General features: G+C 41.3%; 48 protein-coding genes, 1 rRNA gene, 1 pseudogene and 1 riboswitch. Of the genes and pseudogenes, 12 read left to right on the top strand and 38 right to left on the bottom strand.

The window, feature by feature from the left end; translation table 11 throughout:
- Positions 1-205: 205 nt before the first annotated feature.
- The 3 genes from ACQKKK_RS24375 to ACQKKK_RS24365 all read left to right on the top strand — a co-directional run bounded on the left by ACQKKK_RS24375 (position 206) and on the right by ACQKKK_RS24365 (position 4,740).
- Complete coding sequence (locus ACQKKK_RS24375) at positions 206-1,831, top strand: PAS domain S-box protein (protein WP_427619711.1); 1,626 nt, start codon at positions 206-208, stop codon at positions 1,829-1,831.
- Between the two features lie 599 nt (positions 1,832-2,430).
- Positions 2,431-4,059: a copper resistance protein CopC gene (locus ACQKKK_RS24370; RefSeq protein ID WP_427619710.1), complete on the top strand. Its 1,629-nt coding sequence runs from the start codon at positions 2,431-2,433 to the stop codon at positions 4,057-4,059.
- A gap of 18 nt (positions 4,060-4,077) precedes the next feature.
- A complete protein-coding gene (locus tag ACQKKK_RS24365; RefSeq protein WP_427619709.1) occupies positions 4,078-4,740 on the top strand; it encodes a YcnI family protein in 663 nt (220 codons plus the stop codon).
- Between the two features lie 47 nt (positions 4,741-4,787).
- On the opposite strand, the gene ACQKKK_RS24360 is transcribed toward ACQKKK_RS24365, so the two are convergent.
- From ACQKKK_RS24360 to ACQKKK_RS24340, 5 genes are all read right to left on the bottom strand, one after another.
- The gene (locus tag ACQKKK_RS24360) at positions 4,788-5,786 is read right to left on the bottom strand and encodes a S8 family peptidase (RefSeq protein ID WP_427619708.1); all 999 of its coding nucleotides are present in this window, start codon (positions 5,784-5,786) and stop codon (positions 4,788-4,790) included.
- 335 nt (positions 5,787-6,121) lie between these two features.
- Positions 6,122-6,628: an SEC-C metal-binding domain-containing protein gene (locus ACQKKK_RS24355; protein ID WP_427619707.1), complete on the bottom strand. Its 507-nt coding sequence runs from the start codon at positions 6,626-6,628 to the stop codon at positions 6,122-6,124.
- A gap of 190 nt (positions 6,629-6,818) precedes the next feature.
- Complete coding sequence (locus tag ACQKKK_RS24350) at positions 6,819-7,388, bottom strand: nitroreductase family protein (protein WP_427619706.1); 570 nt, start codon at positions 7,386-7,388, stop codon at positions 6,819-6,821.
- Between the two features lie 12 nt (positions 7,389-7,400).
- A complete protein-coding gene (locus ACQKKK_RS24345; RefSeq protein ID WP_427619705.1) occupies positions 7,401-8,573 on the bottom strand; it encodes a toxic anion resistance protein in 1,173 nt (390 codons plus the stop codon).
- Complete coding sequence (locus ACQKKK_RS24340; protein ID WP_427619704.1) at positions 8,570-9,226, bottom strand: 5-bromo-4-chloroindolyl phosphate hydrolysis family protein; 657 nt, start codon at positions 9,224-9,226, stop codon at positions 8,570-8,572. The genes ACQKKK_RS24345 and ACQKKK_RS24340 overlap by 4 nt, the downstream gene beginning before the upstream one ends.
- Positions 9,227-9,477: 251 nt before the next feature.
- Here ACQKKK_RS24340 and ACQKKK_RS24335 point away from each other — a divergent pair, with 251 nt between their 5' ends.
- A complete protein-coding gene (locus ACQKKK_RS24335) occupies positions 9,478-9,915 on the top strand; it encodes a hypothetical protein (RefSeq protein WP_427619703.1) in 438 nt (145 codons plus the stop codon).
- 408 nt (positions 9,916-10,323) lie between these two features.
- On the opposite strand, the pseudogene ACQKKK_RS24330 reads toward ACQKKK_RS24335, so the two are convergent.
- Positions 10,324-10,654 (bottom strand): annotated as a pseudogene (locus tag ACQKKK_RS24330) (ammonium transporter); the annotation flags it as partial.
- 126 nt (positions 10,655-10,780) lie between these two features.
- On the opposite strand from ACQKKK_RS24330, the gene ACQKKK_RS24325 reads away from it, so the two are divergent.
- The 7 genes from ACQKKK_RS24325 (at position 10,781) to ACQKKK_RS24295 (ending at position 14,514) form a co-directional block, all read left to right on the top strand.
- Positions 10,781-10,984 carry a DUF1657 domain-containing protein gene (locus ACQKKK_RS24325; RefSeq protein ID WP_427619702.1) on the top strand — a complete coding sequence of 68 codons (204 nt, stop codon included), beginning with the start codon at positions 10,781-10,783 and terminating at the stop codon, positions 10,982-10,984.
- Between the two features lie 77 nt (positions 10,985-11,061).
- On the top strand, positions 11,062-11,535 hold the full coding sequence (locus tag ACQKKK_RS24320) for a YhcN/YlaJ family sporulation lipoprotein (RefSeq protein WP_427619701.1): 474 nt from the start codon (positions 11,062-11,064) through the stop codon (positions 11,533-11,535).
- Positions 11,536-11,558: 23 nt separating this feature from the next.
- Entirely contained in the window at positions 11,559-12,038 is a 480-nt protein-coding gene (gene spoVAC, locus ACQKKK_RS24315; RefSeq protein WP_427619700.1) for a stage V sporulation protein AC, read from the top strand.
- Positions 12,038-13,057: a stage V sporulation protein AD gene (gene spoVAD / locus ACQKKK_RS24310; protein ID WP_427619699.1), complete on the top strand. Its 1,020-nt coding sequence runs from the start codon at positions 12,038-12,040 to the stop codon at positions 13,055-13,057. Before spoVAC ends, spoVAD begins: the two co-directional genes overlap by 1 nt.
- Positions 13,054-13,404 carry a stage V sporulation protein AE gene (gene spoVAE, locus ACQKKK_RS24305; RefSeq protein ID WP_427619698.1) on the top strand — a complete coding sequence of 117 codons (351 nt, stop codon included), beginning with the start codon at positions 13,054-13,056 and terminating at the stop codon, positions 13,402-13,404. The genes spoVAD and spoVAE overlap by 4 nt, the downstream gene beginning before the upstream one ends.
- A gap of 12 nt (positions 13,405-13,416) precedes the next feature.
- A complete protein-coding gene (locus ACQKKK_RS24300) occupies positions 13,417-13,623 on the top strand; it encodes a DUF1657 domain-containing protein (protein ID WP_260288238.1) in 207 nt (68 codons plus the stop codon).
- Positions 13,624-13,653: 30 nt separating this feature from the next.
- Entirely contained in the window at positions 13,654-14,514 is an 861-nt protein-coding gene (locus tag ACQKKK_RS24295; protein ID WP_427619697.1) for a DUF421 domain-containing protein, read from the top strand.
- On the opposite strand, the gene ACQKKK_RS24290 is transcribed toward ACQKKK_RS24295, so the two are convergent.
- From ACQKKK_RS24290 to ACQKKK_RS24205, 18 genes are all read right to left on the bottom strand, one after another.
- Entirely contained in the window at positions 14,515-15,156 is a 642-nt protein-coding gene (locus ACQKKK_RS24290; protein ID WP_427619696.1) for a YitT family protein, read from the bottom strand. It abuts the gene before it with no gap.
- A 57-nt stretch (positions 15,157-15,213) separates the two neighbouring features.
- Positions 15,214-16,584 carry a 23S rRNA (uracil(1939)-C(5))-methyltransferase RlmD gene (gene rlmD / locus ACQKKK_RS24285; RefSeq protein WP_427619695.1) on the bottom strand — a complete coding sequence of 457 codons (1,371 nt, stop codon included), beginning with the start codon at positions 16,582-16,584 and terminating at the stop codon, positions 15,214-15,216.
- Positions 16,585-17,037: 453 nt separating this feature from the next.
- The gene (locus ACQKKK_RS24280) at positions 17,038-17,613 is read right to left on the bottom strand and encodes a GNAT family N-acetyltransferase (protein ID WP_427619694.1); all 576 of its coding nucleotides are present in this window, start codon (positions 17,611-17,613) and stop codon (positions 17,038-17,040) included.
- Positions 17,614-17,677: 64 nt separating this feature from the next.
- Positions 17,678-18,592 carry a diacylglycerol kinase gene (locus ACQKKK_RS24275; RefSeq protein WP_427619693.1) on the bottom strand — a complete coding sequence of 305 codons (915 nt, stop codon included), beginning with the start codon at positions 18,590-18,592 and terminating at the stop codon, positions 17,678-17,680.
- Positions 18,593-18,774: 182 nt separating this feature from the next.
- Positions 18,775-19,704 carry a LiaF transmembrane domain-containing protein gene (locus ACQKKK_RS24270; RefSeq protein WP_427619692.1) on the bottom strand — a complete coding sequence of 310 codons (930 nt, stop codon included), beginning with the start codon at positions 19,702-19,704 and terminating at the stop codon, positions 18,775-18,777.
- A complete protein-coding gene (locus tag ACQKKK_RS24265) occupies positions 19,701-20,771 on the bottom strand; it encodes a hypothetical protein (protein ID WP_427619691.1) in 1,071 nt (356 codons plus the stop codon). The genes ACQKKK_RS24270 and ACQKKK_RS24265 overlap by 4 nt, the downstream gene beginning before the upstream one ends.
- Positions 20,764-21,231 (bottom strand): hypothetical protein, encoded by a 468-nt coding sequence (locus ACQKKK_RS24260; RefSeq protein ID WP_427619690.1) that lies wholly within the window; start codon positions 21,229-21,231, stop codon positions 20,764-20,766. The genes ACQKKK_RS24265 and ACQKKK_RS24260 overlap by 8 nt, the downstream gene beginning before the upstream one ends.
- Positions 21,228-21,770 (bottom strand): RNA polymerase sigma factor, encoded by a 543-nt coding sequence (locus tag ACQKKK_RS24255; protein WP_427619689.1) that lies wholly within the window; start codon positions 21,768-21,770, stop codon positions 21,228-21,230. The genes ACQKKK_RS24260 and ACQKKK_RS24255 overlap by 4 nt, the downstream gene beginning before the upstream one ends.
- A gap of 181 nt (positions 21,771-21,951) precedes the next feature.
- A complete protein-coding gene (gene gatB / locus ACQKKK_RS24250; RefSeq protein WP_427619688.1) occupies positions 21,952-23,379 on the bottom strand; it encodes an Asp-tRNA(Asn)/Glu-tRNA(Gln) amidotransferase subunit GatB in 1,428 nt (475 codons plus the stop codon).
- A 12-nt stretch (positions 23,380-23,391) separates the two neighbouring features.
- On the bottom strand, positions 23,392-24,852 hold the full coding sequence (gatA, locus tag ACQKKK_RS24245; protein WP_427619712.1) for an Asp-tRNA(Asn)/Glu-tRNA(Gln) amidotransferase subunit GatA: 1,461 nt from the start codon (positions 24,850-24,852) through the stop codon (positions 23,392-23,394).
- Positions 24,853-24,864: 12 nt separating this feature from the next.
- A complete protein-coding gene (gene gatC, locus ACQKKK_RS24240) occupies positions 24,865-25,155 on the bottom strand; it encodes an Asp-tRNA(Asn)/Glu-tRNA(Gln) amidotransferase subunit GatC (RefSeq protein ID WP_076372748.1) in 291 nt (96 codons plus the stop codon).
- Positions 25,156-25,545: 390 nt separating this feature from the next.
- Positions 25,546-26,733 (bottom strand): CamS family sex pheromone protein, encoded by a 1,188-nt coding sequence (locus ACQKKK_RS24235; protein ID WP_427619687.1) that lies wholly within the window; start codon positions 26,731-26,733, stop codon positions 25,546-25,548.
- 11 nt (positions 26,734-26,744) lie between these two features.
- Positions 26,745-28,751: an NAD-dependent DNA ligase LigA gene (ligA, locus tag ACQKKK_RS24230; RefSeq protein ID WP_427619686.1), complete on the bottom strand. Its 2,007-nt coding sequence runs from the start codon at positions 28,749-28,751 to the stop codon at positions 26,745-26,747.
- Positions 28,752-28,854: 103 nt separating this feature from the next.
- Positions 28,855-31,101: a DNA helicase PcrA gene (gene pcrA / locus ACQKKK_RS24225; protein WP_427619685.1), complete on the bottom strand. Its 2,247-nt coding sequence runs from the start codon at positions 31,099-31,101 to the stop codon at positions 28,855-28,857.
- A 61-nt stretch (positions 31,102-31,162) separates the two neighbouring features.
- The gene (locus tag ACQKKK_RS24220) at positions 31,163-31,846 is read right to left on the bottom strand and encodes a heptaprenylglyceryl phosphate synthase (RefSeq protein ID WP_427619684.1); all 684 of its coding nucleotides are present in this window, start codon (positions 31,844-31,846) and stop codon (positions 31,163-31,165) included.
- 228 nt (positions 31,847-32,074) lie between these two features.
- Complete coding sequence (locus tag ACQKKK_RS24215) at positions 32,075-32,389, bottom strand: YerC/YecD family TrpR-related protein (RefSeq protein WP_057913894.1); 315 nt, start codon at positions 32,387-32,389, stop codon at positions 32,075-32,077.
- A gap of 26 nt (positions 32,390-32,415) precedes the next feature.
- Complete coding sequence (locus ACQKKK_RS24210) at positions 32,416-33,453, bottom strand: DUF3048 domain-containing protein (protein WP_427619683.1); 1,038 nt, start codon at positions 33,451-33,453, stop codon at positions 32,416-32,418.
- 44 nt (positions 33,454-33,497) lie between these two features.
- Positions 33,498-35,243: an adenine deaminase C-terminal domain-containing protein gene (locus ACQKKK_RS24205; RefSeq protein WP_427619682.1), complete on the bottom strand. Its 1,746-nt coding sequence runs from the start codon at positions 35,241-35,243 to the stop codon at positions 33,498-33,500.
- A 144-nt stretch (positions 35,244-35,387) separates the two neighbouring features.
- Here ACQKKK_RS24205 and ACQKKK_RS24200 point away from each other — a divergent pair, with 144 nt between their 5' ends.
- Positions 35,388-35,657 (top strand): YgaP-like transmembrane domain, encoded by a 270-nt coding sequence (locus ACQKKK_RS24200; RefSeq protein ID WP_427619681.1) that lies wholly within the window; start codon positions 35,388-35,390, stop codon positions 35,655-35,657.
- A 49-nt stretch (positions 35,658-35,706) separates the two neighbouring features.
- Here ACQKKK_RS24200 and purD read toward each other — a convergent pair whose 3' ends face one another.
- The 14 genes from purD to rrf all read right to left on the bottom strand — a co-directional run.
- Positions 35,707-36,981: a phosphoribosylamine--glycine ligase gene (gene purD / locus ACQKKK_RS24195; protein ID WP_427619680.1), complete on the bottom strand. Its 1,275-nt coding sequence runs from the start codon at positions 36,979-36,981 to the stop codon at positions 35,707-35,709.
- 20 nt (positions 36,982-37,001) lie between these two features.
- Complete coding sequence (purH, locus tag ACQKKK_RS24190; RefSeq protein ID WP_427619679.1) at positions 37,002-38,537, bottom strand: bifunctional phosphoribosylaminoimidazolecarboxamide formyltransferase/IMP cyclohydrolase; 1,536 nt, start codon at positions 38,535-38,537, stop codon at positions 37,002-37,004.
- 18 nt (positions 38,538-38,555) lie between these two features.
- Positions 38,556-39,131 (bottom strand): phosphoribosylglycinamide formyltransferase, encoded by a 576-nt coding sequence (gene purN, locus ACQKKK_RS24185; RefSeq protein ID WP_427619678.1) that lies wholly within the window; start codon positions 39,129-39,131, stop codon positions 38,556-38,558.
- A complete protein-coding gene (purM, locus tag ACQKKK_RS24180; protein WP_427619677.1) occupies positions 39,131-40,156 on the bottom strand; it encodes a phosphoribosylformylglycinamidine cyclo-ligase in 1,026 nt (341 codons plus the stop codon). Before purM ends, purN begins: the two co-directional genes overlap by 1 nt.
- A 42-nt stretch (positions 40,157-40,198) precedes the next feature.
- A complete protein-coding gene (gene purF / locus ACQKKK_RS24175) occupies positions 40,199-41,614 on the bottom strand; it encodes an amidophosphoribosyltransferase (RefSeq protein ID WP_427619676.1) in 1,416 nt (471 codons plus the stop codon).
- Positions 41,599-43,821, bottom strand: a complete 2,223-nt coding sequence (gene purL / locus ACQKKK_RS24170; protein ID WP_427619675.1) for a phosphoribosylformylglycinamidine synthase subunit PurL — start codon at positions 43,819-43,821, stop codon at positions 41,599-41,601. The genes purF and purL overlap by 16 nt, the downstream gene beginning before the upstream one ends.
- The gene (gene purQ, locus ACQKKK_RS24165) at positions 43,805-44,491 is read right to left on the bottom strand and encodes a phosphoribosylformylglycinamidine synthase subunit PurQ (protein WP_427619674.1); all 687 of its coding nucleotides are present in this window, start codon (positions 44,489-44,491) and stop codon (positions 43,805-43,807) included. Before purQ ends, purL begins: the two co-directional genes overlap by 17 nt.
- Entirely contained in the window at positions 44,488-44,742 is a 255-nt protein-coding gene (purS, locus tag ACQKKK_RS24160; protein ID WP_089362510.1) for a phosphoribosylformylglycinamidine synthase subunit PurS, read from the bottom strand. The genes purQ and purS overlap by 4 nt, the downstream gene beginning before the upstream one ends.
- Positions 44,735-45,454, bottom strand: coding sequence for a phosphoribosylaminoimidazolesuccinocarboxamide synthase (purC, locus tag ACQKKK_RS24155; protein WP_427619673.1), 720 nt, complete (start codon positions 45,452-45,454; stop codon positions 44,735-44,737). The genes purS and purC overlap by 8 nt, the downstream gene beginning before the upstream one ends.
- 104 nt (positions 45,455-45,558) lie before the next feature.
- A complete protein-coding gene (purB, locus tag ACQKKK_RS24150) occupies positions 45,559-46,851 on the bottom strand; it encodes an adenylosuccinate lyase (RefSeq protein WP_427619672.1) in 1,293 nt (430 codons plus the stop codon).
- Positions 46,848-48,008 carry a 5-(carboxyamino)imidazole ribonucleotide synthase gene (gene purK / locus ACQKKK_RS24145; RefSeq protein WP_427619671.1) on the bottom strand — a complete coding sequence of 387 codons (1,161 nt, stop codon included), beginning with the start codon at positions 48,006-48,008 and terminating at the stop codon, positions 46,848-46,850. The genes purB and purK overlap by 4 nt, the downstream gene beginning before the upstream one ends.
- On the bottom strand, positions 47,992-48,480 hold the full coding sequence (gene purE / locus ACQKKK_RS24140) for a 5-(carboxyamino)imidazole ribonucleotide mutase (RefSeq protein ID WP_427619670.1): 489 nt from the start codon (positions 48,478-48,480) through the stop codon (positions 47,992-47,994). The genes purK and purE overlap by 17 nt, the downstream gene beginning before the upstream one ends.
- Before the next feature lie 178 nt (positions 48,481-48,658).
- Positions 48,659-48,760, bottom strand: a riboswitch (purine riboswitch).
- A 74-nt stretch (positions 48,761-48,834) separates the two neighbouring features.
- Positions 48,835-49,089 carry an NETI motif-containing protein gene (locus ACQKKK_RS24135; RefSeq protein ID WP_427619669.1) on the bottom strand — a complete coding sequence of 85 codons (255 nt, stop codon included), beginning with the start codon at positions 49,087-49,089 and terminating at the stop codon, positions 48,835-48,837.
- 496 nt (positions 49,090-49,585) lie between these two features.
- Positions 49,586-49,676: ribosomal RNA gene (rrf, locus tag ACQKKK_RS24130) — 5S ribosomal RNA — on the bottom strand; the annotation flags it as partial.

Raw genomic sequence — 49,676 nt, 5'->3', positions numbered from 1 at the left:
CGATTTCCATTCAAGTATCGAATGAGAATCGTCTTTTTTTAATTTGATTTACCGTACTAGTTAGAAAAACGTGAGTTTTTCAGCAGCCTCCCGCATTGGCCCCTGTTTTTTTATTTAGGATTCTGCATATATTTTTCTCCGGTAATTTGTTAAAATGTGTATGTAATTTTACCTTCGAAATGTCTTAAAATCAGGGAGAATCTCCATGTCCAAACGCTCCATTTTAGCTATTTATATCCTATCCGGGTTTCTTACACTGGTCGTGTTCGACTATTTTTTAACTACAAATATCCATAACAAAGAGGTCTTTATTCAACTTCAAAGAGCGGAAGGCATTGTTTTCCTTTTATCAATAGGCTTGATCTTATACCTTTACTTAGCTAAAAGGGAAGAATTCAAACAATTAAAAGAAGCTGAACAACGTCGGCGTACCCTCATCAATTCAATGGTGGATTTCGTTAACTTCAAGGATGGTGATGGCCGATGGCTTGAATCCAATACCTTCGGGCTGCAATTATTTCAATTGGAGCATGTAGACTATAAGGGAAAAAAAGACAGCGAACTCGCAGAATACTCCGAATTTTATAAAGAGGCGTTGATATACTGTGAAGATTCCGATGAAGAAACGTGGGTAAAAGGGGAAATCACAAGGTGTGAGGAAATCATCCCTCTTCCCGACGGCAATCACAAGACCTTTGATACGATCAAAGTTCCTCTGTTCCATGAGGATGGTTCACGAAAAGGCTTAGTCGTCATTGGCAGGGATATTTCTGAAAGGGTTGTTGCGGAGAAACAATTATACGATAGTGAACAACGCTATAAATCATTGTTTGAACACAATCCTTATCCGATGTTGATGCTTGATTTAAACGGATTGATCACGACCGTGAATCCAAGGTTTGAAACGGTAACAGGCTTTCAACAAGAAGAAATACATGGTGCCTCATTCATTAATTTGAAATTTTCAGCAGAAGATGCGGAATTGATCCGTACATCCTGCCAATATGTCATGGAAAACCATATGGGGATCAAAAAAGGGAAAGATATAGAATTCCTAACGAAGTACGGGAAGTCCATCTTACTTTCATGTACGTTTGTCCCGATGATGGTTGGCGAGGACTTGGTCGGGATCATCACTTATGCTAAAGAAGTCACTCAAATTCGAGAAACCGAAGCACGCTTAAGAAGAACCGAAAAATTGTCGATAGTCGGCGAACTTGCCGCAAGTGTAGCCCACGAAGTACGAAACCCGTTGACTTCTTTAAAGGGCTTCGTCCAGCTGCTTAAAAAGAGCGACCATCCCTATGAACAATACTACACGATTATGTTAAGTGAATTGGACCGGATCAATCTAATTGTAAGCGAGTTACTCGTTCTGGCAAAACCACAGGAACTTCCATTCAGCAAACATCAAATCATCGAACTGATGAATGATGTCAAAACATTGTTGAAACCAGAGGCGGACTCGTACCCCACCCAAATATCAATATCTGTTAAAAACGAAATACCGCTTCTGTTATGTGAGGCAAACCAATTAAAACAAGTATTCATAAACATGCTCAAGAATTCAATGGAAGCATCCGCCGATCACATTTGGATTGATTTCGAGCGAATGGGCAATAACCTTACCATTACCATCAAAGATAATGGAAGCGGAATAGAAAAAAAACGGTTAAAGCATCTGGGTGAACCTTTCTATTCTTCTAAAGAAAAAGGAACAGGGTTAGGATTGACAGTCAGTTGCCGAATCATTGAAGCGCACCGGGGAAAGGTCCGTTTTAACAGCGAACTAAACCATGGAACCGAGGCCCAAATCATTTTGCCCATATAAGTATAAATCAGAGGACAAGCCTTTATCTTGTCCTTTTTTGCAGGTTTCGGAACCATACTTGATAAAATTAAAATAGGGAGGTGAAGAAATCCTTGATGCCCCCAGAATGACACGGCATCATCAGGTTGGTTCCCCTTAAAGTATCCTTTGCCCTCCTGCCGTTATTAGATGTAACGGTCTCTGTTTTGCCAGCTGTACTCATTTGCGTTGCCTCAACTTCCGCCTCTTTTTTTTGACATCATCCACGGTTTCTTCCTCATCCATATCCTTTTCGAAAACAAGGATGTAAGTACGTCGCTCCCATCCTTTGAATCTGTAACTGAAATGCCGTCTTCGCTTTATCCTTGAATTATTTCTTAATGGAGTTTACGTCACATGCTTATTGATTTTTGAGCAGAAGAATCACCAGCCATTTTTTTTCATTTAGTGTTTTATTGTCTATAATGGTGGAAGCCAGGCAAATCTAACCTTATTGTTATCACTTTTCTAGTGAACCTCTCAAACTGTCTTTAGATAACTAATTTATTTTCACTGTTTTTTCACATTTTCCTTTTATAATAAGCTTACATAATCTGTTGAAAGGGTGATGGCACACCAAGATGAAGAATTATTTATGGCTGGTAGTCAGCCTATTCAGTTTGCTTTTATACCCGGCAATGGCTTCTGGACATGCTACAGTAATAAGCTCCAATCCTAGTCCGAATGAAGCGATGGATACTCTTCCTGAAAAGATCAGCATTCAATTCAGTGAGAATATACAACCCGCTTTCCATTCGCTTGAGGTATTCAGCCAAGATGGAGACAAAATTCAAATTCAAGACAGTGCAATCTCGGAACAAAGTGAAAAAGTACTGGAAGCTAAGTGGAAAGGCACTATTGATGAAGGGATTTACTACATAAAATGGAGAGTGGTTTCCAGCGATGGCCATCCCATTGAAGGGACAATCCCCTTTCAATTTGGAGATTCAACGGTCCTACAAGATCAAGAAATTTCCAAAGTGAACGCAGGTTTTCCGAATTCCATCAACGTTTTCCTGCAAAGTCTTCAATACATATGCTTCGCGGCCCTTACCGGAATCCTTTTTTTCCAATTATCTTTAATGAAGGGTTCTCGTCTTTTTGAAGTCAGCAGCAGAGCACGTCTATACCTTTGGCTTTCATTTGCAGGTTTAGCATTTTCAATCTTCTTCAGTCTGCCTTTAAAAGTGACGATAGATGCTGGTGTAGGTTGGGCTGATGCGTTTAATGGGACTTTTATAAAAGAAGTATTGAATGCTACAAGTTTCGGTACCATCTATATAATAGAAATTCTATTGTTGCTCCTTCTGTTTTTAGTAATTTATTTCATGCTCGAGAACTCACTGAATAAATCACTACCCTTCCTTTCTTTCATCATAATAGCAATTTTGATGGTTTGTAAGGCTTTAACTGGACATACGGCAGCTGTTCCTAATCAGGTTCTGGCCGTTTTGATGGATTTCCTCCACTTATTGTCCATGGCTTTATGGCTTGGCGGCCTTCTGGCCTTATTGGTGATTTTGCCTGGACTTGCTGATCGGCAGGCAGAAGATAAGAAAACCTTTTACTGGTCAATCATTCAAAGGTTTTCCAGATGGTCGTTTCTGTTTGTAATCATACTGAGTGTTAGTGGGATATATAGCAGCTTACAGCATGTACCGACTATCCATTCATTGATAAATACAACATATGGACAATTGTTACTTGCGAAAATTGGTCTCATGTTAATCATGATCGTTTTAGGGGCCTTTCATTACTTCAGGGGGAAAAAGCAAGTTAAAAAACTGGGTTATAGTGTGGGAATGGAGTTTGGTTTAGGAATCGTCGTACTCATTGTTGCGGCTCTATTGACAAATGTCCAAACTGCCATGTCATCTCCCGGGCCAATAGAGAAAACGTTACTGACTGACGAAAATAATGAGGTCACATTAATGGTGACTCCGAATGAAGTCGGGGATAACCTGGTTAAAGTAAATCTATCCAATGGAGGCAAGCCGATAGCTGAAATAGAACAGCTTACAATCACTATGCAGCCAGTAGATACGCCAGGCGGTGAAATAAAGCTGCAAATGCAGGAAAAAAACACAGGTACATTTGCATCAAAGTCTATATTAACCATGCCAGGAAAGTGGAATATCCATATTCACGGATTAACTGATAGCTTGGATTCAATCAATGCTGATTTTACAATTTTCATAGGTAATTCATAACAGGAGGGAAAAATACAAATGAAAAACATTTCAAAGCTTCTTATTTCCACATTTGCTGCATTATTCATTTTCTCTAGTTCTGCATATGCACACGTTACCGTCAAGCCAACCTCATCTGCACCTGAGGCGTGGGAAACTTATACACTCAAAGTGCCCGTTGAAAAAGAGACTGCTACCACCAAGGTGACTTTAAAGGTACCAAAAGGGGTTACTTTTGAAAGCTATCAGCCTGTACCAGGATGGAAAGTGACAACCGAAGGTGACAAAGATGGGCATGTAAAAACGGTAACTTGGGCAGCAACTGAAGAAGGAATAGCCGCTGGACAATTCCAGCAATTCTCATTCGTTGCCCAAAACCCTAAAGAAGAAACGAATGTGGCCTGGGATGCATTTCAATATTACGAAGATGGTGAAATTGTTGAATGGAGCGGTGATGAAGGCTCAGACCTACCGCATTCTGTAACGGAAATTTCGGTAGCGCCCAAGACTGCTGCAGAATCTACGGACCATGGTCACAAAAATGAAGCAGACACTAATAATTCCAAAACTACTGACAATGCAAAGGATTCCGTAACAACAGAAGGTGATAGCAATCAAACGCTGATCATCACTCTGGCTGTCATATCACTAATTCTTTCCATTGTTGCGCTTTTTGCAGCTCTAAGGAAAAATAAAAAATAATCATTATGGAAGGTGCCCCAAGAATCCTGGGGCACCTTTTTTCACTTCTAATTTTTCATGACTACCGATTTACTCGGTAACTGAAGTTTTTCTGCTTCTATGGTAGTCTTAATGGATATTTCCACTCTTTGTTCCGCTATCGTTAGGTTGAGTATTCCATTGCCCTGTGCCTTTTTGCTTATTCCCAGATCTTCCGTACTTTTCACTAACTGTGCATATAATTCCGATTCAGTTAATTTGCGGCCAAATTCCTTTTCCGCAATCACTTTCAAGAGAGCTGCTGCACCGCTTACATGAGGCGTAGCCATTGACGTTCCGCTCAGCCTTGCAAATTTATTTCCTGGATACGTAGAGAGAATATCAACCCCTGGCGCCACCAAGTCAATTTCATCATTTGTATTTGAAAAATCAGCTAAATTTCGGCTTAAATCCACAGCCCCCACTTCCACTACCTCGGGATATGCTCCTGGATAATCCAATTCATCCGTTTCATGACGCCCATCGCCACTATTTCCAGCGGCGCAAACAACAAGGATATCGTTCTGAATAGCCTTTTGAATCAGTTTGTGTTCAGCCTCATCAGGAGGACCTCCTAGTGAAAGTGAAATAACAGAAACCTTTTCTTCGTTAGGTCCCCTCCAATTGATTGCATACTCTAAAGCTCCATTAATCCAATCTATTTCGCCTTGCCCTTGACCATTTAAGGCCTTTAACGCTAATATGCTTGCTTTAGGAGCCACTCCAACTACACCAGCATTATTAACGGCCGCCAAAATCGTACCGCTCACATGTGTCCCATGTCCGTTATCATCTTGAAAATCCCCGGTATTGGTAAAATCTTTCCCTCCGATGATTCTTTCTTTAATATCTGGATGTCCTTTATCAATGCCTGTATCGATGACGGCAACTACCACACCCTCACCATAATTGCTTTTTTCCCAAATTGCCGGGGCTTTCACAAGCTCGACGCCCTCAGGAATCTTCTCTTTCACCGTGTCCATTACTTCAAGAACTTTGTAAGGTATTAATCTTTTTTCTCTTGTCATTTGATTACCCCTTCCTTCGTTCAAGTTAAACTGCCAACAGTGTGGGGATTTTCATCCCGTCTGGTTGCCGTCTACCGTTGAAAGAGATGAGATCATAAAACTCTTCTCCCTTATATATACCAGATTTTCGAAAATAAAAAATAAGTTTTCGGAAAATTCCGTCTAAATTACTACTTTTTATTTCTTTTTCTTTTATTATCTGGTACATTAATTATAGAACAAATGTTCCTATAATGCTATAAGGAAATTTTCATTTATGAAATTCTTTTTTTCCATGTTAGATTTCAAAAAAAAAAGAAGCGACTCCGAATCAAGTCAACCTCCCTTAAATAAACTTAAGCCGCACCGCAGCATTTTTTGTATTTTTTCCCACTACCACATGGACATGGCTCATTTCTTCCGATGACTGGTTCTGTATGAACATGAGGCATTTTAGCCGCTTTTGCACTCTCCGTGATAATTTGTGTGCCTTTTTCCTTCATTTGCTGATAGCGCTGCTTAAACAGTTCCATTACGTCTTTACTGTACTTTAACGTGTCTTCAGCAATATCCATCGCCTTTTGCTTTGAAATATTATAATCCTCTAGGGCGAATTGATTATCTCGGAATGAAACCCGAACTCCAAAATGCTGTCCGGCCTGACTGGTGGTCTTGCGTTCCTCCACGAATTCAAGGTACACTTCCTGGCAATCACATGTCTGATGCATGCAATAATAATCATATATCCAATACGTTTTATCTTCATACTTACTCTTTAAAGCAATTCCATCCTCAACGCCAAAAACATCCAAATATTTAATCGCTTTTCCATCGAGTATCTCAAATGGATCAATCGTTCTCATCTATAGACACATCCTAATTCATCAAAATTTACTCTTCCTATGTATTGTACAACCTAATTCCTCAATCGTCACTTGAAACGAAGCCTAATGAGGCCAAATCCCTTTCGTTAAAGGAGATATAAGGAAGCCTTATTGAAGGCAAAAAAAAGCTGCAGCAGTGTGTTTGCACTGATGCAGCTCCCCCAATACTTCATCCGATCCATGTGGTCAATTCATCAATCGGTGTTTTCTTAGCAGGTTTCGGCTCCATGTCAGGATAGCCCAAGTATATGAACGCCAGTATTTCCCCCTTTGAGGATAGATTGAAAAATTCCCGGACCTTTTCATGATAAGTGATTTTCCCTGTTCTCCATACTGCTCCCAAACCTAAGGAATGTGCAGCAAGAAGCATGTTTTGGATGGCACTGTTCACTGCCGCATATTCTTCGGACACGAGGACATTATTCTTATCACTAGGCTCTATGCCCACTGCGATGATGACAGGAGCCCTTAAGGGATTCTTTTTTTGTCTTTCGAGCTTACTGATTAAATTTTCCGGGGTATCATCAGCATTTTCAATTCTTGTTATTTCTTCGAATACCTTCCCAAGTTCATTTCTTCCTTCTCCTGTCAATACAAAAAAACGCCAGGGCTCCGTTCGGTGATGATTAGGTGCATATGTTCCAGCTTCTATGATTTGCTCGATCATTTCTTTAGGTACCGGATCTTGCTTGACGATTCCAATGCTTCTTCTCGTTTTTATAGCTTCAATAGTTTCCATTTTATCTCCCCTTTACCCCTTTATCTCTAATAGTTTCTGTTTCAGCTCATTTTCCATTGACGCCAATTCCTGTTCGGCTTGCCGGCGTTTATGCCTGCCTTCTTCTTGAATCCGCATGGTCTCCTCAAGCGTGGAAATCAAGTTAGCTTGCGTATTCTTTAATGTTTCGATATCGACAAGTCCCCGCTCATTTTCCTTAGCCGTTTCAATGGTATTCGTTTTCAGCATTTCAGAATTCTTTAATAACAAGTCATTAGTAGTCTTGGAAACCTGCTTTTGCGCTTCTACAGCATGCCTCTGCCTGATTAAGGTCAATGCAATCGCAACCTGGTTTTTCCAAAGTGGAATGGCCGTCATGATCGAAGATTGTATTTTCTCGACTAGTGCCTGATTCGTGTTTTGAATCAGCCTGATTTGCGGTGCGCTTTGAATCGTGATTTCACGACTCAATTTCAAATCATGAAGCCTTTTATCCAACCGTTCAGCAAATTGCCGCATATCATTGACTTCTTGAAACTTCATTTGATCATTGCTTAATTCAGCGGACTTCCTTAGTTCCGGAATCGTTTTCTCATGGATTTCTTCGAGTTTAATTTCCCCGGCTGCAATATAGACATTCAACGCCTGGAAATATTCCTTATTCGTTTCATATAGCTTTTCAAGGATTACAATATCCGATAATAGGATATTCTTGCTCCGGTCGAGTTTTACACTGATTCGATCAATTTGGGCCCCCGTTTTTTGATACTTGGAGAGCACCTCCTGTACAGACCCCGAGAGCTTCCCGAACATGCGTGCAAAAAATGAGGGCTTATCCGGTTTAAGCTCATCCGGGCTTAGCTCGTTTAACCTCTTCATTAAATCACTGATAATGTTGCCCACTTCACCTACATCTTTTTTCTGGACATGCTCAAGCATCGAGTTTGAAAAGGTAAGGAGCTTTGATTGGGCGGGTGTACCATAGGATATCATCGCCTGATGATTCGTTGGGTCTATTTGTTCGGCGAGCTGATAAGCCTTTGCCCTGTTCTCTTCAGGAATGACATCAATCAGTTTAATCGGTTTCGCTTCCTGGGAAGATACTTTCTCAAGTTCCTGCCCCCCATCGAATGGATTGGCTAAAAGATCATCGATCAAACTGGCGTTATCCGTTTTATTCAACAGGTTTGGATCATTATTATTCATTTTAACCTCCTGCTTTCATCAATTACTTGTGACTCTTTTCTAGTTTTAATGGATTGTTTAGCAACGTCCAATTCGAAGTTAAGGTTATCGATATCATCGGCAATCACTTTATATAAATCCTTTTCTATCGTTTTAGTAAGTTCCTTTAAGGTTTTACGAGTTTCTGTTAAGGAAAGTTCGAGTTCCTTATTCTTTTTTGGCTGCTGTGATAAAAAAACATATTTCTCGGCAAGCTCCGTAGCTGAATCCAGATGCGAGTAATAAAATTGTTCCGCCTGGTAAAAACGCTTCGGTTCTTTTTTCGTGAGACTATATATTTTCCTGATCATTTTAATCATATCCTTCCTCTGTTTAAAAGAAGAGATATGCCTGACCGATATTAGTGCCTTTTGCACCCGCCATATTTTCGGTTTTGCTTCAATTAAATTTTTCTTTATATATTGGTATTCTTTTCTCGTCAATTCATGCTTTTTCAGGAATCGCGAGGAAAAATAAACGGAACTTAACCAATAGGAAAGCGCCCCTCCTGCTAAAGATATGACAACAGACAGGATAAACGGTTGATTCAATCCAAAATAGCTAATCATCCAAAACGGCAAAACGATTGGAACTGCAATCAATATCGGAACAAAACCAGCAAGAAATCTATTCATTTTCTTTACACTCCTGACTTACACTCTTTTCTATTATATACGGATTATCATTGAGATTGGTTTCAAGATGGATGAAAGATTTCCTCCTATCCTAAACGATATAGGAACAGCATGCTTTCTGCAAATTTTTTGAAATTTCCCCGGCATAATTACCCCTTCTTCCCACTCTTATGGGCTCACGCCTAGACACTTCACCGGAACTTACATAAGTTATTACGTATCCATCCTGATTTAAAAAAGGAGAGTTGACTATGAATTCATACGGATTTTATCCTTATCCCCAACAAAATGGAAATCACCAGTACTATCAGTCTAATTTTAACCCCTATTTCCAACAGCCAGAAAGATTTGAATATGTACCACAGCAAGATTGGAACCTTCAGCAGGTTCAAGAAAATTCATATAGTCAAGTGCCCGAACAGTTCGATGTTGAAAGGGAGCCTCAACAACTTGAAAGAAGAGTCCGGGAACTTGAGCGGCAAAATGATCGTCAAACGAGGGAGCTCACTCGGCAGAACCAAGAAATCACACGAATAAATCGAGAAGTGAACCGTGTTAACCAGGAAATAACCAGACTAAGTCAAAATGATCAACGCCATACGAATAGGCTGAACCGACTAAATCAAAGACTTCGTGCCGTCGAAAGAAACCTAAACATACCATTCACTGCAACAGAAGATGGCTTTTAATACAAAAAGCAGGAGCTCATTATGGGCCCTGCTTATTTTATCTTTTATCGGTAGGGTTTGATAATCAGTAATTCCACAAATGAATTTAATCAAACGATTGATTAAATTTTTAAAGGACCACTAAACCCTTGTCTGATGTACTTAAACTGATTAATCAATCCTCAAAACCATCCTCGGTCTCCCTTAACACCCTATATACCACATCTCCCCTTGCTAAGTTATAATATCCATTTCTCCGAAAACTTTCGGCATCTTCCTTAAGTGTACCCTGAATTTAAACACAACATTTTGAAGAACACCAATTCGGTCACAGAGCTTTACGATTTAACTCATATCATTTGTAATATACACAATTGTTTTTCCTCTTTCCAGCATTTTTACATATTGATTAATTTCGAGTTTGGATTAACCGGCAATCGGATAGATGAATGCCGTCATCATTACAGCAAAATAAGGTACGCCCCAAAATTAAGCCGTTCAGCAACGGCACCGGAAACGATGGAAATAACAAAATGCATCTATGGAAATCGTAAGGTCGATGTACGACAAATCACCTTTCAGCAGGAAGCCGCTTGCTCCGATGGTTTCCCAATACATCCGTTACATACATTAAGCCAAAACCAACGACGAAATAACAAAGCGTTCCGATTGTAATATCAACGAAAACCTTCATGATGGTGTTCACATTATTCTTCATACGAACGAGCCCTGCCTCCAATAAGGCAAAACCACCCTTCATTCCTTTTAATCAAACGTTTGATTAATGGAAAGAAGATATTAAAAATACCTAGAGAAATTTGGAAGGTATATTTAATCATTTTTTCCTTACTCTAAAAAGGCAGTTAAAAAACAAGGAGGTAACACCATGACAGTAATTAGTGATGTTAAGACGACTTTAGCTGGACTAAAAAGTGCTCAAGCAAGCTTCGAGACCTTTTCCCTTTCAACAGACAACGAGCAAGCAAAACAACTTTATCAACAAGCTGCTCAACAAACACAATCGATTGTTGACAGCGTTTCTCCTCGTATTGATCAGATTGAGCAAGAAGAACCACAATATAAGCAATAGGAAATCAATAAAAAAAGGTTGGTTGAGGCAACCAACCTTTTTTTATATCTTTAATCCATCTATAAGGAGACGATACCTTGCCATACAAGCTAAACTGTTTCATCCCTTTTTTTTCCATTATAATCGTTTTGCTTATGACAGGATGTTCGGCAAATTCCAGTCAAACAGATAGTAATAAGGACCGGGACTTGAATATATCCAAAGTACATACCAGCAATCCAATTGACCAAACGGCGGCCAATCAAGCTAAAGATAAGCTAATGAATCAGGACGAAGTCGCGGATGTGAAAGCCGTGAATTCCAATAAGGAACTGCTAGTGGCCATTAAAGTGGAAAACTTCGATCGACTACGCTTAAAAAAGATTGAAAAAAAATCGCAAACAGAACTGGAAGACATGTTTCCTGATTATAAAATCCTGGTCTCGACAGATCAAAAGATGTTTATAGAACTGGAGCAGCTGGAGCAGGAACTTGAGAAGGACCATACTAAGATGGACTCCTTAAATAGGGATTTCAAAAGGATAAAAGCCTTATTGAATGAAAAAACGTAACAAATGAAAGAAGTGATACGAAGATGGCAAATAATAAAAAGAAAAAACTGACGCCTGTCCAACAGGAATATCAGCAACTTCAAAACCAACTGGAAACCAAAAGGCCAATACTGCTGAATTGCGTAAAAGCGTTTATGACCGGCGGTATAATTTGCCTAATCGGACAGGTCATTTCGAACTTCTATATCCATTACTTTGACTTCACGGACCAGACTGCTGGAAACCCAACTGCAGGCACATTAATTTTCGTCGCCATGCTACTCACCGGATTTGGGGTGTATGACAGAATCGCCCAATTTGGCGGTGCTGGTTCTGCTGTGCCGCTTACGGGATTCGGGAATGCCATTATATCGGCGGCTATTGAACACCGGACGGAAGGTTTTGTTTTAGGAGTTGGCGGCAATATGTTCAAATTGGCTGGATCCGTTATCTTATTCGGTGTATTTTCCGCTTTTATCGTAGCAATGATAAAAACAATACTCATACAATGGGGTGGTTTATAATGCTTACGGGGCATCGCACATGGGTGTTTGATCAAAAGCCTGTCATCATCTCCACCGGAACCGTTGGTGGTCCATTTGAAGCAAACGGTTTGCTTGCTGATGATTTCGATCTACTTCATTCCGATTTATGGCTAAATCAAGATTCCTATGAAAAGGCTCACAAAGTCCTCATAGAAGAAGCGAGTACAAAAGCAATCGAAAAGGCGGGTCTTCAGAAGGAACAAATCCAATTTTTCCTCGGAGGCGACCTTATCAATCAAATAACCCCTACAAGTTTTGCCTGTCGAACATTGGGAACACCTTATCTCGGCTTATTCGGAGCTTGCTCAACCTCTATGGAAGGACTGGCTCTCGGAGCATACCTTGTCAATACCAAAGGGGCAGATTACTTACTGACAGGAGCATCAAGTCATAACACCGCAGTTGAAAAGCAATTTCGCTACCCAACTGAATACGGTGGGCAAAAACCTCCAACAGCCCAATGGACCGTTACGGGTGCAGGCGTGGCATTATTAAGCAGTGCCGGGGAAGGCCCAAGAGTCACTTCAGCTACGATAGGCCGTGTCATCGACATGAGATTGACTGATCCTTTCAATATGGGAGGTGCCATGGCCCCGGCCGCTGTGGATACGATTGAAGCCCATTTAAGAGAACGGAACCTAGCCCCATCTTATTATGATTTAATAGTGACCGGGGATTTAGGAAAGGTTGGACATGAAGTTTCATTAGAATTATTTAAAAAACATGGGACTCCCATTAAGGAAGAGCAATATAAAGATTGCGGTTTAATGATTTACAAGGATGGTCAACCAGTCCTATCTGGGGCAAGCGGACCTGGATGTTCCGCAACCGTTGTTTATGGTCATTTATTAAATCGCATGAAAAAGGGTGAAATAAAACGAATGCTCGTCGTGGCTACCGGTGCCTTGTTATCTCCCCTTTCCTTTCAACAAAAGGAGACGATTCCATGCATTGCCCATGCCGTATCAATTGAATGTGGCGGTGAACCACGATTATGATTTACTTTTGGGCTTTTGTCGTCGGGGGCGCCATTTGTGTAATCGGGCAGATAATGTTTGATGTATTTAAACTCACGCCTGCCCATACTTTATGTACTTTCGTTGTTACGGGAGCGATTTTGGATGGTTTTGGATTATATGAACCTTTCATTGATTTTGCGGGTGCAGGAGCGACAGTACCCATTACCAGTTTTGGAAATTCCCTTGTACACGGAGCGTTAGCCGAAGCGGAAAAACACGGCTTGATCGGTGTTGTTACTGGCATGTTCGAAGTAACCAGTGCCGGGATATCAGCTGCCATCATTTTTGGTATGATCGGAGCCATTATTTTTAGACCTAAAGGATAAGGAGGATGCTCCATGACGATAGCTTCTGATGTAAAACAATGTGTCTCTAGCCTTAAAGGAGTTGAGGCAGGCTTATCCAGCCTTGCACTCCGGACTCAAGATGATGAATCTAAACGCACCTTGCATGAAACGATGCTGGTGGTGAACGAAATAATGAAGGATGTACAAAAGCGAGTAGGTGAGTTAGAACGGGAAGAACCACAATATAAGGGGTTTTAAATACCTATGAATTGCAGGGGGTGCTAAGTAATGCCTGAATGGTTAGAAATCGTTTTACGGTCAGTATTTTTCTTAATTGTTCTTTTTTTAATCACAAAATGGTTAGGTAAAAAACAAATATCTCAGCTTTCCTTTTTTGAATACGTCACTGGCATAACCATCGGGAATGTTGGCGCAGAGTTAGCCACAAAGGTTGAAGGAAATATTGTTCATGGTGTACTTTCCATTCTCGTTTTTGCATTTGCTCCTTTCATTGCAGGATTACTTTCCATGAAAAGCAAAATTGTTCGTGATTTAGTCGAAGGAAAAGCAACAATTTTTATTAAAGATGGAAAAGTCATGGAGGCCAATTTAAAAAAGGAAAAGTATACAACCGATGAATTATTGTGGTTACTCCGAAGTAAGGATGTCTTTGATATATCAACAGTCGAGTTTGCCTTATTAGAGGCTAACGGTGATTTTTCCGTACTGTTAAAGAAAGAAGACCAACCTCTAACAGCAAAAGATTTAAAAATGACAGTTGCTGCAGTCAAGGAGGCTCAAACTGTCATTATGGATGGAGAAATTCTTGATGAACCACTTTCCACGATTGGCCTAAACCGAAATTGGCTGAAAACCGAATTGGATAAGCTAGGCGTAACCATCGAGAATGTTTTTCTTGGACAAGCAAACTCTAATGGAGAATTAAACGTGGACCTTTTTGATGATAAAATTAAAGTGCCATCTCCTCAAGAAAAACCTTTAATGCTCGCAACTTTGAAAAAATGCCAAGCGGACTTAGAATTATTTGCCCTTGGAACTGAATCAAATGAAGCTAAAGAGATGTATAACAAAAATAGCGAAAAACTGCAAAATGCAATAAATAACGTAGCCCATATCTTAAGAAACTGATTATCGTATTGATTTCCTCACTTTCATAAGAGAAGTGATTAGCCCAATGGTGAAGATCGTAACACATGAAAAAAGGAAAATTTCTATACCTAAGGTGAAGGCGGCAGCGGAAATGATTAATGTATCTATGAGGATAATGGCCAAAGCAATGTCTATAGAGGTAGATTTGGAAATGAATTTGGCTAACATATCCGTTCCTCCGCTGCTTGTCTCATATCGAAGCATGAGCCCTATGGCCACCCCAATGATGGCACCGCCAATCAAAGAGCTAGCTAGTATCGAAATGGAAAAGACCTTTTTCAGTGGATTTAGCCAATCCATAAAAAGGGACGTCAATAATAAACCGTGAATGCTGCTGTAGAAAAAGGGCCGTTCATAATACCAGGCATATAAAAATAGGGGAATGCTAAGGATCAACATCGATACCCCCGTTTGAAACCCGAAGAAATAATGAAGGATGAGTGCAATTCCAATAACGCCGCCATCTATTAAATGATGGGGAATTAAAAAACCATTGATTCCAATACCCACCAAAAAGCTTCCAACACTTACAGCCACCGCTTTTTGAAAATTAATAAAATCACCTGCCTCCCTTTTGATATTCCTAATATATGTCCAAGATAGAGAGTCAAGAATATACATGTAAAAAAAATCCACATTGAAAAAGAGCCCGGTCATGAATGACCGGACTCTTTCTCATTATTTCAACTCTAATAACACTACATTTTCAACGTGTGTCGTCATTGGGAACATATCAACAGGTTGGATATCGATTGCTTTATATCCGCCTTCTTCCAAGATATGAAGATCACGCGCCAGAGTGCCTGGGTTGCATGACACGTATACGACTTTATTCGGTTTCATCTCGATGATCGTATTTAGAAGGGATTCTTCACAACCTTTGCGAGGAGGATCCACTACGATGACATCAGCAGTGTTGCCCTTTTGATACCATTCAGCAATAACGTTGCCTGCATCGCCAACAATGAATTCGGCATTGGAGATTTCATTCAATTCAGCGTTGCGGCGTGCGTCTTCTATCGCTTCTTCCACTACTTCGACACCGATTACTTTTTTCGCTTTTTTAGCTAAGAATAAAGAAATGGTTCCTATGCCGCAATAGGCATCTATCACTGTCTCTTCACCTGTTAGCCCTGCATAGTCAAGGGCTTTATCATAAAGGACTTTCGTTTGATCTGGATTGATCTGGTAGAAAGATTTTGCTGAAATCGCAAATTTAACATCACCGATCATATCATGGATCACTTCGTCGCCCCACAGTAAAGTCATTTTATCGCCTAAGATAACATTCGTTTTCTTAGAATTTACGTTTTGAACGATGGATTTCACTTGTGGTAGACGTTCAACAACTTCCTTCACGATGGTTTCGATGAAAGGGATACTATTTGTTCTTGTAACAAGAACAATCATCAATTCACCTGTTTGCTTGCCATAACGGGCCACGATGTGCCGCAATACACCTTTATGTGCCTCCTCATTATAAGCAGGGATACCAAGTTTACTGAAAATCTCTTTAACAACTTGAACGGCTTCACTGATCGCTTTATTTTGGATAATGCTTTCTTTCGTTTCAACAATTTCATGTGTCCGCGGTTTGAAGAATCCAGCTATTAGCTTGCCATCCTTTTCACCAACAGGCACTTGCGCTTTATTGCGATAATGAGTTGGATTCTCCATCCCGATGATCGGGTGAACCTTCACATCCTCAAGTTTCCCGATGCGCGTCATCACTTCACGTACTTGCTTTTCCTTGAATTCCAACTGTCCTTCATAGCTCATATGCTGCAGCTGACAACCACCGTATTTATGGAAGTCCTCAGTCGTGACCTCAACTCGGTATGGACTATTTTCTATAATCTCCATCAAGCGTCCGAAGCCATAACCTTTATTAGCCTTCATTACTTTAATCTTTGCCTTTTCACCAGGAAGGGCGTTCTGAACAAAGATCGGATAGCCATCGACTTTAGCAACTCCAGCTCCTTCGTGTGTTAAATCTTCAAATAAAACCTCTATAATATCGTTTTTAGCAACAGGTGCTGTTTTTTTCATATCATCTTCTCTTTTCTTTTTTATGCTAGCCTGTATTTTACCACAATCGAGGCCTTGCCACAAAACCACTCACCAAATTACCTTAGTTTTCATAAAAATATAGGGGAAGGAATTACGTTTTTTCATAATTCCATGTATAAAAGTTCAACAAAAAAAGAAAAATAAGGAAAAATAAACGAGGTGAGGAAATGGGTTTATTTAACTCTATATCAGCCTGGAACGCTACAAGGCTAGAAAAACATCGAGCAAGTATGGAGGAAAAAGGCCTCTGTCCGGATTGTTACGGACGAGGATACAGCTCCTTCGTACCGACGGAATATCATTTTTCCGATATACACGACTGTCCCGGCTGTAATGGTACCGGAGTTTACGCCGATTGGGCCGCCATGAATGGTCAGCAAATGTAGTTACAACAAGAGCCAAGTTCAATAACCAACGAAAAAGGACCCCCTGTTAAACAGGAGGTTCTTCTATTTCCTTTACCATATAGCCAAATTCATGGCCGCTAATCGTAATGGTTTTGATTTCTTTATATCCTAATCTGCTATAGAGACGATTCGCCCCTTCATTTTCATTTTCAACAACTAAAGAAACCCTTGGATACCCCTTCTGTTTAGCGTACCCCTCAACATATTGAATCAGTGCACTACCAATCCCTTTTCCTTGAAAATTCGGGTCAACGGATACTGTATCCAAATAAAAGTCTTTCATTTCCGCTTCCTTATCAAGCGTAACGCTTGGATCTTTCATTTTCATCCTTAATCGTTTCACTATCGGTTCATCCAAGCTTTCGGCATCTTTGCCATGGTAGGCAATGATCAATCCCGATACTTGTCCATCATGTTCACTGACGAACGTATTTTCATAGCTGATCCGATTTCCACTTTTCCTGAACAACTCAGCAAGAACGTAAAGTATTCTTTCTTCTTCCGTTTCACCTGTCAATACCTCTGCAATTTCCTTAATCGCTAACCGGGTCAATATTGCTGCCTTGTCCGCATCTTCCGGTGTCGCTTTCCTAATATACATGTTCACACATACTCCTTGCTTAATTAAAGTTGAAAAGGCCACCAGATTCAGTGGCCGTTTCACCCTATTTATTTGCCGGATCGTCCGGCAGTATTCCTTGTGGGATGAATACATCAAAATGGCGGTACTGATTTACGAATTCAGCTGGGGCCATCCCGCCAAATTCCCCATCCAAATTAAGCATCATGTCCTTTTTGGCCTGTACTTTAATTCGATTGGCTTTTTCATAAATGACGTTTTTATCATGGATATGTTCACCGCGCATTGCCAATGTTGCGACACGCACAATATCAGCGAGGTTGGCCTTTTTTAAAATGAGCAACGTGAACATACCATCATTCAGAGAGGCGTCAGGAGCCAGTTTCTCGAAGCCGCCGACCGAATTCGTGTTAGCCACCAAGAAAAGCATGATCTCTCCCTCAAAAAGCTTTCCATCATATTCAATAGAAACTTCCGTCGGTTTAATTGAAGGAAGCATTTCAATTCCTTTAATATAGTAGGCTAGCTGCCCAAGCATGGTTTTCAGCTTGATCGGCACGTCGTAGGTCAATTCAGTCAATCGGCCCCCACCAGCAATATTGATGAAGTACCTGTCGTTCATTTTACCAATATCGATCGGCATCGTATGCCCTCCGGCAATAATTTCGGCTGCCCCTTCGATTGACTTTGGTAAATGCAGTGCCCGCGCGAAGTCATTTGTCGTTCCCGTCGGAATGATTCCTAGTTTCGGACGTTTCTCTGCAGTGGCCAGTCCATTAACAACCTCATAAATCGTTCCGTCGCCCCCTGCTGCAATGACAATATCATAGCCTCGTTCAATCGCAATTTTAGCCGCTTTCGTCGCATCCCCAGCACCGGTAGTCGCATGTGCAGAAGCTTCATAACCAGCTTCTTCAAGTTTTGCTAGCACACCTGGCAGGCTCTTCTTAATGGCTTCCCGGCCCGAAGTCGGGTTGTAAATCAACCTTGCTCTCTTCATTTCCCATCATCCTTATACATATTGATTCCATAATTTACATCTTAATCCTTCATTACATGAAAAGCAATATTCGAAAAAAAGAGGACCGTTTTTCGGTCCATATCTTTATATCCATTTTACTAGAAATCTTATCAGGGAAATTATAATGCTTTTTACAATTTTATTCTAGTAAATGATTTCAATCATTGATATTGAACATTCACGTTAAATGTATCGGTGACCGTCAAAGTATGCTTCCCTTCTCCAGTATTGAATATCCCATTCTTTTTTACAATGCCTTCTTCACCTGTTTCTTCTTCTTTCACTTCCGTCACCTTCCAGGTATCCTCAGGTCCTTCAAGTTCCTCAACCCCTCTTGCATCTATCTTGATATCACTATTGCCCTGTATGAATACGCTAAGATTCCCGCTATCCTTCACATTCCAATCATTCAAAAGCCTTCTAGGCTTCACGACAAGATTGGTACTTTGTCCATCTATCTCCGCTGCCAAGTCAGCAGGAATTATAATAGTGGCCTTAAGATTCATCGTACCATTGTCCAACAATCCATTTTTTTTCGGCAAATCCTTGAAGCTTATATAAAGCGTATCACCATTCCTCTCAATCATTAAATAGTCTTCAGCCTTCTTCAACAAAGAATCAGCATCTTCCATTACCCGCTCATCATAAGTTCCAAAAATGGAAACTTCCTCATCCGCACCACTTTCAATCGTCAATGGGTATGAGCCAGAATCCAGGACAACTCTCTCTATGTCTTTCCCGGCTTTTTCATTGAAACCAGGCAAATTGACCGTTTTTTCTTCACTATTCACGGCAGCCTTAACTTGATCCATCAATCCGCTTGATGTTAGCAGAATTAAAGCAATCCCCGTCGTTCCAAGCAGCCCCACAAAAAAAATGCTAAGAATATCATACTTTACAAAGGAACTTTCTTTTCTGGAAAAATAAATATAGAAGAGAATCTCCATACCCAAGATAATGAACAGCAACGGCCACCAAGATAGCAAAATCGTCGTCAAACTCATATCCGCAATTTGAGAAACCAGTAAAACCAAACCCAGACCAACCAGGGAGATTCCCATTGAAATCGTTCCGACTCTCCATGTTCTCATTTTGTCCCCTCCTTAACACTCCCTTTTTTACTTCCCGACAGCAATTTGATTCCCCCACCTATAAGAAGGATGCATACCAGTCCTTTTTGAAAATAATCTCTGAACCAATATTCCAAATTACTTCCAATCCATTCATCTAAATGAGGAGCAAGGGCCGGGACGATTATATTACTAGCAAAAAAATAGATTCCAATCCCCACCAATCCAAACCCTACCCATTTTTGGTGATTTACGATTCCCGAAATGATGGGCGTATCTTCAACAGGACCCTCCTCCATTTTCGAGGCTTTTTGCAATCCATCAAAAAAACTATAAAACCAGATGATCGGTATAAGGAAAAAGAAGAAACCTAAACGGAGTAAATCCAGTATGTAAATGGCGAATAAAAAACCGGCCATCAATTGAATCCCACGTTTTTGCAGCCCCAAATATAAGTGACCTGCACCAGGGAATATAGCGAATAAAGTCGCGACCGATTTACTCTTCTTCCCGGATTCCCGTCTCTCCTCGAAATCTTCCAAAACGGACCGATCAATAAGCTCCTCACCTCTTTGCTTTTTATTCAGCTGTTGAACCGAATCAAAAAAGCTGTAAATCCAGATAACAGGCAAAAGAGCCATGAATATTAACAAACCTTCCATTCGAGTCATCACACTGATGAATATCACCATAATGCCCAGGCCTAAAAAGCCGATTAGAAAAATGAGTCCCCGATTCATGAGGCCCAGTTGAAAATGCCCTAATCCTGGAACAAATGAAAGGATGATTACATAGAACCTTTCCGCTTCCGGATGATCTACCATTCCCTCTAAATCCGCTTCATTTTTGGGATTCCTTAGTGAGGTGACCACCAAATCAAATATACTGATGAAATAAAACACCATTCCAATAATGGATAAAGCCAAAAACGCATTCGCATGACTGATCACTGAAAGAAAAAGACCCCCAAGCCCCAATCCGGCCGTAGCCAGAAAATAAAATAAACCTTTATATTTCCTTCCTAGGTAAAAATGTCCGAAACCTGGCAGAAACGATAATAAAAAAGCGATTACTGGACTTTTATTCATTCCTAAACCCCTCCTTATTTTTCTTTTCAATAGAGTCCATCCAATTAAATGTTTTATCAATAATCCCATCTGTTAAGGACTGAGTTTCCTTTACACTTTTGGATTCCATAGAATCCACGTATTCTGCAAATGATTGAAATACTCCACCTGCCATTAATAGGATCGTAAACCCGGCCGCAATCAGGTAATGTCTTGTGATCGTCCGAAGTGATTTCCCTTTTCGGAGTTGCTTATCCTCTTCAACATACCCGCCTTTCAATTGGCTAATCGAGTCCATGACAGGACCGGCAATATCAAATCCTTCAATGTCCAGACTGGATTCTTCTTTTTCCATTGCCTCCATATAGGCGGACAAACACTTGTCACAGGAGTATAAATGATTTTCATATTCTATTTTTAAAGACTCTGGTATTTCATCTGCCAAATATGCAACCCATCCTATTTCAGGAACATGATTCATGAAAAATCCTCCTCTTTCCAATGTTTTCTCATCCAATTTCTTGCCCGATATAGCTTTACCTCCACAGATTTAACTTGAATCTGCTGTTCCTCCGCAATTTGCTTGAATGTCTTTTCCTTTATGTAATAGCCATATACAACGTCCCGATACCCCTCCGGAAGGTCATTCAGCTTCCGTAATACTTGCTTTCGCCTTTCATTCCGAAAAAATACTGCCTCGACATCATCAGTTAAGCCCAAATTAGCTTCCGATAAATGTTCCTCATGCGGTTCTTCCTTTTGACGTACCCTTTTTCGCTTTAGATCTATTGCATGATTGACCGCAATACGGGTAATCCAAGTTTTGAAACCTTGATTGTTATATTGAGGAAGAGAAGTATAGATTTTGATAAAGACTTCCTGGGTAACATCTTCTGCATCCTTTTGATTTCTTAAGACGGAATAGACGGTTCTATAAATCGTCTGTTTATACGTTTCAATCAACAATCGGAATGCATGATCATTCCCCGCCCTGACCTTCTCAACTAACTCATCCGTCACTTCTCTTCCTCCTTTCCTGTAAAGCATCCATGTAATAGACGACACAAAAAGGAGTTACCCCTACAGATAACTCCAAAAAAATCAAAAATTTTTTCCCCGCTTGAAATTCCGATTATTTTTCTCAATACGCTTTCCTTAATTACGAGAAAACCGTACCACTTTAAAAGTGATACGGTCAGTATTAACGTTTATTGATTTCTTCAACCAAAATTTTATTAACAAGCTGTGGATTAGCTTGCCCTTTTGTCGCTTTCATAATTTGGCCGACAAGGAAGCCTATTGCTTTTTGTTTACCAGCTTTAAAATCTTCAATTGATTGCGGGTTATTATTCAACGCTTCTTCAACAGCCGTACGCAACGCGCCTTCATCGGAAATTTGGACTAGTCCCTTCTCCTTGACGATTGTTTCAGCGTCCCCACCGTTTTCAATCAATTCTTTGAAAACTTTTTTAGCGATTTTAGAAGAAATCGTATCATCTTCAATCAGCTTAATCATTCCTGCCAACGATTCAGCAGTCAATTTGACATCATGCAGCTCTTTTCCTTCTGCATTCAAGAAAGCAGAAACCTCACCCATGATCCAATTTGATGCTAGTTTTGCATCCGCGCCTGAAGTGACTGTCGCTTCAAAGAAATCAGCACTTTCTTTCGTTACCGTTAAAACGGCTGCATCATATTCCGGTAAGCCAAATTCCTCGACATAACGTTTTTTCCGTGCATCCGGAAGTTCTGGAATCTCAGCAGCAATGCGTGCTTTCCATTCTTCATCGATATGGATTGTCAATAAGTCTGGCTCCGGGAAGTAACGGTAATCATCGGAACCTTCCTTAATTCGCATTAGTACCGTTCTGCCTGTAGCATCGTCAAACCGGCGGGTTTCCTGTTCGATTATCCCGCCTTCATTCAAGATTTCCGCTTGTCGGATCTCTTCATGCTCCAATCCTTTGCGAACGAAGTTGAATGAGTTCAAGTTTTTCAATTCGGTTTTCGTTCCGAATTCTTTTTGCCCGACAGGTTTCAAGGAAATATTAGCATCACAGCGAAGTGAGCCTTCTTCCATTTTACAATCGGAAACGCCTGTGTATTGAATGATGGATTTCAACTTTTCCAAATAAGCATATGCTTCTTCAGGGGAAGTGATATCCGGTTCGGATACGATTTCAACAAGAGGGGTACCTTGGCGGTTATAATCACAAAGTGAATAGTTCCCTTTATGTGTCAGCTTTCCAGCATCCTCTTCCATATGAATGCGGGTAATACCGATTTTCTTTTTCTTGCCATTGACTTCAATTTCAATCCAACCATGCTCACCGATCGGTTGATCGAACTGTGAAATTTGGTATGCTTTAGGATTGTCCGGGTAAAAATAGTTTTTCCGGTCGAATTTCGTAATTTCCGCCACTTCGCAATTCAGAGCAATTGCAGCCTTCATTGCAAAATCAACAGCCTTTTTATTGACGACAGGCAATACGCCTGGGTAGCCTAGGTCAATTACAGTCGTGTTACTATTTGGAGCGGCACCAAAATGATTCGGGCTCGCTGAGAAAATTTTAGAATCCGTTTTTAATTCTACGTGTACTTCTAGACCAATTACCGTTTCAAAGTCCATTTTTTTCACCCCTTACAGCTTAGGAAATTGTTTATGAAAATCTGTTGCTTGCTCAAATGCGTGAGCCGCGCGGTAAATCGTACTTTCATCAAAATGCTTTCCAATCATTTGCAGTCCAAGCGGAAGCCCATTCGCTGCGAATCCACATGGCACTGATATACCCGGTACACCAGCAAGATTGACTGGAATCGTTAGGATATCATTCGCATACATCGTTAATGGGTCGTCGACCTTTTCACCAATTTTAAATGCAGGCGTAGGTGTCGTCGGCCCAACGATGACATCATATTTTTCAAAGACATCTTCAAAGTCTTTTTTGATTAAAGTACGTACTTTTTGAGCCTTTTTATAATATGCATCATAATAACCGGAACTTAAGGAGAAAGTTCCAAGCATGATACGGCGTTTCACTTCGTCACCGAATCCTTCTGCACGAGTTTGCTTATACATTTCTATAAGAGTTTCTGCATTATCTGTACGATGGCCGTAACGCACTCCGTCAAAACGGGATAGGTTAGCTGAAGCTTCCGATGAAGAAAGCAAATAATATGCAGCTAAGGCATATTTGGAATGTGGCAAGGAAACCTCTTCCCATTCAGCACCAAGTCCTTCTAATACTTTTAATGCTTCAAGTACGGAATTACGTGCTTCTTCTCCAACGCCTTCACCAAGATATTCTTTAGGCACCGCTATTTTCAATCCTCTTACATCGCCTGTTAATGAATTCACAAAATTCGGTACGTCAATATTAGCAGAGGTTGAATCCATTGGATCTACACCTGAAATCGCTTCAAGCAAATAGGCATTATCTTCGACCGTTCTTGTAACCGGACCAATTTGGTCAAGAGAGGACGCAAAAGCTACAAGTCCGAATCGGGAAACCCGTCCATATGTAGGTTTTAAGCCGACAACTCCACAATATGCCGCTGGTTGGCGGATTGATCCACCCGTATCTGAACCTAAAGAGAATAGGACTTCACCGGAAGCGACAGAGGCAGCTGAACCACCTGAAGAACCGCCTGGTACATATTCCGTATTCCAGGGATTGCGTGTCGCCTGAAATGCGGAGTTCTCATTAGAAGAACCCATTGCAAATTCATCCATATTCAATTTCCCGATTGTAACCGTTTCTGCCTGCTGCAACTTTTGAACGGCGGTTGCATCATAAATCGGATCAAAGTTCTCCAAGATTTTACTCGCGCAAGTCGTCCGTAAATTTTTAGTGACAATATTATCTTTCACTCCGATTGGCATACCAAATAAAGCGCCTTCGTTCTCACCTTTTACCAATTGTTCATCCAATCGTCTTGCTTGCTTGCGGGCGTTTTCTTCATCAAGTGTCAAAAATGCCTTTACCTTGTCCTCTACCTGTCCGATTCGCTCATACGATTCGTTAACAAGATCAGTGACACTGATCTCTTTCTTATGTAAGCGTTCATGAAGCTCAGAAACCTTTTGTTCGAACAACGACATCATTGTCCCTCCTTATTCAATTATAGATGGTACACGGATATATCCTTCTTTGCTATCCGGTGCATTTTTAACTACTTCTTCTACTGGCAATCCTGGTTTTGCGACATCTTCGCGCATTACATTTTTCATATCCAAAACGTGAGAAGTCGGGTTTACTTGATCCGTATCAAGCTCATTCAACTGCTCAGCAAATGAAATCATTTGGTCAAGCTGATGTTGAAACTGTTGTGCTTCCTCTTCCGTAATTGCCAAACGAGCCAAATGGGCAACGTGTTTAACTTGTTCCATAGAAATACGTGACATTCTCTTCACCTCCGAAAAAATATCCAAATCGACTGAATTTCGTCGCTTTTCTCCATAAAATCATCGTTTAAATCATATCAAACTATTACACAGTAAAGCAACAAGAGATACAATGTCGAAATTCAATTATTTCACAAGGAAAAAGGGATATTTTCCGGGAAATATGGGAAAGTTGCCGGAATTTCCGGGGAAATGACAAGAAAACCTTTAAAATCCGACAAATGTTCTCCTTTTTTCAAGTATTCGCTTCCTTAAATGGAAGGGTTTACTTTCTATTATTCTGTTCCTTGCTAAAGGTTATTTAGAAATTCACCTCCCTGAATTAAATAAAAGAGTGGATTTCAGAAATTGCCGCAAAAAAAAGATGAAGCCGTTAAGCTTCATCTTTTTTCATTCATATATATGAACGGTTGGTTCGTCCTGATTTGCTTCACGGACAATGAGCGCTTCAGGTCCATTTACGGAGGTAATGGATACTTGTACGGCGATATATTTAGGGAAACGTTCCATTACAAGCCCAGCAACATATTGGGTAAAACCAATCGCTTCCGAGTTCCCATAAAATTGAATAGGGATATCGATGTTCAGACTTTGTAATTGATCATCCATATAGAACGCCCTGCCGATGACTCCGTTAAAGTTAGGGAAATATTCTTCGACATCTTCTTTAAAGTTCGTGAAAGAATTGACGTCATCACGATGTTTTTTTTCAGCACTAGCAGAAGGAAATAGGAAATACTCTTCATTCAAGTTCGTCCATTTCCCAATATTGTCAGAGTTCTTATCGATATTGGTATAGGAAATGAAATTCCCAGGGACTACTGAAGACTTTTCATTTTGCTCGAATAAGGCAATCGTAATCGGGACATTTTTCAGCTTGTCCATTTTACGCAACCTTTTTAAGACTTCTGCAGCAATTTTCTCCCCTTCTTGCTTTAGCTTTTTACTATCAATTTTCTGTTCATAGGTGGCACCGAATGCCTCTTTTTGATAGTAATGCACTGAATTCAACGCGAGACCTATTACAACCCCGCCAAGGCTTACTGAATTATCTTTTGTTTTGACTAAGTAATTATGTTCTAGAATATGAGCAAGATAGATTGGATTTTCTTCATTTCGCTTATCAATGTCACCTTTACCTGGATCAACCGGATTCAAACCAAGGTTCTTTGAGGCAGCCTTATCCTTATCCTTTTCCTTTTCCTTTTCTTTCAACTGGCTATTGGTATATTTTCTGTTCAGCCAGGAAGATATCGTGGAACTATCAAGCATTTGTCCCTCTTGAAATAGGTAATCTTCCGGGTCGAATTGGGTTTGGGCCAGCCTCATCAATCCATTTTCGAATTCTTCAATATCATATCGGGTATTTAAATTAGATACGACCAAACCACGTGCTTTTGATGGTTCAAACGGTAGGATCGTTTGATAATATTCATCCGAAATTTTATACTTCGGAATAATTGCCGTCTCTTTTTTGTCTTTGGAGTCTTGAACTACCTCTTGCTTATCCTCAAAACTAGGCGCACATCCAGCAAGAAGCAGTATAAGAATCATCCCCCAAATAGAGTGTTTCCTCATAGCTACACCTCTTATTTTTTTAGTTCCTCAATCAGTCTCTCTTCATCCCATACCATGACTCCTAGGCTTTCCGCTTTTTCCAGTTTGGAACCGGCATCTTCGCCAGCTACGACCAAATCGGTTTTCTTGCTGACACTTCCAGCAACGTTAGCTCCTAGCGCCTCTAATTTTTCTTTTGCTTCATTACGTGTTAGCTGATGTAATTTACCCGTTAAAACGACTGTTTTACCGGCAAAAACGGAATCGATATCTTCAATAGGAACAGCTCTTGGCCCTTTAAAGGTAAGATTCACACCCGCTGCTTCCAACTCGTTCAATAGCGCATGGACCTCTTCCAATTCAAAATAAGCTACGATGGAATCGGCCATCTTATCCCCTATTTCATTAATGGATGTTAGTTCTTCACGACTCGCCTTGCTTAAGGCTTCCATCGTCACGAACTCCCGCGCAAGTGTCTTCGCCGCTTTCGAACCAACATGGCGAATGCCTAACCCGAATAGTAATTTTTCCAACGAATTGGTTTTCGAAGCTTCGATTGCTTGAAGGAGTTTATTGACGGATTTATCCCCCATCCGTTCCAATGCAATCAGTTGATCATATGTAAGCTTATAAATATCAGCCACATCTTGTATAAGTTCTTCTTTAAACAACAAGCTAATCACTTTTTCACCAAGACTGTCTATGTTCATTGCTGTCCGGGATACAAAGTGAATCAAGCCTTCCCGTATTTGTGCAGGACACTTCGGGTTGATGCATCGTAAAGCAACCTCCCCATCCAGCCGAACAAGTTCACTGCAGCATTCCGGGCACTCAGTCGGCATCTGAAACTCGACCTCTTCCCCTGTACGGCGTTCCGCCAGTACATTGACCACCTCTGGAATGATATCACCCGCTTTTTTCACGACCACTTGATCTCCGATTCTGATGTCCTTTTCACGGATTAAGTCTTCGTTATGAAGTGATGCTCGCTGCACAGTCGTACCCGCTACCCGAACGGGATCCAACACAGCTGTTGGGGTTAATACACCCGTACGTCCAACATTCAGCTCGATATCCCGTAGGGTTGTAATGACTTCTTCAGCTGGGAATTTATAAGCGATGGCCCAACGCGGACTTTTTGCAGTAAAACCTAATTCATCCTGCTGTTCAAGGGAATCCACCTTTACGACAATTCCATCAATATCATAGGCTAAGTTTGGACGTTGTTCTGTCCATTCTACTATATAGGCTAGTACTTCCTCTATATTCAAGCATGTTTTTCTTTTCTGATTCGTCTTAAACCCCAATCGATCCAACAAATCCAGACCTTCACTGTGGGAACGGACCCCTGTTTCTCCTAAATCGGCAATCGCATAAAGGAAAATATCCAAGTTCCGTTTCGCAGCAAGTTTTGGGTCAAGCTGCCTTAACGAGCCAGCAGCTGCATTCCGCGGGTTTGCAAATGGTTCCTCACCACGTTCTTCCTTTGCCTTATTTAAAGATTCAAATGATTTTTTTGGCATGAATGCCTCACCGCGCACTTCTATGGCAACCGGCTCACGCACCTTCAATGGAATCGACTTGATTGTTTTCAGGTTTGCTGTAATATCTTCACCGATCGTTCCATCTCCACGTGTTGCCCCTCTTACGAAATATCCATTCTCATATTGAAGAGTGACGGCAAGTCCATCAATTTTCAATTCACATACATAGGAAAAATCGTCACCTACAGATTGTCTGACCTTTCTGTCGAAATCCCGTAAGTCACTTTCATTGAATGCATTGCCTAAACTAAGCATCGGTGTGGTATGCTCCACTTTTTCAAACATATCCAAAATGGCGCCACCGACCCGTTGTGTCGGAGAATCAGGCGTTTGCAGCTCCGGGAATTTCTCCTCATACTCAATAAGCTCACGGAGTATCCGATCATATTCAGCATCAGGTACCGATGGCTGGTCCATCACATAATATTCGTAGCTATATTGGTTCAATAACGTTTGCAGTTCTAGAACTTTCTTCTCTGCAGCTTGTAAGTCCATACGTTCAATCCTTTCTAAAGAAGACTCCACCGCACTTCTTATAGAAGAGCGGTGTCTAAAGTCAGATATCCCTATTCTTTACCAGTAGATGCATATTAATAGGTTAAGCTTTTTCAACTGGTGCAAATTTCGCCAGTAGGCGCTTGATACCGATTGGACTTGGGAATGCAATATCCAGTTCCTTCCCTTCGCCTTCCCCTTTTACGCTCACCACGGTTCCTATACCCCATTTTTTATGGGATGCACGGTCACCGACAGCCCAGCCAATCTCTTCACCACCGGTTGCGGATGGTGCAGAAACGGCTCTTCCAAAGGCAGGAACTTTTCTTGTGGAAGCTGTTGAAGGAGATCCAGTTCTCGAAGAACTAAAAGGTGTTTGCCTAGCTCTAGGAGCCGGTTTCGGTTTAAGATCTTCAAGGAGTTCCTCTGGTATTTCACTGATGAAACGTGAAACTGGATTCATACTTGTCCGTCCATACAATGTCCGCATTTGGGCATTGCTTATGAATAGCTCATTTTCAGCCCTTGTAATTCCCACATAGGCCAGACGGCGTTCTTCTTCCATCTCCTCTTCATCCATGAGCGAGCGGCTGTGAGGGAAAACTCCTTCTTCAAGGCCCAATAAAAAGACCACCGGATATTCAAGTCCCTTTGCTGAATGCAGAGTCATCAACGTTACCGTATTTGTAGCTTCTTCGGAATTCTCATCAAGTTGGTCTATATCGGCAACCAACGCCAGGTCAGTCAAAAAGCCCACCAATGATTTGTCCTCGCTGTTATCTTCGAATGCTTTCGTAACAGATAAAAACTCATCTATATTTTCAAGCCGGCTTTGTGATTCAATCGTTTTTTCTGCCTGCAGCATCTCACGATAACCGGTTTTCTTAATGACTTCCTCTACCAGTTCCGTTACGGATAAGTACTCCTGTTGATTTGTATAGTTAGTGATCAGCGTATGGAATTCCCTAGCTGCTTTGGTAGCCTTCCCGCTTATTCCTACCATTTCCACAGATTCAAGTGCTTTATAAATGGAAACATCATACTGATCTGCATAATCTGCCACTTTGTCCATTGAAGTTGCACCAATTCCGCGTTTTGGTACATTGATTACACGGCGGAGACTGATGTCATCGTCAGGATTTGCAATAAGGCGAAGATAGGCAAGCAAGTCCTTAATCTCTTTACGGTCATAGAACTTAGTGCCCCCGACTATTGCATAGTTTATATTGGATTTAAGCAGAACTTCCTCCATGACACGTGATTGTGCATTTGTTCTGTAAAGGATTGCTATATCGGAATACTTCCTACTGCCGCCCTGAACTAACTCATTTATCTTTCCGGCTACAAATTGCGCTTCCCCTTGTTCATTGTCTGCACGGTAATAGAATAACTTATTACCATCTGCATTCTCGGTCCAAAGATTTTTCGGCTTCCGGTTTTGATTGTTATCGATGACCTTATTCGCCGCTGCAAGAATCTTTTTCGTCGAGCGGTAATTCTGTTCAAGGAAAATCATGTTGGCATTCGGGTAATCCTTTTCAAATGAAAGGATATTCGCAATATCCGCACCGCGCCAGCGATAAATCGATTGATCAGAATCCCCGACAACGCAGAGATTACGGAAGCGTGAAGCAAGTAGTTTAACAAGCATATATTGAGCCCTGTTCGTATCTTGGTACTCATCAACATGAATGTATTGAAATTTGCGCTGATAGTATTCAAGGACTTCCGGTACCAGTTGGAACAATTGAATCGTCATCATGATCAAATCATCGAAATCGAGCGCTGAATTTTTCCTCAACCGTTTTTGGTATTCCGTATATACATCGGCAGTTACCTTAGTAAAGTAATCGGACGCCGTCTTTAGGTACTCTTCCGGCCCGACCAATTCATTTTTCGCTGAACTGATGCTACCCAAAATCGCACGGTAATCATATTTCTTTGTATCCATATTTCGATCTTTCATGATTTGCTTAATGACCGATTGTTGATCCGTCGTATCCAGTATCGAAAAGTTCCTATTAAAACCGATACGATCGATATCTCTTCGTAAAATGCGGACACACATCGAGTGGAAAGTTGAAATCCAGATATCTTCAGACGCACCGCCAAGTATGGCACGGATCCTCTCCTTCATTTCACGTGCAGCTTTGTTAGTGAACGTGATTGCAAGGATATTCCAAGGTGCTATTTCCTTCTCGACCATCAAGTAAGCTATTCGGTGAGTCAGCACACGCGTCTTTCCACTTCCTGCCCCAGCCATGATTAAAAGTGGGCCATCAGTTGACTTTACTGCTTTTTGTTGCTGTTCATTCAAACCTATTAGTAATTTTTCCGCTAAATATTGCATTATCACACCACCTATACGAACATTCGTTTCTGTTTTAGTATACTATATTTATTTCATGTTTTCATTTAACTGCCGTAACTGTTGCAAGTGCCGCTTTCAAATCTTCATAAATGACATTGCCAACAACGATGACATCCGCAAACTTAGACATCTCTTTGGCCTGTTCAACTGATTTTATCCCACCGCCATAGAATAGTACGGTATTCTCCAAGCTCTCTTTGGCTGCTTCCACCATCTGGACATTGCCATAGTCACCGCTGTATTCCAGATAAAAAATCGGCAGGTTGAACATCTTTTCTGCCATCATCGCGTAGGCTCCCACATCATCCATATCCAGTTGAGTATTGGCTTTCGTCAATTGTGCAGCCTTACACTCGGCATTCAGGATACAGTACCCTTCAACGAAAATTTCATCCCAATTCAAAAGGTATCCGTATTCTTTGACTGCTTGCTGATGCAGTTTCATCATCCAATCCGGGTTGGTGCTATTCAGGACACTTGGAATGAAATATAAATCAAACCCTGGCGTCACCGTTTCAACAGAAGAAATCTCCATTACACATGGGACGGTATATCGTCTGACCCGTGCCATTAAATGAAGCACATTCTCAAGCGTGACTCCATCCGTTCCCCCGACCATGATTGCATCCGTACCGGATTCACAGACTTTTTCAAGGGCCTCATCACTTATTTCTTTATTTGGATCGAGTTTGAAAACATGTTTCCACTCGCGAAAATCGTACATAATAATCCTCCATTCACACTTCCCATTACACCATTATAGCATTAAGATTTTTCATTAAAAAAGAGAAGTATCGATAAAATGTTTACCAAATGGAAACCTCTGAATCTAAAAACCAATATAACACGGATACGGCCGAAAGACAGCTGACAAAAGTAAGGCAAAACTCAAAATAAAAAGCCGGGAAATGAATTCCTCGGCTTTTTCTGAACCATATAAAAAATCGAATGATTAAGATTCAGTTGTTTCCTCAACGTTTTCTTTAATACGGTTAAGAGCCATTGTATAAGCGTCATTTCCATAATTCAAGCAGCGTTTGACCCTGGAAATCGTAGCAGTGCTTGCACCTGTTTCCGTTTCGATTTTATGATAGGTTTTACCTTCTTCAAGCATCCGGGCTACTTCGAGACGCTGTGCTAATGATGAAATTTCATTAACTGTACATAAATCATCAAAAAATCGATAACATTCGTCCAAATCACGCAAGGAAAGGATCGACTTAAACAGCTGATCCGTTTCTTTTCCTCTTAACTTATCAATTTGCATGTTACTCCCCCTCAATTTCATGGGTATCAAAATGAGACGTCTCCTACTAAACCAGGTTCATTCGGAATAATATTGATCCAAGTTTTCCCTGGAATCAACCCTACTTCGTTATCGTTTTTCACTGGTATAATCCGACCATCCTTATTAACCCATTCTACTTCATTCGCTTTTCCTTTTTGAAGTAAATAACCTTTTCCACCACTTTTCAAGTCAATTTTACGGCGACCTTTATCGTCGATCACTTGATGAGTGGCCTCAATGATCAATATATTATCCAGTAAAATAGGTTTATTCGATTTATGTTCGACTGTTTGCTCACCATTCGAATAACGTTTATATTTCTCTTCCGTGGCTTCGTATTCATACTTTACATCATACTCGTCTGATCCGTAGGATATCTCGGTTTTCAATGCCGGTTTCCCTTGAAGGCCAGCCGCCTCTTCTTTTGAAAGGAAAGTATAAGGTTCCGGTGCACCATTCATCTCATATCCTTTTTCCTTCGCGCCTTTTTGGATATCCTCAAAAGAGATGTAGGAATTGTGCGGTGCTTTTCTATCTGCAGAACGATGAAACAAAGTACCATCATAATATAATCCGTTCAAGTTATCAATATACCCTTTGTCCAGCATGGTTTTTGCCTCGGGGCTATTCCCATGACACACATAGATGCAATCCAGGCCTTTTGCCAATTCGATATAATAGTCCCTTGCACTCCGAATCGGACCGATTTGGCTTGGCGTTTCACTTTGGAAGATAGCTAAAAATCTGGTTATGTCACCTTCTGCGAGCATTTCGTAGACCATATCGGCTTCTGAGAGGCCCGATTGCGGGCGTGCTTTCGGATGATTATTAATCATCACTGCTACAGCCCTTTGCTCACTGCCTTCATGGGTGGCTATACCTGTAAGTGGAAACTCATTGGAAGGTTCATTTTTCACATCTCTATTTTTGATGACAGCCGGATCTTTTGGCTTACTGTCATCCGATGCAGGTTCCTCTTTCGCCGAACAGCCTGCCAGCAGTAAAATAGCAATAACAATGAAAAGAACTCTCTTTAAATTCATCTTTCCACTCCTCTGAATTTATTAGCCATTTCTTCTCTTATATTTTAACGCATTATAGTAGGAAAGAGTATAGTTTTATTCATAACATCATATACTCCTCGCTGGGTTAGCCTTATATATGGCAGATGGGTTGTCGAAAAGAATGAAAGGGTGTAAACAGGATCATCGAAGCGATATCCCCTCTCATGCAGCAAATGTTTCAATTCATTTTCTTCTTTTATCAATTCAGGAACCTCTTTGGTGGACATGACTCCCATTAGTTTAAGAGGAAGTTCATGGATCACCTTTCCTTGTTCCGTTAAAATGATTCCACCGCCAATTTCCTTCAGCCGGTTAAATGCCAAATGCATATCCTTTTTCCTTTTACCGATTAGTATGATATCACCGGTATTGGTATAAGAGCCAGCAAAGCCACACAATTTATCCGCAAACCCTTTTAATATTGTATTGATGCGCCATTTCCCTTCCCGATCAATAAGCATGAAAAAGCATTCATCATCCTCGAAGTTCAGCTCCTCATATCCTACATCATTGGAAAGAGAGTACGGTTTCGTAATTACATTATTGACCAATTCAATCCCAAACGGCATGGAAAATTCAAAATCTTCCTTTAAACTAAGATCCCAATCAAGATCAAGTGGTTTAAAATCAAAATTACTCCATTCGATTTCCTGTAAATCAGGAATGATTTCACCATCCCTTTTCACCCATTTCCCTTTTGCCATTACCGAAACCGGTGCGGGTTCCTTTACATCGGTCAGGAAGTTAATGTTCGCTACCCTTCCAGTGGCAATATTGCCATGAAGGTATTCAATATTATAATATCGTGCAATGTTGATAGTTGCCATATTGTAAGCATCGATGACCGGAACGCCATGCTCTATCGCTATTTTGATCAAACAGTCTATGAGACCACCCTCATAAAATGACGGCGGCGACCCATCTGTCGTATAAAAGAATTTGTCATAATGATCGATGCCCAGTTCATGGATTTCCTTTATCATCTTTGGAAGATCAGGCCGGATCGAAGAATGTCTTAGCGATACATAATATCCCTGCAGCAAGCGTGACATGACTTCATCGCCTGTCATTGCCTCATGATCACAATCGGCGCCGAACAGGGTCATTTTTGCTAAAGTCTTCTCTGAAGCACCTGGAAAGTGTCCTTCTATTTTCTTCCTCATTCGCTTGGCTTCCTGAATCCAGTGCAGCATCATGTCATCCCCATCGAGAAGCTTCGGCCATCCTGTTAGCTCCCCGCCCTGTAATACGGCATCATGCTCCAGCCAGGATTTAACTGCCCCATGGGAAAATACCGTATCTTCATCGATCAATTCCGTCTGTCCGTCAAAACGGCTCCACCAATACATTGTTACAGGAATCTTACGCAATTCTTTCAAAAGAGAAAACGCTTTCTTTTTATCCAACTGCAAAAGAAATGGCAAGTTATCATTGATCAATGTCGTTGTCCCAAAATGAGATGCATAACGTGAAAAAGAAAGGGGATTATATAATTGAGAAGGATGTGAATGCGGCTCAATATAACCCGGGACTAAATACTGGTTTGTGCAGTCAACCATTTCACAGCGGTCTATATTATCCGGAAGCTTATCGCCGACATATATGATGCGATCATCATATATCCATATATTCGCTTTCACCCATTTTCGTAAAGCCTGATTTAAATAAGTCGTATTTTTAAGCAGAATGTGTGGTGCCCTTTTGCCATCCAGCACATCTATATGTTCTCTTAGATGTTTATTTTTCCATCTATAGCGCTGTTCAAGCATAAACATTCCCCCATAATTTTATAGAAACAGATGTATGAAAAACCATTTTCAATCCAATTTTATTTCATAGTAACATACTTGCCTCATTAGAACAGTATTGTTATCCAGAATATTGTTAAATTTTTGTGAAAGGATGGACAAAATATGAAGTTTAAACAAAATATCAGTATAATAAATGCCTTAATGCGAATTACGTGTGGGTTTACCTTTCTAACATGGGCAATGGCTAAAATGGTAAAGAAACCCTGGAAAAACCAATCTTATATTATCGTGGTCATGCTTTCTGCAATGAAAATAGGCGAAGGCATTCTCCGCTATTGTCCTGTCGTCGATGCGATGGAAAACGGACAAAACTTTATGAAAAACGAATCAAAACAACAGGAAAACGAATCGAATCAACCTGATTCATATTAATTTTTTTCTAAAGAAGAAGCTGACTCCGCTTAGAGTCAGCTTCTTTATATTATGATGAAAAGTTGTATTTTATTGCACGGTAGCCAATATCCGTTCGCCAGAATAAGCCGCCTTTTTCAATATGCCCCAACTCTTTATATACTTCAGCCTTGGCTAAGGCCAAATCCTTCCCTTTTGCAGCAACCAGAAGTACACGTCCGCCATTCGAGATGAAATTCCCCTCATCACTTTTAGCCGTTCCAGCATGATAAACATGGGCATTCGGATCAATCTTTTCCAAGCCTTTAATGATTGAACCCTTCTTATAATCCCCTGGATATCCCTCAGCTGCCACGACCACTCCAAGAACAGCTTCTTCATGCCATTCAAGTTGTAAATCATCCCCAGAAAGAACCGCTTCAAGCGTATCTACGAAATCGGTTTTTAGGCGTGGTAAAACAACTTGCGTTTCCGGGTCGCCAAAACGTGCATTGAACTCAATGACTTTTATGCCTTTTTCGGTAGCGATCAACCCGGCATATAATATACCTGTAAAACGCCGATTTTCCGAAGTCATCGCATTAACTGTGGGCTGAAGAATTGTTTCGACTGCAGTCTGAATCATTTCATCGGAAATTTGCGGCACTGGTGAGTATGCACCCATTCCACCTGTGTTTGGACCCTGGTCTCCATCAAAAACCCGCTTGTGATCTTGAGCAATGACCATCGGATACACTTTTTCCCCATTCACGAATGCCATCAATGAGAATTCCTCGCCATCAAGAAATTCCTCAATAACGACTTTGGCAGAAGCTTCGCCGAACTTTGCTCCGACTAGCATATCATGGATGGCGTCTAACGCCTCTTCCATCGTCATTGCAACAACGACACCTTTTCCTGCAGCCAAGCCATCCGCTTTTATAACAATGGGGGCACCCATTTTTTCGATATATGCCTTAGCTGAACCATAATCAGAAAATGTTTCATATTCCGCTGTCGGAATGCTGTAGTTCTTCATTAAATCTTTAGCAAAGGATTTACTTCCCTCAATGACTGCAGCACGGCCATTAGGGCCAAATACCTTTAAGCCTGCATCCGTAAAGTCGTCAGCAAGTCCATTCAACAATGGCGTTTCGGGCCCAATCACCGTTAATGAAATTGCATTCTTCTTGGCGAAGGCAACTAATTCCCCATGATTGTTTTCTTCAATTGGAACAAGAGTCGCTACATCTGTCATACCTGGATTTCCAGGTGCTGCAAAAACGGTCCCAACCCGTTTACTTTCAAATAATTTGCGGGCTATGGCATGCTCCCTGCCGCCCCGGCCAATTACTAGTACATTCATTATCGCACCTCTATTTTTGATTAATGTTTAAAGTGACGAATTCCTGTAAATACCATTGCAATCCCATATTCATCAGCTTTCTTGATTGAATCTTGATCTTTTACAGATCCACCAGGCTGAATAATTGCCGTGACGCCCGCTTTTGCTGCCGCTTCTACAGTATCATCCATTGGGAAGAAAGCATCTGATGCCAATGCACTTCCTGTCGCTCTTTCCCCAGCTTGTTCCAGAGCGATTTTTGCAGCGCCCACACGGTTCATTTGACCTGCGCCAACACCTAAGGTCATTTGACCGTTACTAACCACTATTGCATTCGACTTTACATGCTTTACGATTTTCCAGCCAAGTTCCATGGCTTTCCACTCTTCAGGGGTAGGCTCACGTTTCGTTGCCACTTTTACCTCTGCATCCTTTAAGCTATGTGCATCCCGATCTTGAATAAGTAATCCGCCTTCAATGGAAGTCAATTTACGCTCAGGTTTTTTAGCCGCATCAAATTCGATCGTTAATAAACGAAGGTTTTTCTTGCTTGTTAATACTTCCACTGCTTCATCTGTAAACCCAGGAGCAATGATGATTTCAAGGAAAATTTCATGAAGCCTTTCCGCAGTCGCTTTATCAACTTCACGGTTCAAGGCAATGATTCCACCGAAAATGGAAGTGGCATCTGCCTCATAAGCTTTTTCATACGCTTCTAAAATGGTCGCTCCTACACCGACGCCGCAAGGATTCATATGTTTGACAGCAACAGCAGCCGGCTCATTGAATTCCTTAACGATTTGAAGTGCTGCATCAGCGTCATTAATGTTGTTGTATGAAAGTTCTTTTCCATGTAATTGCTTAGCTTCAGCAATTGAGAAAACGGAACCAAGCGGTTTTTTATAGAATGATGCTTTTTGATGTGGATTTTCCCCATAACGAAGGGACTGTTTCAATTCATAAGTAACAGTCAATGATTCAGGATTCTCTTCATCGGTAAGCTCAGTCATATACTCCGAAATAACAGCATCATATGCTGCTGTATGGCGGAAGACTTTTGCAGCCAGACGGCGATTCGTGGTTTTTGATACTCCGTCGTTTTGTTTCAACTCAGCCAATACGGTAGGATAATCATTGGAATCAACGATAACAGTCACATATTCGTGGTTTTTAGCAGAAGAACGAAGCATTGTCGGTCCACCGATATCGATGTTTTCAATAGCATCTTCCACAGTGACTTCCGGTTTGGAAATAGTCACTTGGAACGGATATAGGTTTACACAGACAAGTTGAATGGGTTCAATATTATGCTCTGCAAGCTGTGCTGCGTGATCCTTGTCATCATGTTTTGCCAACACTGCTCCATGGACATTCGGGTGAAGTGTTTTTACACGTCCATCCAAGATTTCCGGGAAACCGGTGACGTCACTGATTCCAATTACATTAACGCCATTATCCTGCAGCGTTTTTTTGGTACCGCCTGTAGAAATAATTTCAAAACCTGCCTCAATTAAACCTTGAGCAAATTCTACGATACCTGTTTTATCCGATACACTAATTAATGCACGTTTCTTCATGTTATGTTGGTCCCTCCATTAAGTAAGTTTCTTGTGGCATAGCTCCTGTAAAACTGACGGATACATGTCATGCTCCATTTCCTGAATCCTTTTTTGAAGAATGTCTTTCGTATCCCCCTCAAGAATTGGCACTGCTTTTTGGGCAATGATCGGTCCTGTATCCATTCCATCATCAACATAATGAACCGTTACCCCCGTTTCCTTCACTCCAGCGTCAAAAGCCTGGCCAATTGCATCCTTGCCTGGAAAACTAGGCAAGAGTGATGGGTGGATGTTCACAATTCTCTGTGTATACTTTTGTAATAATGTCGGACCAATCAAACGCATATAACCAGCCAGAATGATAAACTCTATCTCATATTGGCGAAGTTTCTCCAGGATTACCGATTCATACTCAGTCTTGTTCGAGTAATTCTTCGCTGAAAAGGAGAAAGAATCAATATTCTCAAGCTTAGCTCTCTTAAGCACATATGCGTCTTCACGATCGCAAACGACAAGACAGATTTCCGCCGCCAACTTTCCATGTTTTATTGCTTCAGTAATTGATTGGAAATTACTACCGTTACCTGATGCAAAGACAGCAAGGCGCTTCATTATTTGAACGACACTCCATTTCCATCCACAACCGTTCCAATAACTGATGCTTCTTCACCGCAAGACCGTAGGTGGGCTAGCACATCTGATGCCACTTCTTTTTTCACGACAGCCGTCATTCCAATACCCATATTGAAAATATTGAACATTTCCTCTTTTACAAGGTTCCCTTTTTCTTCAAGAAATGAGAATATAGTTGGAATTTCCCAGCTTCCAAGCTCGATTTCCACACCTAATCCTTCAGGTAAAATACGGGGAATATTTTCGATGAAACCGCCACCCGTAATATGGGCAAGGCCATTAACATCAAATTTTTCTATTGTCGATAAAATCGATTTTACATAGATTTTTGTCGGTTTTAGTAATTCCTCACCCAACTTGCAACCCAATTCCGGTACGAATTCATGAAGCCCCATACCTGAGTCTTCAAGAAGGATTTTACGAACAAGAGAATATCCATTACTGTGGATGCCGCTTGAAGCAAGTCCAATAACGACATCACCCGCCGAGATTGCCTCACCTGTAATTAGACGTGTTTTCTCAACTGCACCTACAGTAAAGCCTGCAACATCGTATTCTTCCGTTTCGTACATGCCCGGCATTTCCGCCGTTTCTCCTCCGATTAGAGCACACCCTGCCTGCTCACAGCCATCTGCAATCCCTTTGACAATCATTTCAATTCGTTCTGGATCTGCTTTACCGCAGGCAATATAATCTAAAAAGTATAAAGGTGCAGCACCTTGAACGACAACATCATTGACGCACATAGCTACACAATCCACTCCAATTGTATCGTGTTTATCCATCATGAACGCCAACAAAAGTTTCGTACCCACTCCATCCGTACCTGAAATGAGCACAGGTTCTTTAAGGTTCAGGGAAGATAAATCAAACATGCCTCCAAAACCGCCAAGACCATTCATTACTTCTGGACGAAATGTGCGCTTTACATGTTTTTTCATTCGATTTACCGCTTCATAACCAGCCTCAATATCCACACCAGCCTGTTTATATGCATTAGCCATTTGAAATCCTCCTCCGAAAATCAATCTTCATTGCCGACTTGATTAACATTTTGTTTTTTCTCGTTCATACTCAAAAATTTCAGTCGGATAATTTCCGGTGAAACAAGCTAGGCATGAACCGCGCGTTTCTCCAGGAAACGGTCGGCCAATTGCTTCAACCATACCTTCGACGCTTAAAAAAGTTAATGAATCAGCACCAATGATTTCCCTTATTTCCTCCACCGATTTAGAGCTCGCAATCAGTTCTTCCTTTTTAGACGTGTCTATTCCATAAAAACAAGGATTCTTAATCGGTGGCGAGCTGATTACAACATGCACTTCTTTGGCTCCTGCATCTTTTAACATGCGGACAATCCTTCTGCTCGTGGTCCCACGGACGATTGAATCATCAACCATTATGACCCGCTTACCTTCTACGACCCCTCTTACAGGTGAAAGTTTCATCTTCACGCCTTGTTCACGCAGACTCTGTGATGGCTGAATGAAAGTCCGTCCAACATAACGATTTTTTATTAAGCCCATTTCATAGGGAATGCCGGCCGCTTCAGCATAGCCTATTGCTGCAGAAATACTGGAATCGGGTACACCTGTAACTACATCCGCTTCTATTTTAGCTTCCAGTGCCATTTGCTTGCCAAGGTTTTTTCGTGCCGTATGAACATTGATCCCATCAATGTTGCTATCCGGACGAGAAAAATACACGTATTCCATCGTGCACATTGCCTGTTGACTGGAAAGCGAAAAGTACTCGGAAGTGATTCCCTCATCATTAATGATAACGAGTTCACCCGGTTCAATATCGCGGATGAATTCTGCACCTACAATATCAAGGGCACATGTTTCGGATGCAGCAAAATATGCATCGCCTATTTTCCCTAAGGAAAGTGGACGGAAGCCATGTGGATCTCTTGCCATGATCATTTGGTTTTCCGTCATGATGACAAAGGCATAAGCTCCCTTCAGCATGCTTAAACTATTCTTCACGGAATCCCTGACATCTGAGTAGCCGGACCGTTTAATCAAATGGGCCAGAACTTCCGTATCCGATGTCGTTTGAAAAATGCTTCCCTGTCCTTCAAGCTGTGCTTTTAACTGATGGGCATTGACGATGTTTCCATTATGAGCAAGTGCCAGCCCTCCTGTATGTGAATTGAACAGGAAAGGCTGTACATTTTGATACCCGCCGCCACCTGCCGTTGTATAACGGACATGGCCGATCGCAGCTTTTCCTGTACCAGAAAGTGCCTGCATTTTCTCAGCAGTGAATATCTCTGTGACAAGACCTTCACCCTTAGTGATGGACATCTGGTCACCGTCCGTCACGACGATGCCAGCTCCCTCTTGACCACGATGTTGTAAGCTATGCAAACCATAGTAAGCAAGCTGTGCTGCATCGGGATGTCCCCAGACTCCAACAACGCCACACTCTTCGTTTAGGCTTCTTATTTCAGCAAGCATGGTATAGCTCCCTTCCAAGCTGTTTGTAAAACTTCAACGTCCGCTTCCAATACTTTGCTATCACTGTCTGCCATCACGACTAATTTATTATCCTCTGTTACTGATCCTATGCATATTGCATCTTCAACAAGTGCTTCAAATGCCGTTTGGTTTTCAGGATTGATGGATAGTAAGAATCGTGATTGCGTTTCACTGAATAATTCTGATACCGGTTCGCCGGATATATTCACTTTTGCACCAAGTTTGCTAGTTCCGAATAAAGATTCAGCTAAAGCCACTGCCAAGCCGCCTTCCGAAAGATCATGGGCTGATGCGACAAGTCCTTTTTGGATTGCAGTGAGGATTTGCTGCTGACGCTTTTGTTCAACGCTCAAATCAAGTTCTGGTGCGCGTCCAAAGATTTTACCCTCAAGCATTTTTTGTAATTCACTGCCTCCAAATTCCACTTTTGCTTCGCCGACCACATAAATCAAATCGGATTCATTTTTAAACGATTGTGTAGTGATATGTTGAAGATCACTGACAAGACCAACCATCCCAACTACAGGTGTCGGATAAATCGCTTCACCATTCGTTTCATTGTAAAGCGAGACATTTCCACCAATTACAGGGGTACTTAAGCTTCTGCAAGCTTCACTCATCCCATCTGCCGCTTTTTCCAATTGCCAAAATATTTCAGGTTTTTCTGGATTTCCAAAATTCAGGCAATCCGTAATTGCTAAAGGTTCCGCACCCGAGCAAATAATGTTACGTGCTGCTTCAGCGACTGCGATTTTACCTCCCGTTTCTGGATCTAAATATATATAGCGGGAGTTACAATCCGTCGTCATGGCAAGGGCCTTATTTGTGCCCCGAACTCGTACTACCGCCGCATCCGATCCAGGTGAGACGACTGTATTCGTGCGGACCATGTAATCATATTGGTCATAAACCCATTCCTTACTCGAAATCGTCGGTTGCTTCAATAGTGATATCAGTGTTTCTTTATAATCTTCTATGACTGGCACTTCAGCCTTCATGCTTTGGAAATCACGGAAATATTGCGGTTCTGCAGATGGCTTATGATAAATCGGAGCTTCTTCAGCCAATGCATCAACTGGAACCTCTGCAACAATTTCACCTTGATGCGATAATGTTAGGTTTTTGTCATCCGTCACTTCACCGACGGAAACAGCCTCTAGGTCATATTTCGTAAACAAGTCAACGATTTCTTGTTCACGTCCTTTAGTGACTACAATCAGCATCCGCTCTTGTGATTCAGAAAGCATCATTTCATAAGCAGTCATTCCCGTTTCACGCTGCGGTATCAAATCAAGGTTCATTTTAATGCCTGAGCCCGCTTTACTTGCCATCTCGGCAGATGAACTAGTAAGTCCTGCCGCGCCCATATCCTGAATCCCAACAAGTGCATCATTTTGAATTAATTCTAGACATGCTTCTAAAAGCAGTTTCTCCATGAATGGATCTCCCACTTGGACGGCAGGTCGTTTTTCTTCTGATGACTCTGACAGCTCCTCGGATGCAAATGTTGCTCCATGGATACCATCGCGTCCTGTTTTGGCACCCACATACATGACTGTGTTTCCCACTCCATGCGCCTGGCCTTTTTTTATGTCCTTATGGTCGATCAAGCCGACACACATGGCATTGACCAGGGGGTTCCCTTCATAAGAAGGATCGAATTGAATTTCGCCTCCGACAGTCGGTATTCCGATACAATTGCCATACCCAGCAATCCCGGCAACCACTTCTTTAAATAAATATTTCACGCGATCATTGTCTAGCTCACCGAAGCGAAGCGAATTCAGCATCGCAATCGGACGCGCACCCATGGAGAAGACATCACGGATAATTCCGCCGACACCAGTAGCTGCACCTTGATAAGGTTCGATAGCAGATGGGTGGTTATGACTTTCTATTTTAAAAACGACAGCCTGGTCGTCACCGATATCAACGATACCAGCTCCTTCACCAGGTCCTTGAAGGACTTTCTCCCCAGTAATCGGGAATTTTCTTAAGATGGGTTTTGAATTTTTGTAGGAACAATGCTCTGACCACATAACGGAAAACAATCCAGTTTCCGTATAATTCGGCAGTCTGCCTAAGATTTTCTCCACCATGGCAAATTCTTTATCGGATAGTCCCATACTTGCGTACAATCGCTCCGATTTAATTTTTTCCGGACTTGGTTCAAGCTGTAATAACATGTGATTCCCTCCAGTTTTTCACGATGGATTGAAAAATCTTTAAGCCGTCTTTACTGCCAAGCAGTGAATCAACAGCACGTTCGGGATGAGGCATCATTCCGAGGACATTTCCTTGTTCATTTGTAATTCCCGCTATTTGTTCCAAGCTTCCGTTTGGATTTTCACCGTCATAAGTAAATAAAATGCGCTTATTTCGTTTTAATTCAGCCAATGTTTCATTATCACAGTAGTAATTCCCTTCACCATGGGCAACTGGGATCGTAATCGTTTCATTTAATTCATAGCCTGTCGTGAACATCGATTGGTTATTTTCAACCTTTAATCCTACATTGCGGCAAATGAACTTCAAGCCTTCATTACGACGCATCGCTCCAGGTAAAAGCCCTGCTTCAAGTAAAATCTGAAAACCATTGCAGACACCCAAAACAGGCTTTCCTGCTTGAGCCGCTTTTACGACTTCGCCCATTACATTCGAAAATCTAGCAATTGCTCCAGAGCGTAAATAGTCTCCATAAGAGAAACCTCCAGGAAGAAGAATTCCATCATACTGATCTAGATTGTCTGTGGAATGCCAAACATACTCCACTTCTTCCCCTAGTGCATCCTTTATCGCATGGTACATATCGACATCACAATTGGAACCAGGGAAAACTATGACAGCAAATTTCATTGGTTGATAACCTCCTCAACATCATAACGGTAAGCTTCAATTACCGTGTTGGCCAATAGTTTTTCACACATTTCCTTCACAAGTTGATCTAAATCACGATCCGTATCCTCAATTGTAAGTTCAATGTATTTCCCCACTCGAACATCACTTACCTCGTTATAAGTTAAACTATGAAGTGATTGTTGAACTGCTGCTCCCTGTGGATCTAGTACACTTTCGCGTAGTGTGATATATACCTTAACCTTATACATGTTGAGTGCCCTCCAACTTTGCTAGAATTTTTTCGTAAGCATCTGTTAAACTACCTAAATTACGGCGGAATACATCTTTGTCTAACTTTTCGTTCGTTGTAATATCCCATAACCGGCATGTATCAGGTGAAATTTCATCTGCCAGCAGAATGTCTCCATTCGGGGTTTTACCAAACTCTAATTTAAAATCAATCAATTTAATGTCCAACTCCTTAAAGAAGGAAGTTAAGACGTTACTGATTTCTTGTGCCTTTACTTTTAAAATCGCTACATCTTCCTTGCTTGCAAGTTCCAATTCTTCAATATGGTCTTCCGTTAACAGAGGATCTCCGAGATCATCATCTTTATAGTAAAACTCAATCAGCGTTTTCTTAAGTGGCTGGCCTTCCTCAATGCCAGTTCTTTTAGAAAAACTGCCAGCAGCCGTATTTCTAACGACTACTTCAAGGGGAATGATAGATACCCTCTTGACTAGCTGCTCCCGGTCGGAAAGCTTTTCAATAAAATGGGACGGAATATTTTCTTGGGCTAGCTTTGAAAATAGTAAGCTAGTAATTTGATTATTCAATCTACCTTTTCCGGCGATTTCTGACTTCTTCTCACCATTAAACGCTGTTGCCGAATCCTTGTATTCCACCCATACTATTTCACTGTTGTCTGTTGCAAAAATCTGTTTCGCTTTTCCTTCATACAACAATTCTCGTTTTTCCATCTGTCCAGACCCCCCACATTGTGAATATTATGAATTTTCTTTCCATTAATCAGGCTTGGCAAACATATCATCGTTTAGAGATGCTATGTTTGCCGCCTTCATTTTTACAAACCTAAACGATCAAAGATTACATCAACATTTTTCAAGTGATGTGTAGGATCGAAACAATCATCAAGTTCTTCTTTCGTAAGCAAGCTTGTGATTTTATCATCCTTTTCGATCAGGCTTCTGAATGGAACCTGAAGCTCCCATGCTTCCATCGCTTTCGGCTGAACCGTATCATAAGCTTCTTCACGGACAAGTCCTTTATCGATAAGGGAAAGCAGCACACGTTGTGAGAAAATCAATCCAAGGGTACGGTCCATATTGCGTTTCATATTTTCTGGATAAACGGTCAAGTTCTTCACTATATTGCTGAAACGGTTCAGCATATAGTTTAAAGCGATCGTTGCATCCGGCAAGATGATGCGCTCAGCAGAAGAATGCGAAATGTCACGTTCATGCCATAATGGCACATTCTCATATGCTGTCATCATGTAACCGCGGATTACCCGAGCCATTCCCGTCATATTTTCAGAACCGATTGGATTCCGTTTATGAGGCATTGCCGAAGATCCCTTTTGTCCTTTTGCAAAGAATTCTTCCACTTCACGCGTTTCACTTTTTTGCAATCCGCGAATTTCCACTGCGAACTTTTCAATTGATGTCGCAATTAAAGCCAATGTGCTCATATAATGTGCGTGGCGATCGCGCTGTAATGTTTGTGTTGAAATTGGCGCTGCTTCAAGGCCAAGCTTTTCACAAACGAATTTTTCAACGAACGGGTCGATGTTTGCGTATGTTCCGACAGCTCCTGACATTTTACCAACCTCTATGTTCTTTCTGGCTTCTTCAAAACGTTCGACATTGCGTTTCATTTCTTGATACCAAAGTGCCAGTTTCAAACCGAAAGTAGTCGGTTCCGCATGAACTCCATGTGTACGTCCCATTTGAACCGTATATTTATGTTCTTTCGCTTTATTTTTCAGGATTTCTACGAAGTTATTTAAATCCTTTGAAAGGATATCATTCGCTTGCTTAATCACATATGAAAGAGCTGTATCGACCACATCAGTAGAGGTCAATCCGTAATGAACCCATTTCCGTTCTTCACCCAACGTTTCAGAAACCGCACGTGTAAAAGCAACTACATCGTGGCGTGTATCTTTTTCGATTTCATTGATACGTTCCACATCGAACGTAGCATTTTCACGAAGAAGCTTCACATCTTCCTTTGGAATGACACCAAGTTCAGACCATGCTTCACAAGCTAAGATTTCTACTTCCAACCACGCATTAAAGCGGTTTTTTTCTGTCCAAATGTTACCCATCTCTGGGCGGGTATAACGTTCAATCATTTTACTTCCTCCGTTTCAACCTGTTGATTCCATATTTTGCTTCGATCACTTTCCAAAAGAGCATCCTCAATCGTTGGACGTAAAATATTCACATGCCCCATTTTCCGCTTAAACTTGGCCTCCATCTTGCCGTATAGATGAATCTTCCAATCAGAAATTGTCGGAATTTCATCCATTAAGGGTCCGATATGTTCACCAAGGATGTTTATCATTACGACCGGCTTCATTAACGCCGTATTACCGAGCGGCCAATTGCAAACAGCCCTTATATGCTGTTCAAACTGTGAAGTCTCACACGCTTCCATTGTATAATGGCCTGAGTTATGAGGTCTTGGCGCTAATTCATTAATGATGATCTCATCCTGATCGGATAAAAACATCTCGACCGCCAATGTCCCTACCAAATCAAGTTTCTCTGCAAGCTGCAAGGCTTCATTAATAGCCTTCCGTTCAGCTTGTTGACTAATACGTGCGGGAACAATGCTTTTATGAAGAATGTTTTCAATATGAATATTTTCCGCTATCGGAAAATGACTTGCCTCGCCATTTGCCTTACGCGTCACGATAATCGAGATTTCTTTTACGAAAGGTATCCAGGCTTCCAGCACACATACACCTGTTTTGAGCAGGGATTCTGCCTTTTTGATATCGGCTTCTTCCTTAATGACCAACTGCCCTTTTCCATCATAACCGCCCCGCGTCGTTTTTAACACACTAGGGTACCCTAATTTTTCAATATGAAGGTAAATTTCTGAAATATCCTGTATTTCCCGATAGGGAGCAACCGAAGCTCCTGCATCAGAAATGGCCTTTTTTTCAGTAAGTCTATCCTGGGTCATCTTTAATAACTCTGAGCCCTGTGGAAGAAATGCATGTTGCTTTAACCAATCCAGTGCTTCTGAACTGATATTTTCAAACTCATATGTTATGACGTCACTAACCTCAGCCAACCTTTTCAATGCTTCAATATCATCATAAGCACCAATGATTTCAATATCCGCCACTTGCGCACATGGACCTCCTGCAGTCGGCTCAAGGACCGCTATCCTAAAGCCCGATGCCTTAGCCGACAAGGCCATCATCCTGCCCAATTGCCCACCGCCAATAATTCCAATGGTCTGTCCCGGTAAAATGATTGTATTATTTAAGTTGTTCACTGCTCTGTAACACCTTTTCTCTGGTTTCGTCTCTTAAAGCTTCTAACCTATCAGCAATGTTGGAATCGAAAGCTGCTAATATTTGAGCCGCCAACAACCCAGCATTGACTGCGCCCGCTTTTCCGATTGCAACCGTTGCAACCGGTACGCCACCAGGCATTTGAACAATCGATAATAACGAATCCATCCCATTTAATGCCTTAGTTTGTATCGGCACGCCAATCACAGGGACAATCGTTTTGGCTGCCGTCATACCTGGAAGATGCGCCGCCCCGCCAGCCCCGGCGATAATCACCTTAATATCTCTATCTTTTGCACTCTCTGCATATTCAAATAGTAAATCCGGCGTCCTGTGGGCGGAAACGACTCTTTTTTCATAGGGAATCTCAAGCTGTTCCAATGATTCACAAGCGTATTTCATCGTTTCCCAATCCGAGACACTTCCCATAATAACCCCAACTTGTGGTTTCATATCATCTTTCCCTCCAAAACTCATATTATGGCGTCCCGAGTATGCAGATGGACGCTTATCATTATCTATAAAATGTAAATTAAAAAAACCGGGCAGTTTGCTTCCTCATCGAGAAAGCAAACTGCCCGGAATAGAAAGGCCTTTTGAAAAAATCAAAAAGACTTGGCTAGTTTCCGAATTAGTCAGATGCTTTTCTCATAGTCCGATGATTTACGGTCATCAGGTAGAAACTTTTGGGCCATATCCCCATGATTATATGAGATGTATTAATGTAACTTCATCTTACCTTCCGGCCATTTTAATGTCAAGTTAAAATCGAATATTTTTACATGATATTAATGAATCGTTCGTGTTTTACTCGTATAATTTTGCTTCAAATACGATTTTTCGATCAACTGGCACATATTGGACTTTGCCATTCTCGATTCTCTCGGCAAAGATGGGTTCTTCCGTCCGCTTTACAGGAAAGTAGCCTGCCGCTTTAATTCGATCTAAACACGCATCGATTGTCTCACCCTCGACAACTACAAACTTTTCCTTACTCTTTTTACTCACAATACCGATCCCTTCCATAATTCCATTTTGTTTGCCTTCTTCCTGAACATCCAACTTGCATTATTACCTTAACAAATTCCTCCTAGTATAATGAAAAGAACAAGTAAAGACAAGGAATCCATTTTAATTAAATTCATTACAGTATTACAGGGATTCCATAATGCCTTTAATTAATGTCTTCTCCGAATCTCCTTGCATAATTTGTCCAGTCTAACTAAAAAAAGACCCTATCGTCATAATTTATACATCCATTCAATATCCTAACCTCCTTCCCTTGCAAATACTATAGCCCGACTCAAGTAGTCCCCCCCTTGCTCCATTATCGGTACAGTATTCGTATCCTCTTGGAATTTGGAGGAATTGAAGAGAGGCAGGATTAATTGGCTTTTAGTCGAATTATTCCCCTCTAGGTCGAATTAATTTAGATACAGGCCGAATTATTCCTCTTAAGGCGAATTCGATTTGAAAGATGGGGATATCAAAAAACGATTTCTTTTCAAATCATCGAGACGCAAAAAAAAGATCAGCCTGATGGCTGATCTTTTTAATGGCTTGGCGGCGTCCTACTCTCACAGGGGGAAACCCCCAACTACCATCGGCGCTGAAGAGCTTAACTGCCGTGTTCGGAATGGGAACGGGTG

This window comes from Peribacillus sp. NPDC006672, assembly GCF_050274955.1.
Taxonomy (GTDB): Bacteria; Bacillota; Bacilli; order Bacillales; family DSM-1321; genus Peribacillus.
Note: the sequence above shows the minus strand (reverse complement) of the source record. Positions and strands in the feature narration are given on the sequence as shown.

Bases quoted from the DNA above. Each gene is read 5' to 3' on its own strand.
- ACQKKK_RS24200 (WP_427619681.1), top strand. From the start codon at position 35,388: ATGAAGTTTAAACAAAATATCAGTATAATAAATGCCTTAATGCGAATT.
- purF (WP_427619676.1), bottom strand. From the start codon at position 41,614: ATGCTTGCTGAAATAAGAAGCCTAAACGAAGAGTGTGGCGTTGTTGGA.
- purC (WP_427619673.1), bottom strand. From the start codon at position 45,454: ATGGAAAAACGAGAATTGTTGTATGAAGGAAAAGCGAAACAGATTTTT.
- ACQKKK_RS24300 (WP_260288238.1), top strand. From the start codon at position 13,417: ATGACGATAGCTTCTGATGTAAAACAATGTGTCTCTAGCCTTAAAGGA.
- ACQKKK_RS24355 (WP_427619707.1), bottom strand. From the start codon at position 6,628: ATGAGAACGATTGATCCATTTGAGATACTCGATGGAAAAGCGATTAAA.
- ACQKKK_RS24235 (WP_427619687.1), bottom strand. From the start codon at position 26,733: ATGAGGAAACACTCTATTTGGGGGATGATTCTTATACTGCTTCTTGCT.
- ACQKKK_RS24260 (WP_427619690.1), bottom strand. From the start codon at position 21,231: ATGAATCATGTTCCTGAAATAGGATGGGTTGCATATTTGGCAGATGAA.
- ACQKKK_RS24365 (WP_427619709.1), top strand. From the start codon at position 4,078: ATGAAAAACATTTCAAAGCTTCTTATTTCCACATTTGCTGCATTATTC.
- ACQKKK_RS24215 (WP_057913894.1), bottom strand. From the start codon at position 32,389: ATGCAAATTGATAAGTTAAGAGGAAAAGAAACGGATCAGCTGTTTAAG.
- gatB (WP_427619688.1), bottom strand. From the start codon at position 23,379: ATGGACTTTGAAACGGTAATTGGTCTAGAAGTACACGTAGAATTAAAA.
- ACQKKK_RS24370 (WP_427619710.1), top strand. From the start codon at position 2,431: ATGAAGAATTATTTATGGCTGGTAGTCAGCCTATTCAGTTTGCTTTTA.
- spoVAC (WP_427619700.1), top strand. From the start codon at position 11,559: ATGGCAAATAATAAAAAGAAAAAACTGACGCCTGTCCAACAGGAATAT.
- ACQKKK_RS24280 (WP_427619694.1), bottom strand. From the start codon at position 17,613: ATGTATATTAGGAAAGCGACACCGGAAGATGCGGACAAGGCAGCAATA.
- ACQKKK_RS24360 (WP_427619708.1), bottom strand. From the start codon at position 5,786: ATGACAAGAGAAAAAAGATTAATACCTTACAAAGTTCTTGAAGTAATG.
- ACQKKK_RS24340 (WP_427619704.1), bottom strand. From the start codon at position 9,226: ATGAATAGATTTCTTGCTGGTTTTGTTCCGATATTGATTGCAGTTCCA.
- rlmD (WP_427619695.1), bottom strand. From the start codon at position 16,584: ATGAAAAAAACAGCACCTGTTGCTAAAAACGATATTATAGAGGTTTTA.
- ACQKKK_RS24220 (WP_427619684.1), bottom strand. From the start codon at position 31,846: ATGTACGATTTTCGCGAGTGGAAACATGTTTTCAAACTCGATCCAAAT.
- purH (WP_427619679.1), bottom strand. From the start codon at position 38,537: ATGAAGAAACGTGCATTAATTAGTGTATCGGATAAAACAGGTATCGTA.
- ACQKKK_RS24295 (WP_427619697.1), top strand. From the start codon at position 13,654: ATGCCTGAATGGTTAGAAATCGTTTTACGGTCAGTATTTTTCTTAATT.
- ACQKKK_RS24210 (WP_427619683.1), bottom strand. From the start codon at position 33,453: ATGAATTTAAAGAGAGTTCTTTTCATTGTTATTGCTATTTTACTGCTG.
- ACQKKK_RS24325 (WP_427619702.1), top strand. From the start codon at position 10,781: ATGACAGTAATTAGTGATGTTAAGACGACTTTAGCTGGACTAAAAAGT.
- spoVAD (WP_427619699.1), top strand. From the start codon at position 12,038: ATGCTTACGGGGCATCGCACATGGGTGTTTGATCAAAAGCCTGTCATC.
- ACQKKK_RS24270 (WP_427619692.1), bottom strand. From the start codon at position 19,704: ATGAGAACATGGAGAGTCGGAACGATTTCAATGGGAATCTCCCTGGTT.
- purE (WP_427619670.1), bottom strand. From the start codon at position 48,480: ATGAAACCACAAGTTGGGGTTATTATGGGAAGTGTCTCGGATTGGGAA.
- purM (WP_427619677.1), bottom strand. From the start codon at position 40,156: ATGGCTAATGCATATAAACAGGCTGGTGTGGATATTGAGGCTGGTTAT.
- ACQKKK_RS24275 (WP_427619693.1), bottom strand. From the start codon at position 18,592: ATGAAGAGAGCAAGGTTGATTTACAACCCGACTTCGGGCCGGGAAGCC.
- purB (WP_427619672.1), bottom strand. From the start codon at position 46,851: ATGATTGAACGTTATACCCGCCCAGAGATGGGTAACATTTGGACAGAA.
- ACQKKK_RS24205 (WP_427619682.1), bottom strand. From the start codon at position 35,243: ATGCTTGAACAGCGCTATAGATGGAAAAATAAACATCTAAGAGAACAT.
- purQ (WP_427619674.1), bottom strand. From the start codon at position 44,491: ATGAAATTTGCTGTCATAGTTTTCCCTGGTTCCAATTGTGATGTCGAT.
- purS (WP_089362510.1), bottom strand. From the start codon at position 44,742: ATGTATAAGGTTAAGGTATATATCACACTACGCGAAAGTGTACTAGAT.
- ligA (WP_427619686.1), bottom strand. From the start codon at position 28,751: ATGGACTTACAAGCTGCAGAGAAGAAAGTTCTAGAACTGCAAACGTTA.
- purL (WP_427619675.1), bottom strand. From the start codon at position 43,821: ATGTTATTACAGCTTGAACCAAGTCCGGAAAAAATTAAATCGGAGCGA.
- ACQKKK_RS24290 (WP_427619696.1), bottom strand. From the start codon at position 15,156: ATGTATATTCTTGACTCTCTATCTTGGACATATATTAGGAATATCAAA.
- pcrA (WP_427619685.1), bottom strand. From the start codon at position 31,101: ATGCAATATTTAGCGGAAAAATTACTAATAGGTTTGAATGAACAGCAA.
- gatC (WP_076372748.1), bottom strand. From the start codon at position 25,155: ATGTCACGTATTTCTATGGAACAAGTTAAACACGTTGCCCATTTGGCT.
- gatA (WP_427619712.1), bottom strand. From the start codon at position 24,852: ATGTCGTTGTTCGAACAAAAGGTTTCTGAGCTTCATGAACGCTTACAT.
- purN (WP_427619678.1), bottom strand. From the start codon at position 39,131: ATGAAGCGCCTTGCTGTCTTTGCATCAGGTAACGGTAGTAATTTCCAA.
- ACQKKK_RS24350 (WP_427619706.1), bottom strand. From the start codon at position 7,388: ATGGAAACTATTGAAGCTATAAAAACGAGAAGAAGCATTGGAATCGTC.
- ACQKKK_RS24335 (WP_427619703.1), top strand. From the start codon at position 9,478: ATGAATTCATACGGATTTTATCCTTATCCCCAACAAAATGGAAATCAC.
- spoVAE (WP_427619698.1), top strand. From the start codon at position 13,054: ATGATTTACTTTTGGGCTTTTGTCGTCGGGGGCGCCATTTGTGTAATC.
- purD (WP_427619680.1), bottom strand. From the start codon at position 36,981: ATGAATGTACTAGTAATTGGCCGGGGCGGCAGGGAGCATGCCATAGCC.
- ACQKKK_RS24345 (WP_427619705.1), bottom strand. From the start codon at position 8,573: ATGAATAATAATGATCCAAACCTGTTGAATAAAACGGATAACGCCAGT.
- ACQKKK_RS24265 (WP_427619691.1), bottom strand. From the start codon at position 20,771: ATGAATAAAAGTCCAGTAATCGCTTTTTTATTATCGTTTCTGCCAGGT.
- ACQKKK_RS24375 (WP_427619711.1), top strand. From the start codon at position 206: ATGTCCAAACGCTCCATTTTAGCTATTTATATCCTATCCGGGTTTCTT.